Here is a 57,560-nt window from a genome sequence, read left to right as displayed (position 1 = left end):
CATACTTAACTATAAAAATTTCGATAACTCATTTCAGTTCACAGCAGTCAATTTTATAATCATATTGATAGTTTCATTATTAATACATGAATTCATTCACGGCTTTACATGGAGCTTTTATTGTAAAGATAGATTTAAAAGCATTAAATTCGGATTTAATCTTAGTGCACTTATGCCCTACGCTCACTGCAGGGAAGCATTATCTAAAAATGGATATATGATCGGAGCATTAATGCCCTTTGTTATCCTTGGTATAATCCCGATGTTATCAATGTTCATATTCCCAACCAGATTTTTATTCTTATTCTCAATTCTAAATATGTTATTTGCGGGAGGAGATTTGCTTATAATCCTTCATTTACTTAAATATAAAGACATCAAAGTCTTTGATCACCCCACTGATCCGGGATTTGTGGCTTTTGAGAAAAAATAAAAAGCAGACTTTATCTGCTTTTCTTTTTTTCAACTTCTTCTTTTAAAATACTGACTGCTTCTTCGATATATTCATTTATGCTCTTATTCACGACACCGACGGTTATAACATTGCATTTATTCATAGGTATCAATATTTTTTTAGCTTCACTCTCGGATATCGCATGAGCCATTTTGGGAGTTATCTCACCGAACATGGCATTTGCGGTAAGTATTCCCATAGGTCCGAGTATAAAATCTGCTTTACCTGCATTGTAAACTACGGGATTTTCACCGCTGGCACAGTCTACACCAAGCTTATTCATTCCCGACATCGCAATGGAGTTCGTACCAACGCCTATAATATCTACATCAAGCTTTTTTTCTTTTATTTTTTCAATTAGGCTTACACCTATCCCTCCGCCTTTTCCGTCTACTACCATTACCAACATTTATCTTACCTCATCAAGTTTAAGTATTTTATCCAGTGCTTTTATCGTACCTATCTTAGAATGCTCATAAGTAAGTCCGCCCTGCTGATACACGATATAAGGTTCTTTCATAGGTGCATCGGCACTGAGTTCTATTGAAGAGCCTTCAATAAAATTCCCCGCAGCCATTATTACCTGATCATATCCCGGCATATCCCAAGGTTCGGGAGTTACGTAAGAATCTACCGGAGCAGCTTCCTGAATACCTTCGCAGTAAGCACATACCTTTTCTCTGCTGCCTAACACCACAGCCTGGATAATATCGCTTCTTTCATCATCCACACCCGGGAATACTCTGTATCCTATACTCTCAAACACGCTGGCAGCCAGTATAGCGCCTTTTATTGCTCCGCTTGTAACTTTACTCGCCATAAAAAGTCCCTGCAAATAAGAGCGGATGACGCCCAGATTAGCCCCTACTTCAAGAGCGATACCCGGAGCAGTAAGGCGGGAAGCAACTTTTTTAATATTTTCACTGCTGCCTATTATATAACCACCGACGGAAACAAGACCTCCGCCAGGATTTTTTATTAATGAGCCAGCAATCAAGTCAGCACCAACTTCCAAAGGTTCTTTCTTTTCGAGGAATTCTCCGTAACAGTTGTCAACAAGGACTATTACATCTTTTTTTATACCTTTGACAAATTTACAAGCTTCTTCTATTTTTCTTATAGATAAGGCTTTTGCGTCGGTATATCCGCTTGAACGCTGAATGAATACCGCTTTTACTTTATCACTTAGCTTCTTCTTAACCTCATCAAAATCGATTTCCCCTCCGTCTTTTAAATCCACTTTATCATAATCTACATTATAATCTTTAAGTGAACCGAGATTTTCTCCGTTATCGTTTATACCGATGGTAGACCTTATGGTATCATAAGGGTCTCCCGTAATACTTAAAAGTATATCTCCCGGTCTTAACACCCCGTAGAGCATTAAACTTATTGCATGAGTACCGCTTACTATCTGAGGCCTTACAAGAGCAGCTTCTCCTCCGAACACCTCTGCATAGATCTTCTCGGTTATCTCCCTTCCCTCGTCATCATAAGCATATCCGGTGCTTTCATTAAAATGTCTTAGGGAAAGACGATGATTTTGCATTGCACTCAAAACTTTGAATGTATTATATTCACATATATCATCTATTTCTTCAAATTTATATTTTATTCTTTTTTCTGCTTCCTTTACAATATTGATTGCCTTTTCTGCGGCAAAACTACTCATTGATTATCCCCCTCATAAAAGTTAATATATCTTTTGTATTTTTATAATCTTCTTTACTAAGCCATATTACATCTTCGTTACGCCTGAACCACGTAAGCTGTCTCTTTGCAAAATGTCTGGTATCCCTCTTTATGATATAAATAGCTTCCTCTAATGAAATATCCCCTTTTAAAAAGCTTACTATTTCCTTATAGCCTAAAGCTCTCATGGAATTCAAGCTTTCATCGTATCCCATATGAAGAAGAGATTTTACTTCATCTACCAGCCCTAAACTTACCATTTCATCTACTCTTTTATCTATTTTTTCATATAGCTTTTCTCTCTTGTCATTTAAACAAAAGTAATAGGTATCTTTAAATCTATATTCTTTTTTTCTCTCTTCCCTATCGCTCTTCTTCTTTCCCGTCTTTTTATATATCTCCAGTGCTCTTATGACCCTTTTTAAGTTATTTGGATGTATTTCATCAGCACTTTCCTTATCGGCTTTTAAAAGCATATCATATACGTACTCTTTACCTTTTTCTTTTGCTATATCCTCAAGATACTTTCTATAGCTCTTATCGCTGTCTTCCTCATCAAAATCATAAGAATCATATATAAGAGCGTCGACGTATAATCCGCTTCCGCCCACTATAATGGGAATTTTTCCCTTTGAAAGTATTTCATTTATATACTCTATTCCTTTACCTACAAAAGCAGAAACGTTAAAATCTTCATTTGGATAAAACTCATCCACAAGATAATGTCTTATCCCCTGCATTTCTTCTTCTGTTATTTTAGCGGAACCTATATCCATATATTTATAAACCTGCACCGAATCCGCTGAGATTATCTCTCCGTTTATTTTTTTGGCAAGTTCTACGGCAAGCCCGCTTTTTCCCGATGCGGTTGGACCTGCAATAACTACAATTTTATTCATTTTTAAATCCTTTGGAACATTTTTTCAAAATATTTCTTTTTTATCTTAGAAATGGTCGGTCTCGAATGAGGACAGGAAAAAGGATTATCCGATAACTTCAAATCATTTAAAAGCTTGATTGCTTCTTCTTTTGAAATATCGTCATGTCCCCTTACGGCATGATGACATGCATTCTTAATAAGCCTTTCATTTCTGTTGATTTCATTATTAAGCATTGATGTATCTTTTAGAGAAGACAATAAATTTAAAATCACTTCTTTGGTATCCTCCATAGATAACATTTCAGGGATTTCTCTGACTATTACATTATTACCGGAAAAATCTTCAACTTCATATCCAAGATTTTTAAGCAGCTTAAGATGGTTTAAACATATATCCTTATGTATAACGCTTAACTCAAGGACGAACGGAGAAACCAGTATTTGAGTTTTGACTCTGTGTTTCTTGAATTCAGCTAAGTATTTGTCGTATAAAACCCTTTCATGGCTTGCATGAGTATCCATTATATATAATGTTTCTCCGCTTTCAAATATGGCATAAGCCTTAAAGGCGGTCCCGACAAAGTGCATATTGATTATTTTATCAAATATACTTCTGTCTACTATATTCTTTTGCTCCGCTAATTCTTCTTCATTCTTATTTATGGATAAATTAGTCTCTGTAGGATTTATGACAGGAATATCTTGTATTAAGTTATCATCAAAAGAAGTATAAGAAGTGCTCGCACTTTCATTAAAATATGTAGGTTCACTGTCTTTATTATAGGAAGCAATATAGCCGGTATTTATAATATCGGATTTACTTGCTTCTGCATTAATGTTATATTCACCGATTTCTTTTTTATCTATTTTTATTTCTTCATCATGACCGCCTATAGATATATCTTTATCACCGACAACATAACTATTTGACGATTCGAATGCAATTTGACTTTCAAGAGGATTTTCTTTCTTCCTTCTTTCTCCGATTACATTGTCATTCAGATTTATTGATTCTCTAAGAGAACTCCTTACACCTTCGCATATGAGCATATTGATAAGGGTTTCGTTTCTGAAAGATATACTTGTCTTTGCAGGGTGAATATTCACATCGGTAAAATTATAAGGAAGCTTTATATATAGGACATAAGATATCCTCTTTGTGAAAAGTCCGTACTGCTCTCTATAAATATTGTTTATAGCTTTATTCAAAGTATCGTTTTTAACGTATCTTCCGTTTATAATAAATATACTTTCCTCATTTTGCCTGTCCAAATAATTGGGAGAAAGAGCAAATCCCTTTACAGTAAGAGGTTCATCATCGTAATTGACTTCTATCATCTTAGATACAAATTCATGACCTAAAATTACACTTACGACATTTCTTATATTGTTATCTCCAAGAGTGACAAATACTTCCTTATTATCGCTGTATACACTAAAAGCAATGCTTGGATTGGCGATCGCAAGTTTTGATATTATATCAAGTGAAGCGGTCTTTTCTGCTTTTGCACTTTTCATATGTTTTCTTCTTGCGGGAGTATTATAAAACAGATCCTCTACTTCTATCCTCGTTCCCGTATTTAATGCAAGGTTTTTGATGTTTTGAACTTTTCCGTTTATAACCGTAGCTGAAGTCCCTATATTTTCATCTATATATTTACTTCTTATTTTTACTTTGCTTACGACGGATATACTAAATAAAGCCTCTCCTCTGAAGCCAAGGGTATCTATGCTCGATAAATTATCTAAACTATCTATTTTAGAGGTAGCATTTTTATTAAAAGCAAGCTCCATTTCATCAGACTTTATCCCCATACCGTTATCGCTTACCAAAATCTTGGTCTTCCCGCCGTTTTCGATTTCTATTTTGATATGGTCCGCACCTGCATCTATTGAATTTTCAACAAGCTCTTTAATGACCGAAGCAGGAGAAACTACAACCTCTCCTGCCGAAATTTTATTTATAAGTTCATCCGAAAGTTTTTTAATTACACTTGCCATAATTAAATTTCCTCTTTTTCCAATGACTGTTTTAATTCATATACAAAATTCATTACTTCAATAGGACTCATGCTTTCTATAGGAAGAGTCTTTATTTTGTTTACGGCTTTCTTACTCAAAGTATATTTTTCCTTTAACTTTTCGTCATCGGGATTTTGCTCTATGGATAACTGAGTAAAGGAATTATTACTCATTCTTATATGAGCGTTCATAGCGTCTATCTTACTCTTATAGGTTTCTTCGTTTTCTTCGAGTACATCAAGTATCTGCATACTTCTCTTTATTACTTCGTCCGGAAGTCCTGCAAGCTTTCCTACTTCTATACCGTAACTCTTATCTATACCGCCTCTTTCGATTTTTCTTAAAAAGACTATTTCATCTCCGTTGCTTTCAAGTCTTATTGAATAATTTTTAACTCCGTTTTGTTCTCCTTCAAGCTCTGTGAGTTCATGATAATGAGTGGCAAACAAAGTCTTTGCTCCTATTTTACTTTTATCTAATAGATATTCTATCACCGCATGAGCTATACTAAGTCCGTCAAAAGTAGAAGTCCCTCTTCCCACTTCATCAAGTATCACAAGAGAATTCTTTGTGGCATATTTGAGGATATTGGATACCTCACTCATTTCAACCATAAATGTACTCTGACCGCTGGCAAGGTCATCGCTTGCACCTACTCTCGTAAATACCCTGTCGACAATACTTATACTTGCGGAAGTCGCCGGAACGAATGAACCTATTTGTGCCATTATGGATATAAGCGCGACTTGTCTGATATAAGTAGACTTACCGGCCATGTTTGCACCTGTTATTATAAGCATCCTGTTATCTTCATTATCCAGCAATGTATCATTATGGATAAAATTATCAAGACCGGTTATCTTCTCGACTACCGGATGCCTTCCCTCTTTGATTATCATGCTTCCGTTTTCCGTAATGGTAGGTTTAACATAGTGATTTTTCTTTGCGACAACAGCGAGAGAAATAACCGCGTCTATAACAGCTATCATCTTAGCTGTCATTTGAATTCTCTTTATGTTTTTCAAAACTTCATTCTTTATATCGACATATATTTTATATTCTTTTTCTTTTAACTTTTCTTCCACACTTAGTAACTTTACTTCGATATCCTTAAGCTCTTCCGTAAAATACCTTTCAGAGTTAGCCAATGTCTGCTTACGAATAAAATAGTCAGGAACAAGACTTGCATAAGAAGAAGTCACTTCAAGGAAATAACCAAATACTTTATTATATTTGATTTTAAGGTTTTTTATCCCCGTCTTTTCTTTTTCGTCTTTTTCGATATTAGCTAAAATTTGTGCAGAATTATTCTTTAAATTTTTAAGCTCGTCGATTTCCTCACTGTACCCAAGTTTGACTATCCCTCCGTTTTTAAGGCTAACCTGACAGTCATCATCAATGGAAGATTCAATCAAATCGTATATATCACTTAGTTCATCGAGCTTTGTATATATTTCACTTAAAAGCGGTGAATCCTTCATAAGTTTTGAAAGAAGTATCCTGATTCGAGGGATAACGCCTATGGACTCTTTTAAAGCAAGAAGATCTCTTCCGTTCGCTATATCAAGAGAAAGTCTTGAAATTATCCTTTCCATATCCTTGACATATTTTAAATTGGAACTGATATCTTCAAGTATCATTACATCATCTATGAAAAGTTTGATTGCGTCCTGTCTAAGTATGATTTTATCTTTATTTGTTAAAGGTTCAAGTACCCATTTCTTAAGCTCCCTTGCGCCCATAGAAGTTATAGTATTGTCAAGGACATCAAGCAAAGTATCTTTTTTGTTGTTAGTCCTTAAATTTTCTACTATTTCAAGGTTCCTCTTCGTACTATAGTCAAGGTGCATGTAGTCTTTATCTTCGTTTATCTTGATTTCGTTTATATGTATAAGTGCTCTCTTTTGCGTTTCATCAAGATATTTTAATAAAGCCCCCGCAGACCTTACGATTATTTCGTTATTATCAAGCCCGATGGAAGAAAGAGAATATACATTAAACTGATTTAATATATATTCCTTCGCTTTATCATGAAAGAAATAATTTAAAGGATGAGGTTCAAGCATTACTTTGGTAACATTTGATATATTCTTCTTTAAATCCAAATCTTCGAATAAGATAGTATTAACTATGATCTGTGCGGGATTTATCCTTGAGAGAAGGGATAAAAGCTCATTTTCTCTGTTTTCTCCGCTGAGAGAAAGTACATTGAATTCTCCCGTAGTAATATCGCAGTAAGTGACCCCGAATTCCAGTTTATTGTAATAAATACACATGATATAGTTATTTTCGCCTTCTTTAAGCATCTTACCTTCGGTAATCGTTCCCGGTGAAATAACTCTTTGCACTTCCCTTTTAACCAGACCTTTGGCAGTCTTTGGATCTTCTACTTGTTCGCATATAGCAACTTTATAACCTTTCTCAACAAGTTTTGCAATATAAGTATCCGCACTGTGATAAGGTACTCCGCACATAGGCGCTTTTTCTTCAAGTCCGCAGTCTCTGCCTGTAAGGACCAAATCGAGTTCTTTGCTGGCAGTCTTCGCATCATCGAAGAACATTTCATAAAAATCTCCCAGCCTATAAAATAATATCGTATCAGGTACTTCTTCGTGTGTCTGTAAATATTGCTTCATCATTGGTGTGAGCGATGCCATAAATTTTATTTTCTCCTATTCTATTACTTCTCCGCTTAAATGGAATGTATGTATATCCGTTATCTTAACTTTTACGATGTCCCCTGTTTCTCCCTTACCTGTAAAGTTTACAAGCTTAAAGGAGCTTGTCCTACCGGTTAAGACATTATCGTTTGTTTTGCTTTTTCCGTCGATTAAAATATCAACTTCTTTACCTAAATATTTTTGATTTTGTTTTAAAACAATTTCATCATGAAGTTTTAGTAATCTGTCAAATCTGTCTTTAACGGTCTTTTCGTCTATTTGCCCGTCCATTACAGCTGCTTTTGTACCTTCCCTTTTTGAATAAATAAAAGTAAAGGCGGTATCGAATTCGCATTCTTTATAAACATCCAGCGTATCTAAGAAATCTTCTTCGGTTTCTGTGGGAAATCCTACTATTATATCCGTAGTGATAGCCACATCCGGGATTTCTCTTCTAATCTTTTTGACTAAATTTATGTAAGTATCTTTATCGTAATGCCTGTTCATAAGTTTTAATATCCTGCTTGAACCCGACTGCATAGGTAGGTGGATATGTCTGCAAATCTTAGGATTATCCCTTATGACTTCAATAAGTTCATCACTTAAATCTTTCGGATGAGAAGTCATAAACCTTACTCTCTCTATCCCTTTGACTTCACTTACCATTTTAAGTAACTTAGCAAAGGAAACCGGATCATCCAAGTTTTTTCCGTAAGAGTTAACATTTTGCCCTAAAAGTGTTACTTCCTTAACTCCGTCATTTGCAAGTTCTCTTACTTCATTTAATATATTTTGATACTCCCTGCTTCTTTCCCGACCTCTTGTATAAGGGACTATGCAGTAAGAACAAAAATTGTTGCAGCCTTTCATTATGCTTACAAATGCCTTATGCTTGAACTGTCTGTGTACGGGAAGTCCCTCTGCAAGTTTATCGCTGTCTTCCAATACTTCTACGATTAGCTTTCTCTTTGCGTCACACTCTTCCAAAAGAGAAGGAAGAGATGCGATATTATGAGTACCGAACACTATATCCACAAAAGAATATTTCTCCTTTATTTTCTTTACTATATGTTCTTCCTGCATCATACATCCGCAGACCGCCAGTATCAAACCCGGTTTCTTTTTCTTTAGTTTCTTAAAATTACCAAGATTACCAAAGAAACGGTTATTTGCATTTTCTCTTACGGAACATGTATTCATTATTATTAAATCAGCATCTTTTTCGTCTTCGGTCTTGGTATATCCAAGCTCTTCCACCATACCGCTGATTTTTTCGCTGTCATTTTCATTCATCTGACATCCATAAGTTATAATCAAATATTTTTTCATATTATATTTTATCCTCTATGTATTATTATTTAATTCTTTCTATTATAATCATTCTAGGAGCAGTCTGTTTCCTGTTAATATGTTCAAGATTTGTAACGTTAAAATTCTTCTTATTCAAACTTGATACGAAAGATAATATATCTTTGTATTCTTCCATACCGCCCTCATGCCCGACATAAGCACATATTACGATAAGCCCGTCATTATTTAAAACGGTCAATACATCTTTGATACTTTTAACGGTGGAAGAGCTTTCAGTAACTATACTTTTATCTCCTCCGGGAAGATAACCTAAGTTATAGACCGCAAAATCTACTTTATCATCAACGTAATTTAAAACATTCTCATGTGAATCGTTTATAAGTACTGCGTTATTTATACCATTCTCATCAATTAGTTTCTTTGTATTCTTAATCGCTTCACCTTGAATATCAAAAGCGTATACTCTACCTTTTTCTCCGACTTTTTTTGCAAGATACAATGTATCATTACCGTTACCCATGGTCATATCCAAGACTATATTTCCGTCAGTTACCTTATTGTCAATGATTAAATTCGTTATTTCCGTTACATTATTAAACATTATTTTTCTATTTTAATAATCTGCTTACTTCGTTCTTAGTAAGCTTTCTATATTCTCCTACTTCCAAATCTCCGAGGCTAAGCCCGTTCTCCATGGTTCGGTTAAGCTTAATAACCTTATGACCTACCTTTTCGCACATCTTCTTTACTTGCCTTTTCCTGCCTTCGATAAGGGTTATTTCCACTAAGGAATTTACTCCTATCATCTTTACAAGTCTTACTTTGGCTCTGGAAGTTTTTTTACCGTCAATGACAACACCTTGTTTAAGCTTATCTAAAGCTTTTGAGTCTACTTTACCCTTGACTAAAGCTTCATATGTCTTTTCTTTTTCATATTTGGGATGAGTAAGTTTATAAGCGAAATCTCCGTCATTAGTAAGGATTATAAGCCCTGTTGTATCTTTATCCAGTCTACCCACAGGGAATAATCTATGTTCTTTTTTACCGAGCAGATCCACTACGGTTTCTTCTCCGTACTTACTCTTGCTTGCACTTATAACTCCCTGAGGCTTATTCAACATATAATAAACTTTTTTTGTATCTAAGCTTACGTCTTTCCCGTAAACTTTTACCAAATCCTTTTTTACGTTGATTATAGTTCCGAGTTCTCTTACAACTTCCCCGTTAATGGTCACTTTTCCCCTCGAAATTATCTCTTCGCATTTTCTTCTCGATGCTACCCCACAGCTTGCAAGGTATTTATTTATTCTCATTTTTTCTTCCATTTTTTACTCTCTCTATCAAAACTTTTATATTATATTATACAAAATTCTACTTCTCTTTTCAATTTGGAAACGCTAATTACTTTTATATTTATTTTATCTCCCATGGTAAATCTTCTGCCGAAGTCTCTTCCGACCAAAGAATAATGCTCTTCATCATAGATGTAATAGTCATCATTCAAATTCGTGAAATATATCACACCCTCGATATTGTTATCTAATTTAACATACATCCCTTTTGAACTAAATCCGGAAACTCTTCCTTCGTATTCTTCATCGATAAAGTTTTCCATGTACCGACAAATAAATATTTTATCGGATTCTCTTTCCATTTCCTCACTTCTTCTTTCCATTTTGGACAAATGATTAGCTTTCTTCTCCATTTTTTCTCTTTCTTTCTCAAGATTATTTAAATCTATGTTCCCGAGAAGTATATTGGATAAAATCCTATGAACCATTAAATCAGGATATCTTCTTATGGGAGAAGTAAAGTGAGTATAATTTTCTATTGCGAGAGCAAAATGCCCTTTATTTTCCGTAGTATAGACAGCTTTTTTCATACACCTTAAAAGTACGGTCTTGAATAGCTGTTCATTCTTATCTCCTTTTATGGATTTAAGGAACTCCTGAAGTTCTTTACTGTAGTGTCCGTCATGAAGTCTAAGCCTGTAACCTAAAGCATTTGCAAATTTAACAAACCCGCTGAGTTTTTCTTTGTCAGGTTCTTCATGAACTCTATATATCCCGTTAAGCCCCATGGAAGAAAAGAATTCGCATGCGGAAGTATTGGCAACAAGCATAAACTGCTCTATTATCCTTTCCGCTATCCCTCTTTCTCTGAGAGAAATATCGGTAACCACTCCCTTTTCAACGGTTATAAAATTTTCATCCACATCAAAATCAAGATTGCCCTCTGCATATCTTCTATTCCTCAAAAGCTCATAAAGCTCTTTCATGATATTCAAATCTTCTTCGTATGTGTAATATTCTTCTCTTAAATCTTTACTTCCTTCAAAAAGTTCATTTACTTCATCATAAACAAATTTAGCCTTTGATTTAATGATTGACTTATAGAAATTATAATCAAGAAGCTTTCCCTCTTTATTTATTCTCATATCCACACTGAAAGCTTTCTTTTCTTCGTTTGGATTTAAGGAACATAGATTTTCGCAAAGTGCCTTTGGAAGCATGGGGATTACCCTGTCGGCAAAATATATACTTGTCCCTCTGTCGTAGGCTTCTTTATCTATCTCGCTGTTTCTCTTTACATAATTGCTTACGTCTGCTATATGAACGCTTAACACATATTCGTTTTCTTTTTTTACTATACTTACCGCATCATCGAGGTCCTTTGCGGTGGCACCGTCAATAGTAAATATATTTTCCTTCGTTAAATCTTTTCTTTTTCCTTTAAACTTATCAAAGCTGTCAAATTCAAGCTCGTCTGCTTCTTTTAATGCAAGGTGTGAAAATTCATAAGGTACGTCGTATTCGTAAATAAGAGCTTCGATATCAACTCCCTCATCATCCTTTCGACCAAGTACCTTGGTAATTTTACCTACCCAGTTCTTTTTGTCTTTAGGAAAATCCGTTATTTCCACTACGACTTTGTCTTTATTCTTTGCATATTTTATTCCCGCTTTTGGTATATAAATATCGTTTGTAAAGTTCGGATTATCACTTACGACAAAACCGAAAGTTTTTTCTTTATAAAAAGTCCCGACAGTCTGTCTCTTTACTTTTTCTGTGATTTCGACTATCCTGCCTTCTCTTTTTCTGTCTCCTTCTTTTTCTTTTATGACTTCTACTTTTACTTTATCTCCGGAAAAAGCTTCCATAGACTCGCTTCCAACGACAAATATGTCTTCGTCGAGTCCTTCGACATTTACAAAACCAAACAAACCCTTGCCCTTTTCAAATACACCTTCGTAAATATTTGAGCCGGTGGGGGAATATCTGTTATTTACATATTTTATCTTTTTTTCTTTTATCAAATAATTCAAAGAATTTGATAAAAGGTTCTTTTGATTTTTGGAATGCATATCGAAAATATAAGCAAAATCATTGAATTTCATAGGCTTATATTCATCATTTTCCATAACGGAAATTATTTGTTCACTTAAATATAATAATTTATCATTTTTCATACAAATTATTATATACTATTTAGCTAAAAATTAATATAATTTATTTAAAAAGATGTAATTATCTGATATAATGTTTAATTAAGCTAAATAAAAAATTTTAAATCAGGAGAAAAAATATGAATGAACATTTTATTTTTGCAGGACATGATACAGTGGCACTTGCAAAAAAATTCGGAACCCCACTTTACGTTATAAGCGAAAACAAAATAATTGAAGCTATCGACTTGATAAAGAAGAGTTTTGAAGAATATGGTTTAGATTATGATATTAACTATGCGGGAAAAGCATTTACGAATATAGCAATGGTAAAAATAATTAAACAGCAGGGGATTTCATTGGATACGGTTTCCGGCGGAGAAATCTATACCGCACTGAAGGCAGGCTTGAACCCAAAGAAAATTTGTTTCCACGGCAGCAATAAATCCGCACAGGAAATAAGAGAAGCCATAGAAGCAGGAGTAGGCGTAATAACTATAGACAGTTTCTACGAAATAGGTTTGGTAGGAAGAATAGCAAAAGAACTTAAAACAGTTCAAAATGTACATTTTAGAGTTTCTCCCGGAGTTGAAGCTCATACCCATGAATACATTCAAACCGGAAGAATCGACTCTAAATTCGGTATCCCCGTAAACATGGCGGTAAGAGCCGCAAGAATGATAATCGACGAAGAATATCTAAACCTAACAGGTGTGCACTGTCATATCGGTTCTGATATATCTTCTCCGAAACCATTCGAAATAGCTGCAACGACAATGCTCGAAATAGTATATAACATTAAAGAAATGGGCGTTGAAATCGAAGCACTTAATTTAGGCGGAGGATTTGGTATAAATTATCTTCACGACGACCCTGTTTTCGACGTTGAAGAATACGTACATACAATAAGTAAGATTATAAGAAAGCAATGCGATGTACTTGGTATCAAAATTCCTAAAATCATCGTTGAACCGGGAAGGTATATTATCGGTCCCGCAGGTATAACTCTATACTCGATAGGAACAATAAAAGAAATACCTTATTTAAGGAAATACATAAGCGTGGACGGAGGTATGGCGGACAATCCGAGACCCGCACTTTACGGAGCTATTTACCACGCTGTCATAGCAAATAAATACAACAAAGAAGCAAACGAACTTTATACCGTCAGCGGAAAATGCTGCGAAACGGATATGTTAATAAAAGATATACTTCTTCCTCAAGCAGCACCGGGAGATATACTTGCGGTACTTAACACAGGAGCATATAACTATTCTATGGCAAGCCACTACAACAGACTTCAGTCACCTCCTGTAGTGTTACTTAAAGACGACAAAGCGGAATTGATGGTCAAAAAAGACACATATGAAAATCTTATTCAAAACGATGTCGTTCCGAGCTGGCTGGAAGATTAATTTAAGGAGAAAAAATGAGTTTATTTAGTACTGAAAGAATAATTCAGATGTTATATATGCTGGTGCCTATAATTCTGGCACTCAGCGTTCATGAATTTGCGCATGCATTCGCCGCGGATAAATTGGGAGACCCGACAGCAAGAGTCTCAGGCAGGATGACACTGGACCCGACTAAGCATTTGGATCCTATAGGATTTGTTTCATTGTTATTTTTCGGTTTCGGATGGGCAAGACCCGTTCCGTTCAATCCGATGAATTTAAAAAACAGGAAATCGGGAACGCTTCTCATAAGCCTTGCCGGACCTCTTTCAAACTTGATACTTGCAGTGATATTTTCTGTTCTATTAAAGTTTGTGATAATCCCTATAAACAATGAAGTGCTCACTTATATTTTCTACTACGGAGTTATAATCAATATTTCACTTATGGCATTCAATCTTATACCGGTACCGCCTCTTGACGGTTCGAAGATTTTGGCAAGCCTTCTTCCGGACAGACTTGAAATGAAGTTTTATCAATATGAACACTATCTTTACTTATTACTTATCATACTGCTTATAACGGGAATAATAGGATATATACTAAGCCCTATAATGTCTCCGTTTTTAAATGTATTATTACCATAAGGGATAAAAATGAAGAATAATATTTTACACCTGAGCAGTTTCGAGGGTCCCCTCGATTTACTGCTCCATTTAATTAGTAAGAATGAAATAGATATATACGATATACCTATCGTAGAAATCACTAAGCAGTATCTGGATTACATTTATAGCTTTAACGATTTGGATATGGAAGTAGCAAGTGAATTTGTAGTCATGGCATCTACGCTTTTGGAAATAAAATCGAAAATGCTCCTTCCCGTGGAAGTCGATGAAAACGAAGAAGAAATAGACCCAAGAGAAGACCTTGTAGCAAGACTTATCGAATACAAAGCTTTTAAAGAACTTACAAAAGAACTAAAAGAAAGCGAAAAGATATACAACAGTACGATTACAAAAGACCCTGAGTACTACAGCGAAATAAAAGAAGAATATATCGTCGAAGATATAGATGTCAGTCTTTTATCAAAAGCACTTCGAAGTATTTTAATAAAGCATAAAATGAGAGTAAATGAATTCAGTGAAAACCAAACTATCGAAACGGATACATTTTCAGTAGACGACTCTATCCTTACAATAACAAAGGTACTGGAGAAGGAAACAAAGATAAGCTTCTTCTCTTTGTTTAAAGGAGAAGCAAAAAAAGGATACGTTATAGCAACATTTCTTGCTACCCTTGAACTGCTTAAAATGAATATGGTCAAATTAATTCAAAATGAAGCATATGACGATATATTACTTGAAAGAATATAGGAGTACAAATGAGCGATATAAAGAGTGATTTTATAAATAAAGACGAACAGGAACTCATGAATATAATCGAAAGTATTCTATTCGCCGTAGGAGACAGAGTAAATATAAAAACTATAAAAGAAGCACTGGATATAAGTGAAAACTATGCTGAGACCTTACTTAAAAAACTTCAAAGCGAATATGACTTTAATATGAGAGGAATTAAGATAGTAAGGACAGATGATACATATCAGCTCGCAACAAGAAGCGAATATTTTGATTATGTAAAAAAAGTACTTACAAATTACAATACTACTACATTATCTCAGGCAGCCCTTGAAACACTCGCCATAGTCGCATACAAACAGCCCGTCACAAGACTTGATATAGAACTCATCAGAGGGGTAAAATCAAGCAGTTCACTGGATCTGCTTATGGACAGAGGACTTGTGGAACAGGCAGGAAGAATGGAAGATGTTATCGGTAAACCCATGAGTTTTAAAACCACCAAAGAATTTTTAAGACTGGCGGGAATAGAAAAACTTCATGAACTTCCGGAATTTGAAAACTTCGTAAACGACCTTGAAGAACATTTGGATGAAAAAATGGAAGAAGCAAGCGAACAGCTTATGTTCACCGAAAAAATAAATGAATAGAAATAAATGAAAATGATAAAAAAAGACCATTATATAATGGTCTTTTTATTTATTTTATTTTAACGGTTTTTACTTTACTCCATGAACCATAATACCTCTTACCTGAGATAGTTTTATATGATCTTACTTTGACATAATAAGTTTTTCTTCTAGATAATTTTTTAACCGTCATGCTGGTCTTCTTATAAGATTTTGATAATACAGCTTTTTTCCCTTTCGTAAACTTCTTATTTCTAGCCATTAAAACTTGATATCCGGAAGCCCTTTTATCACCTTTACACTTGATAGTAGCCGTCCCCTTTTTCAAAGATTTCCTAGAGGAAATAGTTTGCTTCTTAGGAACAGCATAAAAAGTTACTTTTTTTGAAGTAGCTTTATGTATGCCTGTTGCTGAAGCATAAATTGATAATGTAACTTTACCTGTACCTTTTATAGCAATTTTTCCCGTTGAAGCATTTACAGCCAAAATCTTAGGATTACTTGATTTATAAGTAATAATACCGGTTCCATTGCTTTTTACCTTAGAAGAAAACTGGTATGTTTTTCCATATGAAACAGCATATTTAGAATTTGTTGTTGTTATTTTTTGTGTTCTTAAAGCATCTCTTCTACTCACAAAAGAATACGATCCATCATCTTTTTTCTTATAAAATGTAATAATAGATGTTGTGGAATCCCATAAGGCAATATCATATTTACTGTTATTTTGGAATTCTACTAAGAAAAGTCTATGTCCCTTATAACTTTTATTAATAATTTCTTTTAATTTTTCATCTGCTGCATTTGGTGTCGTTGTCAAATTAGACATAAAGAAATCCATTGTATCAGCATAATCTTTCACACCGGTAGCAACATGAGCAGAGTCTTTAGTTATATTAAACAATCCACAATCAGCTTCTTTCGAACCCACATTTTGGAAAGTCGATGATGTATACCCGGACATATGAATATCAGGATTATAAAATGCAAATAATTCTGCAGCAATAGAAGAATCTAATATTTGCATACCTAAAGAATTCATCTCTTTTACTCTTGTTGGATAAGATTCTGTTATATAGCCGGGATGTCCTTTATAGTAATATTCATATTTATCCCCATAATATGCCATTACAAATCTTGCATAATCAGATACAGGCTGTTTTTCTTTTAATATTACATCTTTAGCATCACTAGGGGAGCCTTCCACACTTTTAGCAGTTCCCAAAATCATCATAATTTTTTTACCTTTTTTCCTAGTCGCTTTAAAAGCAGAATCATCAAACTTATATAATTTTTTAAACTCATCTTCTTTTCCTTTTGACTGTACGTTTGCAAGAAGGTTATTTATATAATTTGAAGTTACCCTGCTATCAGATAGTACTTTTGATTGAAAACTACTGTCTTTAATACCAAATGTATCAGTACTTTTTCTGACAACCCACCATTCAGCGTCTTTTTCAACATCTAAAATAGCATACGTATAATTTCTTATGTTTCCATATTCTAATTTTGTATAATCTTGAGCACCTTTACTATAAACTTTATCTCTGAATTTTTTGTAAGATGCTACGAGTTTATCGTGTTTTGCCTGTGCATTTGATTCATTTCCATAAGCATTTTGAAAAATGTTATATGAAGCGCTTCCGTCAGTAAGAATCCTTACTGCATAACTATCCTGCGGAAGTTTGTTTTCATAAGCTACTTGAGGTAAAGATTGTCGTAAATTATAATCATTTACATAAAATACGAATTTTGAATCCGGATTTAATTCATAAAGTTCTTTTACATAATACTTCATTCTCGCAAGCTTAACTTTTAACCAAGATACCCCACTGCTTGCATTCTCTTTTTTTGTTAAAAGCGGATTTGCATATAGATTTTCAGGCAACTTATTCCAATCATACTGATTATATCTTGATAGAGTAACTATTGAAGGAATAGGAGAACCATCACTATTTTGACTTATATCCCAAAACTTCAAACTATACATCAGTACAGGAGTTGATGCATTCATTGGAACTATATTGTACTTTTCTGCAACCACTCCTACGGTTTTTGTATCAACATCTAGTACATTTTTGCCGTTTTTATAAAAACTGGCAGATATCTTGAATTTACCGTAAGATGGTAATTTAATTTTAAAACTTGTATCGGCTATATCCGATAATTTTACTGTTTTACTTGCTGATTGCATTACAGTTTTTCCATAATACATTTTTGCATTTACTTTTATGGTATCGACATCATTTAATTTTTTTAGATTTGCTAAATTAGGAATATCTACGGTTACATCCCTATAATTAATCTTTGTTTGTTCATAATTTACTTCATAAACATATGAACCCAAAGGTTCCTTTTTTGATTTTACAGATTTTTTTATAGACTTATCTTCACTTTTATTTACAGATTTTTTTTCTTTAGAAGGCTCGTCTTTATTAATAGTTTCTGCATCTTCCTTTTTAGAATCACTTTTATCAAGAGTTTCATCTTGAACAACTTCTTCTTTATTTTCAGCATCATCTTTAATGATTTCTTCCTCTTGAGCACCTACATCATTGGCTGTTCCTACTGATGCAAATGACATCGCCGGAAATAAAGATAAACAAATCATTAGTGATAAAAATAAAGAAATAATTTTTTTACCCATTTAATTTTATCTCCTTTTTAGAATAAATTTTTTCTTTTACATGAAATCATATCTAAATTCAGATAAAATTTGACTTAGGTTACAAAATATATATATAAAGTAACAAAATTTTTAACAAATACATTATTTATTTAATTTAATAAAATAAAAAAGACATAAGTATTTAACTTATATCTTTTTAAACCAACTTCTTTTCCAAAGTCGTCATTTCACTGTTAAACAAAATATCCACGAATTTATCATCGTAAATCCAGTTTTCGATAGAATTTTCTCCGAGTATCACAGGCATCCTGTGATGAATATTTTTCATTGAAGCATTTGCACCGGTAGTCAGAATGACATATTTTTCTTCCCCTTCAAATTCATTATAAATACCCGCCATATAAACCATATTACTGCCCGGTATATTGAACAGATATTTTTCTTTGTTCTTCTTTCCCTCTGCTTTCTTCCACTCAAAAAATCCGGTTGAAGGGATTACACATCTTCTTTGTTTCAGTGAGGAAGAAAACATTCTCTTTCCCCCTGCAGTCTCACTTCTGGCATTTATGATAAGTCCTTTATTTTTGAAATTTGGAAACCCCCAAGTAAATAACTTCGGTGCTATTTTGTTTTTTTCATCAGTTAATATGGGAACTTTATTCCCGGGAAAGATCTCACCTTTATTAAAACTGTCTTTACCATATCTTTTCTCTATTTCAAGCGCAATCCTTATCGCTTCCCTATTCTCTTCATCAGTATAAAAAGTATATCTTCCGCACATATTCTATCCTCCTTAACATAATTATATTATACCTCAATAAATTGGAAATATTTACTTGTAGATTAATAAAGTTTTAATATATATAATAGTATTAGAACATCTGTTCTAATAGGTGGTTTATATGGATAGAGTAATTTTACACTGTGATTTAAATAATTTTTATGCTTCGGTAGAATGTTTTTATAATCCAACACTCAGGAATAAGCCCGTAGCGGTATCGGGGAACCCCGAACTTCGTCACGGTATCATTTTAGCTAAAAATTATATTGCAAAAAAATACGGAGTTCAAACGGGAGAAGCAATATGGCAAGCAAAACAAAAATGCCCCGGGCTCATATGTGTAAGTCCTCATTACGATATTTATTTAAAATACTCAACGCTGGTCAAGGAAATATATGCAGACTATACTGATAAGATAGAAAGCTTCGGACTTGACGAATGCTGGCTTGATGTAACAAGCAGTACGAAGCTATTCGGAAGCGGCAAAAAAATAGCAGATGAAATAAGAAAAAGGATAACATATGAACTGGGTATAACAGCCTCCGTTGGAGTAAGCTTCAACAAAGTATTTGCAAAATTAGGTTCTGATATGAAAAAGCCTGACGCAACAACGATCATAACAAGAGAAAACTTTAAAAACATCGTTTGGAAACTACCGGTACAGGAACTTATATATATTGGAAGAGCAACAAAAAGTAAACTAAACAAATCTGGGATATATACTCTCGGAGAAGTAGCAAATTCAAAACCTTCCTTTCTTAAAAGCTTACTTGGTAAAAACGGGCTTATATTATACAGCTGGGTAAACGGATATGATAACTCGGAAGTATCAGATTATAACAGCAGTCCGCCTATGAAAACCATAGGAAACAGTACAACCGCCCCAAAAGATTTGGTAACAGATGAAGATGTAAAAATAACTCTTTACCTGCTGTGTGAAAGCGTCGCTTCAAGACTGCGTGACTACGGACATTCATGCAGAACAGTACAGCTTACCATAAGGGATAAAAACCTGCTTTCTTATCAAAGGCAAGCCCCCTTGATAATCCCCTCATGCAGCAGCGAAGGTATATTCGAAAAAGCATATGAAATATATAAGACAAGAAGGATAGATGATACACCGATACGTTCACTGGGAGTAAGGGGTTGTAACTTAGTAAGTAACGATAAAAAACAGCTTTCCCTAATCCCCGAAATACAACAGCTTGAAAAAGAAGAAGAACTTGAAAGGTGTATAGATAATATAAGAGGAAGATTTGGATTTCATATTATTAAAAGGGGACTCATGCTTACGGATAAAGAACTGTCACAGCTTAATGCAAAAGAAGAACATACGATTTATCCAAAGAGTTTTTTTCATCCTTAGGAGGTCATTATGAAGAAAATATTCGTAGAAGTAAAAGCAATATTTCATGAAGACGGTTCGATAACACCGACCCATATAATATGGGATGACACAAGAGAATTTGAAATAGAAGAAATACTTGACATAAGAAAAGCCGCAAGCTTAAAAGTAGGAGGTCAGGGAATTAGATATACGGTAAGGATTTTAGAAAAAATAAAGTATTTGTTTTATGAAGAACCAAAGTGGTTTGTTGAAGGAAAATAATTATAAAAGGTCAAATATGACTTATAAATATAATCAAAACAAACAAAAAAAAGACCATCCTTTATGAATGGTCTTTTGCTTTATCACTACTCGGCTATACAAATTATTTCATTTTCAGCTGCATATTTTTCTGCTTTAGAATCTTTATTTACGAATAAATATAGGTTATCACAGCCTTTAAAAGCATTTTCGCCTATTTCAGTATCATCACCTAAAATAGTTACACTATTCAAATTTTGACAGTAATTAAAGATGTATCTGCCTAAATGTTTTACTGATTTTCCTATAGTAGCAGAAGTAAGCCCGCTGCAGCCGTCAAATGCTCTTTCGCCAATTTCTTCAACACTTTCAGGAATATTTATCGTCTTAAGACTTACGCAGTCATAAAAAGCAAATCCGGCTATAGTTTTAACACTTTCAGGGATAATGAAGTCTTTTAAATTGGAACAATCATTAAATGCTCCCGTACCGATGATATCAACACTATTTGGAAGAGTGATATATTCAAGTTTTGAACAGCCGTCAAATGCATAGTTACCTATACTCGATACACTGTTTGGGATAGTGATACTCTTAAGTCCTGAAAATCCTGCAAAAGTATAATCTCTTATAGTAGTAACGTTATTAGGAACTACCAATTGAGATAAGTTTTTACATCCGAAGAATGCTTCTTCTCCGATTTCTTTAACTGTGTTTGGAAGAGCAATATTTGTGATTTTATCACAGTAACTGAACGCTCTCTTTTCAATCTTCTTAACACCTTCGGGAACAATTACAGAACCTTTTCCCGCAGAACAGCAAACTACAATAGTCTTTTCTTTATCGTATAAAATACTTCCTTCACTTGAATAGTATTCATTTTCTTCATCAACTAATATCTTTTCTAAATTTTTACATCCGGAAAATACTTCAATATCAATATTTACTACATTTTTTGGAATATAAATTTCTTTAAGTGAAGTACATCTGTGGAAAGCAAGTCTTCCGATACTTTCAACTTCATCTCCTATATTGATTTTCTTTAAATCGGCACATAGGAAGAAAGCATAATCGTCTATACTTGATTTAGTAACTGTAACTTCCTTTAATGAAGCAGGTACAATCGAACCATTTTCGTAATATGAACTTGCACCGAAGAAATATCCCAAGTAAGTATTATCATCTTCACTGCTTCCTACAAAAGGTACTGTGATAGATTCAAGTCTCCAGCAGCCATTGAATACGCTTCGCTTAATCGTTTCAACACTGTTAGGGATTACGATATCCGTAAGGTGTCTGCATCCGTCGAATGCTCCAGCACCGATACTTACGACACTGTTAGGGATTTTGATTTCTTCCAGAGATTTACATCCGTCAAAAGCAGAATTACCGATACTCTTGATATTATTGGAAAGTTCAACATTTTCAAGGTTGCCGCATCCTAGGAAAGCTCTGTCGCCTATTGCAGTTACACTATCAAGGATATTTACTTCATCTTTACCGCCCGGGCAGCAAAGAAGTGTAGTCTGATCTTTATCGTATAATACTCCGTTTTCACTTGAGTAGAATTTATTGTCTTTATCTACATTGATACATTCCAGGCTGGAACAATTTGCAAATACATAAGCTCCGATATTTTCAATGGTCTTAGGAATATTAAGTCTCTTAAGCCCTATAGCTCCGTCAAAAGCATAATCGCTTATGTTTGTAAGGCTTTCGGGGATTATGATTTCTTCCAAATGACTGCATCCGTCAAAGGCACAAATACCTATATTTGTAAGACTCTTAGGAAGAGTCAAAGTACAAAGTCCCGTACAGTTAGAGAAAGAATAAGCACCTATACTTTCTATGCTGTCAGGAAGTTTAAGGTCTTTGAGTGAAGCACATTTGTAGAATGCAAATAAATCGATATCCTTAACACTGTCAGGGATTTTTACACTTCTAAGTCCGGAACATCCGTAGAATACATAATATCCGATACTATCCATGCTCTTTGGAATTACTATGTCTTCAAGGGATTTACAATTATAGAATGCAATATTTCCTATCTTTTCAAGCCCTTCAGGAAAATTGATCTTCTTTAAATTAGAACATTCTTTGAATGCATAATTACCTATTATTTTAAGACTGCTTGGCAAAACAACTTCTTCAAGATTACTGCATCCGTCAAAAGCTCTGTTGCCTATTACCGTTACACCTTCGGAAACCACAACTTTTTTAAGATTTTTAAAACCTTTAAAAGCTCTCTCTTCTATTACTTTTACATCTGAGGCTACGGTATATTCGCTTACGTTCATAGCTTCAGCTTTATCAATTTTACACATCGTTAAATATCTCCTATCTAATGCTTTATATATTAGATTTTAACCTCTTCTATACACTGAAATATTAACACATTTTAATGGTTTTATCAATATTTAAGTATTTTTATTTACTCTTTTTACCGGCACAGCTTGTTTTTGCTTTCATATTTATTATATAAAAAAAGACTAAATCATATCTATAAGTTAGTCTTTTATAAATAATAAAAATTATACTTGTTTACTTTTTCTTGATATATTAAGCACTGCTAAAATGAAAAATAAAATCCCCACAGCCAGTAAAATCAAAATATGAATAGCAGGTGTCAATGTAAAATCACCAAATTTAAGGATTATCCCCATAGACTCTTTAAACTCGTTTATCCTTAATGTGCCTGCATGTTCAAAAGATATCCTTATCGGTCCTGTCATCATGACTTGCCTTAGAAGAGATGCTGAGTGAGATAGCGGAAACAGTTTTATCACCCACTGCATGGAATTTGACAATACCGAAATAGGAAAATAAATGCCGGTAACAAAACCGATAAGTGTTCCGATTATAGTACTTGCAGTGGAAAAAGCACCTTGACTATAGAAGAAACTTACGATAAAGAATACCATAGAACTTGACATAAATACAGATATTAGTATTATCCCAAAAACTTTTAGTGTACTGGTAAAACTTAAAATTTCTCCCCCGGAAAAATAAATAAAAAATTCCGCAGCTATAAAAGTTATAACACTCATTATTAAGCCGACTATATAAGAGCTAAGAACATAACCTCCGACAATAGATACTTTTTTGATTGGAGAAGAAAAAAAATCTTTGCTCAAGTTTTTTACTCTGTCCTCTACCATTACATTAAATGCCCCCATAGTCGTAGTAATGGAAGCAACGGATATTATACCCGCCATTACCCAGCTGTTAACCAAATTTTCCACTCCGTCAATCCCATTGGCGGTCAAAGAAGAAGTCAAATTTTTTCCAAGAAATAAAACATATAACAAAATTATTATAAATACACTCATAAGTGAAAAGAAAACTGTACTTTTCTGCCTAAAATATATCCTTAAATTCCTCTTTGCAATATTAATCATTATTAAGCTCACCTCCCGTTATATTTAAAAATACATCATTCATCGAACCATGAATCACCTCAAAACTTATGATGACATCTTTTATTTTACCCAGTATATCAATAGCTTCCAATGTATCGTTTAAAAATATAACAATAACATCGTTATCTTCTTTATAATCTAATATATTGCTGTCTAATATATTTATAAGGGACTCCTTATCCTTAGGTTTTATCCTCAATTTATCCTTACTATATTTATCTCTAAGGTCATAAGGAGTACCCTGAACAACGATTTCACCGTGGTCTATTATCGTTATATAATCGCTTAAGCTCGCCTCTTCCATATAATGAGTAGTTAAGAATATAGTCATATTTATTTCTTTTTTAAGCCTTAAAATCATATTCCATACGCTGTCTTTGGTCTTTGGGTCAAGACCTGTCGTAGGCTCATCCAAGAATAAGATTTTAGGTGTGTTTATAAGTGCTCTTGCGATATCAGCTCTTCGTCTCTGCCCTCCGGATAATTTCCCATATGGACGATTAATAAATTCTCCAAGCTCGCATATACTGCTTACTTCATTTACTTTTTCATTAAGCTTATCATTTGTAAGCCCATAAAACTTCCCTCTGGTTATAAGATTTTCTTTGACTGTAAGCAAATCATCAAGTACACTGTCCTGAAAAACTACACCTATATCTTTTCTTATTTCATTATCATCATTACCTAATCTAAATCCGCCAATAAAAACTTCTCCTTCGTTTTTATCAAGAAGAGTACATAAAATTTTTATTGTCGTTGACTTCCCCGCCCCATTGGGACCGAGAAATGAAAATAGCTGTCCTTTTTTAACAAAAAAGTCTATACCTTTAATAGCTTCAATATCATTAAAACTTTTTTTAAGTCCTTTAACTTCAATTATTTTTTCTGTCATTTACATTTCCTCCATAGCTTTAAGAATATCAAAAATATATTTTATTTCAATACAGCTTAATATAAGATGACTTTTAGAGGGTATAAGATGACAAAATATCAAAATAAAAAGACCGACAGTTTTGTCGGTCTTTCTTTATATATGATTATTTAATGTTCTTTTTTCTTTTTATGACCTCATTTATTTCTTCAGTTTCTTTGTAGCAAATCATATAAGAAACTATATAAGTAACTATAAATGCTATTATAACTATAGGACTTATTGAAAGAAGTGAATAAAATGAAAAATCGAACATCTTAAAGTATACACCCTCGAAAAAAACAACAAGGTAACATATAATAACTCTGCTTAATATACCTCTTATTAAATTTATATCATAATATTTACTCATTTTATCTTCCAGCTTGTCAAGTAAAGTCAATAAAACAGAAATGGTAAGTGACATCAAAAATAACTGAAGTATAATAAATCTGTTTATATCGGGAGAGAGGTCAGTATCTACCAACAAAGTTGTAAGTAAAATTACAACGGTAAAACTCGTAGAACATATAGTTATTAATTTTTTCATTCTTTTTCTCCTATTATATAAACTTCTCTTTAAAATCTTTTGTATAATGTTTTGATACTATCACATGTTCGTCATTATCTAAAATCGCCTCTATTCTGCCGCTTAGCTGAGGTCTTACTTTCTTTATACAATTAGAATTTAAAATACATTTTTTACTCACCCTTACAAATGAAGTCTGCTTTAAAATTTCTTCCAATTCATAAAGTTTTTTGTCGCATTCGTATACCTCATCAAATGTATATAAAAATGTCTTATTATCCACCGACTCAAAGTAATAAATATTTTCAAGTGCAACAGCAGACCTGCTGCCGTCTTTAAACCCCATTACAGAAAAGGAATATAACTTTATCTGTTCAATTAATTTTTTCAGTCTTTCATCCATAAGCCCGCATTTTATTGTAATCTCCGGCTCCTTTATATCAAGGGACTGCTCAATAAGTAACTTCATAATAACTCCCGGTAATTTTACTTCGTTCTAAGTGTAAAGAATTATTATTACAAAGTCAACAAAAAAACCCGCAGGTTTTATCCTTACGAGTTTTTTTGTGAAAAACTACTACTTATTTAATTAACCGTGAATCATTTTGCCGCTTATACCTTCACATGCTTCCATAAAACCTTCACTTAAGGTTGGATGTGCAAAAGTAATATTTGCGATTTCTTCACTGGTTGCTTCCAAATCTATAGCTATTGCACCCTGTGCAACTATATCCGATGCATTTAGCCCTACGATATGAACCCCAATAATTTCATCAAATCTTTCATCTGTAATTACTTTAACGAAACCTGTAGTATCATTCATTGCAAGAGCTTTACCTACGCCTGCGAAAGGCATTTTGCTTGACTTATAAGGAATACCAAGTTCTTCGGCTTGTTTTTCATTTAAGCCAATCCAAGCAACTTCAGGAATAGTGAATACACAAGAAGGTATTCTGCTGTAATCTACTGTTGCACCTTCTCCGTATAAGTCTTCTGCAACAACAATACCTTGTCTGCTGGCTGTATGTGCAAGCATTACCTTACCTGTAACATCACCGATAGCATAAATATTAGGTACATTTGTTTGTAATTTATCGTTGATTTCCAAGTAACCTCTATCGCTTACTTTTAAATTAACCTTATTTTCAACAGATACAGGTTTTCTTCCGACAGACATAAGAACAGCATCCGCTTCAATCTCTCTGCCGTCCGATAAAACTACTTTACCGCCTACCAGCTTGCTTGCACCAACACCGGTAATAATTTCTATACCGTGACCTCTGAGTTCTTTATCAACTACATTTATTACATCAGTATCAGCCATAGCCAAAATACTGTCAAGCATTTCAACTATAGTTACGTTAACATCGTATTCAGCCATGATACCTGCCATTTCAACACCAATAACACCGCCGCCTATAATAACTAAATTCTTAGGAAGTTCTTCTAAATTTAGCATTCCTTCAGAATCATATAATTTAACTGTATTATCATTTTCTATTGGAATTTGAACAGGCATACTTCCACATGCAACTACGATATTATCTACATTATAAGTCTTACCGTCCGCAGTTATTTCATGTTCTGCAGTAATAACTGCTTCACTCATAACTATTTCTACTTTTTGTCTCTTAAGTAGTCCGCTTACACCGCCTGTAAGTTTAGATACTACACTGTTCTTTCTTTCAATTACTTTCTTCCAATCTGTTTTAAAAGAGTCTATTTCAATACCCATTTCAGCTGCATTTTTAACTTCTCTTAAAACTTCCGCATTTTTAACAAATGCTTTTGTAGGAATACATCCTTTATTTAAGCAGACACCACCGATATGTTCTTTTTCGAAAATAACGACTTTAGCACCAAGCTGAGCGGCTCTTATCGCACAGACATATCCGCCCGGACCTGCACCTATTACAGCCAAATCATAATCATGAGAATTTGAAGGAGCTTCATCTTCTGCACTATCCTCTGCTTCATCAGCAAGTTCGGGATGAGTAATTATCATAGCTTCTTCTTTTGTAGGAGGAGTCGAACCTTTTTCACCTATAAATATAATAGGTTCGTTAACTTTGACATCTTCACCTTCTTCTGCATATAAAGCCAGGATAGTGCCATCAGCTGTAGGATTGTCTACTTCAAGGGCTACCTTGCCTGTTTCCACTTCAACGACTATATCGCCTCTTTTTGTTTCATCGCCGACTTTACACATCCATTTTAAAATTTGTCCTTCTTCCATAGACATGTCTAGTTTTGGCATTAACATGAATTTTCCTTTAAAATCATCTAATGAAACTTTTGCTTTTTTAGGTGCAGCTTTTTTCTTTTCCTCTTTAGGTTCTGATTTATCACCGCCGCCCAAAGCTTCTTCTTTTGTAGGAGGAATTTCGCCTTCTTCACCTATGTACATAATAGGAGTATTGACCTTAACGTCATCTCCTTCGTCTACATATAATGCAAGTATCGTACCGTCAGCCGTTGGATTATCTACTTCAAGAGCAACTTTTCCTGTTTCGACTTCAACTACAATATCGCCTCTTTTTGTTTTATCGCCTACTTTACACATCCATTTTAGAATTTGTCCTTCTTCCATAGACATATCAAGTTTTGGCATTAACATATATTTTCCCATATTCTAATCAATTCTCCTATATTATAATAAAATATTAATAGGATTGCTTATCACTTCATTTAATGTATTCAAGAAGTTAACTGCATCCATTCCGTCTAAAACTCTATGATCGATTGTAATACTGAAACCGGTGAATGTTCTTATTACAATTTCGCCGTTTACAACCGCAGGCATTTCAGCTGTTCTGCCAACTCCGAGTATTGCAACTTCACCCGGGTTTATAATAGGCGTAAAGAAGTTATTTACGCTTCTTCCGGTATTACTTATCGTAAATGTTGCACCTTTATAATATTTTCCGCTTAGTTTATTATCCCTAGCCTGAGGAACGATTTCAGCTCTTTCATCACAGATATCGAAAATACTTTTGTTTTCAACACCGTTAAATACAGGTACAACCAATCCTTCATCCTGAGCAACCGCCAATCCTATATTAACGGTACCTCTTCTATGGATTTCTTTACCGTCAAAGTTTGCATTGACTTTAGGACATTTTTGTAAAGTAAGACTTACCGCTTTGATTAAGAAATCAGTAACAGTAATTTTCTTATTATATTTTTCTTTGAATATAACTTTAGTTTTTTCGAATATATCCATAAATTCTGTAGTATCGATATCCGCAAAGTGAGATACCTGAGGAGAAACTTGAATAGAAGTCATCATGTTGTCCCCAATGGCTTTTCTCATACCCTTATAAGGAATAACTTTTTCTTCCATAGCCGGTGTTATAGGAACTGCCGAAACTTCATCTTTAGACATTCTTGTTACAGTACTTATAACATTTTCTTTTTTAACTTTGTTTCCGTCGTGAGCTACATCATCTAAACTTACACCATAATAATTCATTGCATTCTTAGCAACAGGCGTAACTTTAATACCCCTATCTTTTTCTACTAAAACAGCCACATTATCTAAATCTTTTAAAACAATCGCTCCAAGTTTTCCGGTTCCCTTAACAGTACTAAGGTCAATATTTTTTTCCTTTGCAGCGACTCTAGCAGCTGGAGTTGCTAATATTTTACTCATATTAACTTATCCTCCTTACATCATTTCTTTTACTTTTGCTACAATATCTTCTACTGAAGGAACGATTTGTTTTTCTATTATAGGGTTATATGGAACAGGGATTTCCATACCGCCAAGTCTTTCAACAGGAGCGTCTAAATGATAAAACGCTTTACTTTCATTGATAGTAGCAACTACTTCTCCCCCGAATCCGCCTAACTTAGGAGCTTCATATACTACTAAAGCTTTACCTGTTTTGCATACTGAATCTATAATCGTTTTAGTATCAAGAGGTCTAAGAGTTCTAAGGTCTACGACTTCACAGCTTATTCCTTCTTCCGCTAATTTTTCCGCAGCTTCCACGCAGAATAATAAAGTTCTTGACCAAGCAATCAATGTAATATCGCTTCCTTCTTTTTTCACATCGGCTTTTCCGAGTTCAATTGTATATTCTTCTTCAGGAACTTCACCGTTGGTTCTGTATAAAAGTTTATTTTCAAAGAAGCATACAGGATTGTCATCTCTGATAGCTGATTTAAGTAAACCTTTTGCATCATAAGCAGTCGCAGGCATAACGACTTTTAAACCCGGTGTATTCAGGAATAAAGATTCCAAACACTGTGAATGCTGAGCGGCAGCGCCTGTACCTGAGCCGAAAGGAGTTCTTAGTACCATAGGAGCTTTAACTAGTCCGCCTGTCATGAATCTGTATTTAGCGGCACCGTTTACTATAGGATCAACTACCAACGATACGAAGTCCCCAAACATGATTTCAACGATAGGTCTCATGCCGAACATTGCCATACCGAATGCCGCATATGTAAATCCTGTTTCTGAAATAGGCATATCCTTAACTCTTTCAGGACCGAATTCATCAAACATTCCTCTGCTGACACCGAAACAACCTCCGTATAAACCTATATCTTCACCCATAAAGATAACAGTGTCATCTCTACGCATTTCTTCGCTCATCGCGTCTTTTATAGCTTGTAAATAAGATATTTTTCCCATTTTTATCTTCTCCTCCTACTCAGCGTAAACGTAACTCATCGCTTCTTTTACAGAGATGATTTCGTCAACTTTCTTAGCCTTATCAGCCGCATCGTCTATTTCTTTTTCTATTTTTTTATCTAACTCATCGAACTCTTCTTCAGTAATCATGTTCATAGCTATCAAATCATTTTTAAATTTATCTATAGCATCATGATTTTTCTTCATATCTTCTTCTTCTTCTTTTGTTCTGTACTTTCTTTGGTCAGATTTTGAATGTCCCAAATATCTGTAAGTTTTGAATTCCAATAAATATGGTTTTCCTTCTGTCCTGCAGTATTCGCCTGCTTCCATTACGGCTTCAAGTACAGCAAGTACATCCATTCCGTCAACGATCTTTGATTTGATACTGAATGCAGGTCCTCTGTCAGCAATATCTTCTATTGAAACAGTGTATTTAGCAGGTGTAGACATACCATATCTATTGTTTTCGCAGCATAATAGTACGGGAGCTTCCCATACACTGGCTAAGTTCATGCCTTCCAAAACCATACCTTGGCTTGAAGCGCCATCTCCGAAGAAAGTAGCTACGCAGTTCTTTTTACCTTCTCTCTTCATTGCATAAGCAGCTCCTACAGCAGTAGGAACACCTGCACCAACGATAGCAGAAGAACCTAAATTGCAGTGTTCAAGGTCTATATAATGCATCGAACCTCCAAGACCTTTACATCCGCCCTGATAATTTGCAAAAAGTTCACAAAACATGTTATAAGGTGTAGCACCTTTAGCCAAGCAGTGACCATGACCTCTGTGAGTAGGAACGATCCAGTCGTCGGGATTTAATCCCAGACTGATACCTGCATGACAGGCTTCTTCCCCAACGCCTAAATGAGTCGTTCCGTGAATCAATCCTGCCATGAACATTTCGTTTACTTTCAATTCGAAATGTCTTGATGTCAGCATAGTTCTTAGAACTTTAAGCATAAAATCTTTGTCTTTCTTTTTTTCTTCAAATGAATTCATTAATCGAACCCTCCTACAATATTTTTATATTGCATTGTCGCAACATATTTCTATGTTTTTCGTTTACATAATAAAATTAAAACATAGTTTTCATGTTTATATTGTAAATCAATATAGGTAAAAACTCAACCGAAATATGTATTTACATACAAAGCTGAAACTTTTTCATAAAAAATATTGGCACATTTGCTCAATTTGTGATATAATATCGTAAAATAACATTTGTTACGGAGGTCGTTATGGCGGTTGAAGAAAAGATACTAACTAAGATAGCATACTACTATTATAAACAAGAATTGACTCAAAGTGAGATTGCACAAAGGTTACATATGTCAAGGCAAAGAGTAAACAGACTCCTAAAAAAGAGCAGAGAACTTGGAATCGTTGACATAAATATCAAAGGTTACGAAGAATATCTGATAAACTTAGAATCCGAAATAGAAAAAAAGTTTTCATTAAAGAGAGTTATGGTCGCTCAGCCTCAGGAAGATGAGGATATTTTCCATTCTTTAGGCAGAGCGGGAGTGGAACTTGTGATGGATTTGCTTGAGGATAATCTGACTATAGGTATATCTTGGGGAAGAACAATTTATAACACTGTAAATTACTTTCCGGTTTTGAAAGGAAAGTATAAGAACATAAAAGCTCTTCAACTCGTAGGAAGCCTAAACAATCTCGGAGACACCAGGCTTACAAATGATATCACAAAAAACTTCGCCGAAAAAATAGACGCTAAAGCTTATTACATGTTTGCCCCGACTTTCGTATCCAGCAAAGAAACAAAAGATACATTGATGCAGGAAGAAAGTCTAAAAAAACTGTTTTCGTTATTTAACTACTGCGATATAATCCTCGGAAGTGTGGGATTGATGGCAAACTCAACTTCGTCACTAAAAGAACAACAGCAATTTTTAAATCCAAGAGATTACAATGAATTGAAAGAAAAAGGCGCTGTAGGAAATATTTGCCTAAATTACTTCGATAAAGACGGAAACAAAATTGACTGTGACTTTAACAACAGAGTAATGGCAATAGATATCGACTCCATAAAAAGAAGTAAAAATGTAGTTTGTATTACCGGAGGAGAAGATAAACACGAAGCTATCCTAGCCGCTCTGAAAGGTAAATATATAGATACTCTGGTAATAGATAAAGACACCGCAGATTATATAATGACACATTAGAATAAAAAAGAGATAGAATAATCTATCTCTTTTTTTTATTAATCATCAATTATTTCCAAATCTTCGTCACTTATAACACTTATATCTTTCTTATTAAAAATATCATATAGTACAGGAATTACATAAAGAGTCATAAACGTTGCATAAATCAGCCCGCCTACACAAACTATGGCTACAGGCTGCATCATTTCGGAACCTGTTCCTATACCGAGAGCCATTGCTGAAAGCCCCAAAATAGTAGTAAGAGCCGTCATCAATATAGGTCTCATCCTTGTCATCCCGCCGTCTATTATAGCGTCTCTCTTTTTCATCCCTTCTGCTCTTATCTGATTTATATAGTCAATAAGCACTATACCGTTATTAACGATAATACCCGCAAGCATTACAAATCCTACCATTGATATGACGCTTATTTCCATTCCCGCTATAAATAATGCAAGTGCACCTCCGGTAAAAGCAAGAGGTATCGTAAACATTACTATAAACGGAGATAACAGAGATTGGAACTGAGCGACCATAATCAAATAAATGATTATTATTGCAAGTAACATCATCTTAACAAGTTGACCCATAGATTCCATAATAGTTTCATTTTCACCGCTGTATTCTATACTGCTTCCGTAAGGAAGGGCAAAATCTTTCAATGTGCTTTTTACATCGTTTGTAACAAGACTTACATTATATCCGTCTTTTAATGTGGCGGATACGGTTATATACCTTTTCTGGTTATCTCTTGCAATAGCATTGAGACTGGTTGCAGAATCTACTGTAGCTATCTTTTCAAGCTTAACGCTTGACTCACTTCCGTCTGACTTTGAATAAGGAACTTTATAGTTCTCTACATATTTTCTGTTTATTTTATCTTGGTTATTATTTTTAATGACTACATCATAATCCTCACCGTTAAGTGTAAGAGAGGTAGAAATCTTTTGTTTTGTAAGAAGTGTAGATAGCTTTTCATAAACCTGCGCCACCGTTAGATTGTACTTCATCGCTTTAGCTTTATCTACGGTTACCTTTATTTCGGGAGTAGTTTCCATGACTCCGTTATCTACTTCATCTATCCCTTCAATGCCTTTTATTTTACTTCCAACAGATTTTGCGGTAGTCTGGAGAGTATCCAGATCGTCCGCGTATATTTTTAGACTTACACCGCTTCCGCCCAAAGCAGAAGACGCTTCACTCATAGAAGATGAACCAGAGGCTTTTATTTCGCAGTTTAGGCTGTCTGATAGTTTCTCTATACTATCCGCAACTTCCTTTCCCGTTACATCAGCTTCTTCGTCAACAAGAACATACATAGAAACTTTATTGGAGCTGTTGGTATTTATTCCAGCCATGCCGGACATACCCGTAGCATCACTGGAAGCAAGCATAGCTCCCACGGTTTTCACACCTTTGATCTTTTGGATGGCGCTTATTGCTTTATCTGAAGTCTTAACCGTATCTTCAAGAACCGCATCTTTAGGCATTTCCATTTCCACCGATATCTGAGCACTATCGACTTCGGGCATAAAACTGAAACCTCTGAAGCCTATAAGGACAAAACTTAGTACAAGCGTTCCCACTGCTACACCTATAACTATGATTTTATGGTCTAAAGCCCAGCTGATAGTGGTTTTATATTTATTTAACATTTTATCAAAGAAAGGATGCTTTATATCTTTTGTCTTTTTAAACATCTTAGATGACATTGCCGGAACTAAAGTCAGTGCAACTATCAAACTCGCCATTAAGGAATATCCTATCGTAAGGGCCATATCGGTAAATAACTGCTTCGTTATACCTTTTACGAATACTATTGGAAGGAACACACAAATAGTAGTAAGGGTTGAAGAAGTTATCGCTCCGGCAACCTGCACGGCTCCCGATACCGAAGCTTTTATTACACTGTAACCTTTGCTTCTGAGCCTATATATATTTTCAATTACTACTACCGAGTTATCCACCAGCATACCTACCCCGACGGCAAGACCCGACAGTGAAATAACATTTAAGGTTATTCCCGAAAAATACATCAGCACTATTGCAAAGAGAACACTCAATGGAATTGATACCGCAATGATAGCAGTCGGCTTTATATCCTTTAAGAAAAGTATAAGAATAAGGATAGCCAGGATTGAACCGACCACCAAGTTATTCAACACTGAATTAACGATTATATGGATATAATCCCCCTGATCCATCAAAGGAACGAATTCTAGTTTAGGATTATCCTTTGACAGCTGTTCAAATTTTTTATTTATATTATCCGCTACATCCGTTGTCGAATAGTCCGACTGTTTTGAAAAAGATAATAAAACCCCATCCTGACCATTGATTTTAGCATAGGTGACATCGGAATTATCGCTTACCATAACATCAGCAACATCGCTTAATTTTATAGGTTTTAATCCGTCGATACCCATATCCATTATAGTTACATTTTTAAGTTCATTTACACTCTTGAATTTATCTCCGACTCTAACAAGATAATCCACTCCGTCTTCGGTAACATATCCAGCGGGCATAGAAAAGTTCTGAGCCGTAAGTATCCCCGAAATCATATCCTTAGTCAGGGTCTTAGACATATCGATTTTATCCAAAGCACTTTTTTTAGCCGCCTGAAGTTCGCTTTCTCCGCTTGCTATTTCTTTTTTACCGCTTTGTAGGGATAATAGCTGTGCCGATAACTGAGGAAGAGCTGCATTTATGGAATTTATACCATTATCTATTTCTTTTATCTTACTCGATAAATTGTTTCTGGTCGCTCCGCCCTTTTTTAAATTTTTATCTATTTTATTTAAAGCCTGATCTATCTGCTTCTGTCCGGCTTTCGCCTGTGCAAGACTCTTTGAAACATCGCTTCTCTTAAGTCCCATATTCGCGAGCTGTTTATCTATAGCAGCTAAACTTGCGACGATAGTCTTATATTCTTCACTGTTTGGGTCTGTGGTTTTAAGAGAATTTTCAAGTTCTTTGATACTCTGATCTATTGCACTTAAAGTCGTTACTGTCAAATCAAGTTCGGTCTTTTTATCTTCAAGTTCCGTTATGGTGTCTTGTAATTTTTCCAGTTGGGTTTTAGAAGATTTTAGCATCTTAAGCTTACTGTTCAGCTCTTTTATTTGAGTATTGATAGCTTTTTCTCCGCTGGCGATCTTAGTTTTACCGCTGGCAAGCTGGCTTTCTCCCGAAGCAAATTGGTCGCTTACGGCATTTGTGATTTTCTTATTTACATCTTTTATCTTTTTATCACTCAATACCACGCTTATACTGTCTTCAAGCATACCATTCGTAGATACACTTGCTACACCGTCAGTACCCTCAAGAGCAGGTATAACCTTCTCCTCAAGCATAGATGACAAAGCCTTAGTATCTTCCCCTTTCATGCTTACCGTACTTACCATAACAGGCATCATATTAGGGTTCATTTTTAATATATAAGGAGTACTGACTTCTTCGGGCCAATATCCTTCGACCATGGATATCTTATCTCTCAAATCTACAACAGTGGAATCCATATTCACATCATCATTGAATTCAAGCATTACAAGTGAGTAATTCTCATTTGAAGTCGATGTTATATTTTTAAGACCTTCCGTTGTTGCAATCCCTTTTTCCAAAGGTTTTGTGACGACGCTTTCAACGGTTTCGGGACTTGCTCCGGAATACGAAGTCATTACCACCGCATAAGGCATGTTTATATTCGGAAGCAAATCAGGAGTCATCTCGGTAAATGAAACGATACCTAATATTATAATCCCGATAACTGCAACAAAAATCGTTAAAGGCTTTTTTACGCTAAATTTTGACATAATTTCCTCCCAAGCTAAATAGCCAATAAAGCTGACTTTCTCTATCAACTATATTGGCTATTATTATAAAGCATTTTGATAATCAAAACAATAAATAAAAAATACTATTTTAATATTTTAACGTTTTTAATATACCCCGTAACGTCCATTGTTGCCAAATGTTTACTATCCTGATTATATATATCGACTTTATAGAAACAAATCTTATTTCCAGTTGAAACAACTTTTGCCACAGCGGTAAGAGTATCCCCTAATTCTCCGGGTCTTAAATATGAAATAGTATTACTTACAGAGACCTGAGGATGACCTTTCGAATCTGCAAGGACGCCGAATGCAAAGTCCGCTAGGGTAAACAAAGCCCCGCCTTGTACTATACCCGAACCGTTTATATGCTTATGTTCGACTTTCATTCCACATCTGGCTTCATCTTCCGAAATACTTACTATATAAGCCCCCGTAGTATCTACTGCATATACATCCTTTTCAAAGAATAATCTCACTTTGTCCTCATGAGACATATTTTCTATTTCTTTTAATAAATTTTCTTTGGTAAGTTCCGATGAACAAACTATATCCACTCCGAAATTAAAATATTTTAAAGCCTCATCAGGTTCAGTTATCGGATATGTTATATAAGGGATACCCAGTTCATGAACCTTTCTTATTATATCTACTCTTACATTTTTTTTATGAGAACTTACACCCACAAAATGTCCGTCATTTTTTATGTATTCAAGTATTTCATCTATACTTTCTTCATTTATGACTTTTCCGGTCAGATAATAATGTTTGTTGGGGAAATCATATATGGAATTTATGGCTTCAAACATTTCTATACTCCCGCCTTCGATTACAACTCTTTTAAATAATTCTTTATTTTCTTTAAATCCATTTACGATCAGCTCATATATCTTTGTTGTATCTTCATCATCTAAATTTTTAGTTACATCAAGCATTACATATAAATCTTCGTATTTTTTTAAATAGTCTATAATGGTTTTTAAATCCATAGTGGAATACTTATTATAATACTTAAAATTCATGAATTCATCATAACTTAGCCCCTCTGTGCGATAAGCTATCCCAAGTCTTCCGAAGGTGTTTTTATCCCATTTATGCACACAAACGACTCTTTCATCTTTTGTAAGTGATAAATCCACTTCGATATATCTGCCGCCTTTTTTTAATGAATGTTCTAATGCGTCAACAGAATTTGTATATTCGTATCCGTCTATTTTTCCGCAGGCGTGTACCATGACTTCATTCTTTGAAAGGACCGTATCAACTAAATCTCCGCCTAAATATTTTCCGTAAGTTTCTAAAAGTAAATCTCTAATCAAAACAATGACCTCTTTTTTATATCTTTTTTTTATTAATTATATATTAAAATAATTTATAAATTAATGAATTTTTATAAAATCAAGTATATCACTTAACGCCTTATTTTTACAGCCTTTTAATATTAGTTCAAACTTAAACAACCTTTTAAGCATTAAATATAATTATAAATAATAAATTTGTAATCTATCATATAAAAACCAAACAATATTTATATATTAAATAATAAAAAAGACAGCAATAAGCTGTCCTTTTAATCTTCATAAATATCAAATTTTTCAAGTCCTTCAAACTGCATATTGTAATATTTTGCATACAGACCGTTTTTATTTATCAAGTCTTTATGATTACCTCTCTCGGTAGTCCTTCCGTTTACTATTACTATTATCTCATCAGCATTTTTTATCGTACTTAATCTATGAGCTATTACTATGGTAGTCCTGTCCTTAGATAGTTTTTCAAGAGATAATTGAATATGTCTTTCGCTTTCATTATCCAGAGCGGAAGTCGCTTCATCAAGTATCAGTATCTCAGGATTTTTAAGAAATACTCTGGCGATAGAGATCCTCTGTTTTTGTCCTCCGGAAAGTCTGGTACCTCTCTCCCCAACGTAAGTATCATATCCGTCTTCTAATTCCATAATAAAATCATGGATATTTGCATTTTTAGCAGCTTCGATTATTTCTTCGTCGGTGGCACCGGGTTTACCGTAAGCGATATTATCCTTGATGCTTCCGCCGAACATATATACATCCTGCTGAACGACACCGATAGAGCTTCTGAGGGATTTTAGCGTAACGTCTTTGATGTTTTGTCCATCTATAAGTATCTCGCCTTTATCTACGTCATAAAATCTCGGTATCAAGGAACATAGAGTCGTTTTTCCTCCCCCGGAAGGTCCGACCAAAGCAACGGTCTTTCCATTTTCGATGTGTATATTGATATTACTGAGAACTTTGCTTCCCTCTTCATAAGAGAATGAAACATTATTAAAATCAATATTTCCGCCTACGTTTTTAAGCTCGTCTGCATCATTTTTATCAACTATATCCGGATTTAATTCTATAACATCCAAGAAACGCTTAAAACCCGCATATCCTTTTTGAAACTGCTCGGTAAAGTTAATGAGAACTTCTACGGGAGTAATAAATATACCTATATATAAAGCATAAACCGCAAGGTCAGCAACATTCATTTTTCCGTAAGCTACAAACAGTCCGCCGCATACGATTATCGCTAGGTATAAAAGCCCTTTAAAAAACGATGTACCTGCATGATATTTACCCATCATTTTATACTGAGCAGTCTTTGAATTTAAGAACATCATATTACTGTAATCAAATTTTTCATGTTCTATATCTTCGTTAGCAAATGATTTTACTACCCTTATCCCCGACAAACTATCCTGAACAGCAGAATTCACGCCTGCGATTTTCTTTCTGTTATCGGTAAATGTAGCCTGCATTTTCCTGTTTAAAATCAAACAGAAAACGAGCATTGCTATTGTTATAACAATTAAAATCATAGTAAGAGGGATACTTATGAACGCTAAAAATATAAACGAACCCACGATTTTAAAGGTGGAGATAAATATATTTTCCGGACCGTGATGTGCAAGTTCCGAGATATCAAATAGGTCGGAAACAAGTTTCGACATCATATCCCCGGTATTATTTTGGTCATAATAAGAAAATGAAAGCCTTTGATATTGGTCAAATAAATCCTGCCGCATGTTGCTTTCCATGTTTGCCCCCATGATGTGTCCCCATGAAGTTATAAAATACTCACAGTACGTCCTTATTATATACATAATAAACATCAGTATTGCAACTATACCGATATACTTTACTATCACACTTGCCCCTTCTGTGAAAAGTCCGTTGGTCAGATATTTAAGTATCTGAGGGAAAGCCAAATCCACTATCGAAACTATGATCGCACAAAACATATCGAAGTAAAATAACTTTTTATATGGTTTATAGTAATTTATAAATTTTTTAAATATTGACATGTTGTCCTCCTTTCATGTTAGTCTTAAGTAATAAATCTACATCATTATACATTAATTATTATTTATTATCAATTAAGTATAAATGTAAACATAAAAAAATAAAAGCACCATAGGTACTTTTATTATAAGCAAGTTCATAAGCCGAGTTCTGTTTTAATGATCATCTATCTAGACTTATTGTTGCCAATAAGTTCAAGCGACCTACCACGAACCGTCAGCGGGCAGCCGACCGGCAAAAGCCTAGTTCTTTTTTGGTCTTGCTCCTAGTGGGGTTTACACGTCTAGATAGTTACCTACCTAACTGTGAGCTCTTACCTCACCCTTTCACCCTTACCCTTGCGGGCGGTTTCCTTTCTGTTGCACTTTCCTTTAGGTTACCCTAACCGGCCGTTAACCGGCACTATTGCCCTATGGAGCTCGGACTTTCCTCTTTAATAAAAGCGATCAAACGACTTGCTTTTCGGCTAATTATATCATCTTTAAATACTTTTTTCAACAAAATATTACATTGTTAAAATGCTGTCATCTGCCTCTACAACTTTTAGGATATTTTCTTCATCTCCGGTTTTTGCATTTATATAAATAATAAATGTTTCTTTATCCTTTGTCCCTTTAAATTCATAGCATAATTTTTCGCTGTTTGTTTCTGTTGGGATGATTGCAAGTCTTTCTTTTGTTATTTTAAAGTCTTTGCTTATTTTATTTCTTGCATTTTTTACGCTTAATATTTTTTTATTTATATTTCTTTGTTTATGATTAGTATAGTAATTTGTTGCTTCTATACCTACAATGCTTTTATTAACCAAACTTATTTTAACTTTTACCAAATCCGGATAACAAGTAACGCCGTCTTTATTATAAGCGTAATTTACGGTAACTACATTTGAATCCGTTTCATAGTAGTTTTCTTCCATATTTTTTATACCCATACTATCAAGATGTTTTTTACCTATAGATATGGCTTCTTTGATATCAATAGCTCTGTTTGAATTTTCATCCGCAAGATAATTACTGTTGACAGTTATTATTTTGCCGCCGCTTTTACTTACATAAACATAATAAGAAACATCATTTAAGTTATATTTATAAACATAACACTCAATATTGCTGTTATCGAAAGAATCATAACTTACTTCGGCTTTAGAACCTATATATTTCCTTACAGTTTCAAGACCTTCTTCTTTGGTAATATTTTTACTGCCTACTTTTATCTTTTCATCGGTCTTTATAGAATCCGAGAAAGGTCCGTCGAATATTAATGTAGGATATTCATTGATTTCTTCATTGGTAGCTTTAAAACTGTTATCTATCTTTGTACTTGTATCAGCCATAAATACATTGCTGTTCTTTATCCAGTTGTATCCGTCTTTACTGTATCTGATCTCATTATTCATTTCATCTAAGCTTTTAAATATTTTATCACTGGCAGTATATATATTCTTGATATCGTCTTTATTTTCAGACGTTATTTTTTTGTTTGATGTTATTAAAGAATAATAATAGTTTGTGGTCTTATTTAAAAATTTACTGGCTTCAACCACTGCAGAATGGTTTATAGGAAGAGAGTTGATATTTTCATTTATTGATAGATTCAGTCCATACAAATTAACTAATTCTTTTTTTATGAATTTATCATCATTACTCACAGAAAGCTTTGATAGTCTGGAGTTCATCTGTTCAAAGCTTTCTAAAAGCGAAGACAAGCTCTTTTCATAATTATTGGTAACAGTAGTCTCCAAGCTCCCGCTTGCTTTGGTTCCGGTATAAGAAAACACACCTAAAGTAACTACAACTACAAGTAAAAATCCGATTAATATATTTTTCTTCATTTCTTCACCTACTTACAAAATACATGATTGCCTATCGTTCTTATGATAGGTCTGGTTCTAATCCATTTATTGGTCGCAGTCTTTGGATTGTAATAATAAATCGCTCCTCCCGAAGGGTCCCAGCCGTTCATTGCATCTTTTGCAGCTTTTACACAAGAAGCATTAGGCGATAGATTTACTTGTCCGTCTGCAACGGCATCAAAGGCACCGTTTTGATAAACAACACCGCTCACACTGTTTGGGAAAGATGAAGACTTGACACGATTCAATATAACCGCGGCAACGGCGACCTGACCTTCATAAGGCTCTCCTCTTGCTTCACCGTTAACGGCTCTCGCAATCAAATTGATATCATTTGAATTGGTAGATGACGAAGACGAACCCGTGGAAGTACTGCTGGAAGATGAAAGTAAATTATATAATCCCATCTTTTCCAAAGTACTCTTTCCTGCTTTCCCGTCCTGCGTAAGTCCGTTTTTCTTTTGGAAATACTTGACGGCTTTTTCCGTAGCCGCACCAAATTTCCCGTCGACACTTCCGTCGTAATATCCCCATCTTTTTAATTTTTCCTGTACAGGCTTAACATGCGCAGCAGGCGAACCGTAATAAACATAATTCGCAGCATAAATATTAACTAAAATAATACTTGCACTGAAAGCTATACAAACTAAAAATAAAATAATCTTACTTTTCTTTTTCATATTTTCTCCTTACTCAGCATAATTTTGTAAAACTGTATATAACTTATCTCTTCCTTCAACAACAATACCTTCTTTTATCTCTTTTATGGTATCACTGTCAAGAAGTTCAAGAGGCGTTTCGGTTACCTCAATCAGTTTTTCTTTTCCGTCATTATCATATTCATATACCGCTATGAATTCATCTTCGTTATCCTTAAGAGCAGTGATTTTATAATAGCCCTTTGGATAAGAGTCTATATCTTTGATAAGAACTACGTTATCGGCAGAAAAACTCTCTATGGTATAACTTTCATACTTAGCCCCAAACTCTTCTTCGCCAAGTCCGATTTTATCCGAATCGATCATTGATGTTTCTTCCTTTATACTTTGAGTCTTCGTATAATACCTCTTAAAAGTGACTTTAGTATTTTCTGTGGTTTTTGCTTTTTGAACAGAACTTTTTACATCTTCGTATTCATTACTCTTAGTCTCGGCTTTTGGGTCACTGTCATGCTCCATAGAACAGGCTGCCAACGTGACACTTAACCCCATACACATAACGCATATAAGTATAGGCAAATTCTTTTTATTAAAAATCTTTTCTTTCAAATATTTTAAGTTTAAATTCTTCATAATCACATTACTTCCTTTGTGGATATTTGATTATTTCATATTTTAACCATATTGGGAAATTTTATACACATAGATATCTTGAATGAAAAACTATATACAAAGTAAATAAATTATTAACTTAAATAAGGAAACTAAACATTTAAGAAATAAATAATATTAAAAGTTATTTTGAAATAAAAAAGAGCCTTAATTAAGACTCTTTGATTTTATAATATATATATTTTAATTATCCTTCGTAATCATCAGGAAATTCCGCATTATGATATACATCCTGAACATCATCGTTATCTTCGAACATCTCAAGCATTTTTTCAAATTTCTTGATTTGTGCTTCATCTTCAAGCTTGGTATAGTTACTTGGAACCATTTCGACACCGGCAGAAGCGGTTTTAATCCCATTTTCCTCCAAAGCATCACAAACTTTTGAAAAAGTTTCAGGTGTGGTTGTAATTTCAAACCCGTCATCACTAACGTCGAAATCTTCTGCACCGCTGTCTAAAGCAATCATCATAAGTTCTTCTTCATCTACATTTCCGTCATTATCTACAAGTATAGTACCTTTTTTTTCAAACATGAAAGAAACACATCCGCTTGTTCCTAAGTTTCCGCCGTTCTTATCAAAGTAATATCTGACATCTCCGGCAGTCCTGTTTTTATTATCTGTAAGAGCTTCTACTATGACTGCAACGCCCCCGATACCGTAACCTTCGTAAGTAATTTCTTCGAATACACTGTTACCGAGTTCTCCGGCACCTTTTTTTATAGCTCTGTCGATGTTATCGTTAGGCATATTATTAGATTTAGCCTTTGCAATAGCATCTTTAAGCTTAGCATTTAAATCAGGGTCTGCTCCCCCTTCTCTTGCTGCCACGGCGATCAGTTTCGCCATTTTTGTATATATTTTACCTTTTTGAGCGTCTGTTTTCGCTTTTTTATGTTTAATTGTTGACCATTTTGAATGTCCTGACATATTATCCCTCCGTAAATTTACTGCCATATATTATATCATAAAGTATTGGTTTATTCAATAAATTAGGATATAGTTATATCGATTTCCGGCATTTTATCATTATTTTTAGTTCCATTAGGTATTTTGAAAGAAAATCACTTCCTTTAAAATCAAAACAACAATAAACTTTATATATTTATCATCTTAACTAAATTTATTAAAACAAACTTGAGAATTTCCTTTAAATAATTTTTCACTAAGCTTTTATCATAATATCAAGATTGATACTTTCCTCCTATATATCCTTATATTTTTTACTTTCAAAATTAATGATAAAAGGGTTATAACCATATGTTAATAATAAATCCTTCATATCAAAAAAACTTACATTACCTCAAAGTCATATACAATTAACCACTCTTTTTAAAGCCATAAGTTTAATACATTTACACTCTCCATTACTTAATATAATTCCCATGACTATAAAGAAATAAAATATTTATAAAGTTTATAAATAATACATTACTCAAAATAATTACAGTTGTATTATTATAAACTCTAATATTTTCAATTATTTTCTTTTTTCTGTTATCTTATATTTAATCAAAACAAAATAAAAGGAATAAGCTTAGCTTATTCCTTATTATCTAAAATATCAAGTTCAAACCAGAATGTACTTCCTTCTCCGATTTTACTCTTAACTCCGAACTCAGCAGAGTGTCTTAACAGTATCGTCTTAACAATGGAAAGACCAAGACCGCTTCCAACAATAGATCTTTTATGAGTCTTATCTATCTTATAGTATCTTTGCCAAATATCAGGAAGCTTATCTTCCGCAATCCCTTCCCCGGTATCGATTATTTCGATTTTTACTTTTCCCTCATTAACTATTTGATTTATAGTTATAAGTTTATCATCACCGGTATAGTTGATTGCATTTGTAAGAAGATTATATATAACTTGAGATATTTGAAGTTCATCCGCATTTACCATAATATCTTCATCATGATTGAATACAATATTATAATCGGTAAATGTTGAAAATCTATCTATAATATCTCCGATTTCCTTGGTCAAACTAAATTCTTTCTTATTTAGCTCTATCGCCCCTGATTCATACTTAGCAAAATCCAATGTATCATTAACTAAACTATTTAACCTTTTCGCCTCGTCTATAATGGTTTGGATATTTTCTGCTTCAGCCTGTTCCGGATAATCCCTTATCATTTCACTATATCCGATTATCATGGTAAGAGGAGTCCTAAGGTCATGAGATACATTTGCAATAAGTTCTCTTCTGTATTCTTCATTCTTATCGATTTCAACTGCCGCATAATTCAACGTATTTACAAGTTCGTTGATTTCTTTATAGCCTCCATCGAAATCTTCCGGTTCATATTCCCCTTTTGCCAGCTTTTTCGCCTTTTTCGTTACTTTCTCTATAGGAGAAGCAATTTTCTTTGAAATAGCAAAGGCAAGAAGTCCGGCAAGAATAACCAAAATTAACGTAATCCATAAAAGTTGTTCTCTCAGAGTACTTACCGTAGCATCAATAGGCGAAATATTAGAATCCAGCATCATTACATAGAAGCTGTCTCCCACATTCACTATTCTCGTATACACTATACTTTCAGGCTTTGAAAAAATTATATTACCAAATCTATATTCCTTATCGTCTCTTCTTAAAGCCGACTTTTCCAAATACTCTCCGCCGTTTTCCATAGCTTTGTTAATATAATAATTTATACCTTCGGCGGATAACTTATGAATGGTACACCGTGGTGTAGTCTTAATAGAAAAAACATTATTTCCCGCGCTGTCCATTATCAAGACACAAAAATCTTTGGACATAGCAATTTGTTCAATATAATCGTCGTTAAAATTCTGAACGATTTTATTGGCTGAGGATTTAATTTCTCTGGTCTTAATCAATTTATAAGAGGTGCCCAAAAACACTATCTGAAACAGCCATAGTAGTATAAGTGCTACGGCTATAAAGATAGCAAAGAATTTAAACATCTCAAATTTAAGACTTAAATCATTCTTCTTTTTCAAATCTATAACCTACTCCTCTTAGAGTAACGATCCTATTGGAATAAGGACCTAAATTTTTTCTGAGTAGTTTGATATGAGTATCTAAAGTTCTGTCGTCTCCGTAATAATCATATCCCCAAACTGTTGAAATAATTTTTTCTCTGGATAAGGCTATTCCCTGATTTTCTATTAAAAATGTCAGTAAGTCATATTCTTTTGGAGTTAAACTAACGATATTACCGTCTATCCTTAAAATCCTTGCGGCAAGATCAATGTTTATCCCGTCGATATTTATTATATTTTCTTTATCTTTATCCGATTTATTTTGAGTCCTTTTAAGTATTGCCTCTACTCTCATCATCAACTCTTTGGGAGAAAAAGGTTTTACGACATAGTCATCCGCACCGACTTCAAATCCGTGTATCCTATCGTATTCTTCTCCTCTTGCGGATAACATAATAACAGGAGTATCTTTAGTTTTTCTTATTTCTCTTACGGCAGAAAATCCGTCAAGCTCCGGCATCATGATATCCATTATTATGATATCGAAATCTTCGACCTTGCATATTTCAATGGCTTTCATCCCGTCGTTGACTTCCACGGTATCATAACCCTCGAAAGTAGCGTATTTATTTATAAGTTCTGCAATCTTAGGTTCATCATCAACAATTAATATTCTTGGCATAATTACCTCCTATTTTTATATATTATACCACAAATTTATCCTATATACTAATATTACCGGTGCCAAAGCACCGGTAATATTAGATTACATATTTTTAAAAGAGGGAATTGTTCGTTGTACAAGTACAACTCACTATCCATAAGCATTTTGCTTACAATGTAATATTACCAAAGGTTTGTGTATTTTCTGTGAAGCACTTTTGAATTGTTCCTGTTTTATTATACTACTTTTTTTCACTTAATTTGTACTCCACACTACCCTCACTCATACCGTTTGATACGGTTACTTTGATTTTATCACCGACTTTTAATTTTTTGATAACGGACTTAAAGTCACTTGCACTTTCAACTTTAGTACCGTTTACCGACTTAACGATGTAACCTGACTTTAATCCAGCTTTTTCAGCATTTGAACCATCCGCTACACTGTAAATATAAACTCCCAACTCATTTACACTATACTGTCTTGCAGTATTTTCATCCAGTATATCTATTAAAGTAAGTCCGCTTGTAACTCTTCCTTTTACATATCCGTAGTCCATTATCTGCTCGATCACATTTTTGGCTGTATCAATAGGGATTGCAAAGCCTATACCTTCAACATTGTTTCCTGCGGCTTTTGCATTTACAACACCAACCAACAATCCGTTTTTATCAAACAGTCCTCCGCCGGAGTTACCTGAGTTTATGGAAGCATTCGTTTGAATAAGGTTCATTGTTTCATTTTCAATCGTTACTTCTCTACTTAATGCAGACACGATACCATTTGTTACTGTACCGGAAAGTTCACCCAAAGGATTTCCTATGGCAACTATTTCATCACCTACTTCAAGTGTGGATGATTTTCCGAAAGCAGCACTCTTAAGACCCTTTGCTTCTATCTTTATTATCGCTATATCCGTTTCACTGTCCGTACCTACAAGTTTAGCTGTGTAGCTTTTTTCATCGGCGGTCTTAACGGTTATCTTACTTGCCCCGTCAACAACGTGATTATTTGTCACTATATATCCGTCAGTCGTAACTATAACGCCGCTTCCGGCTGATTTTGAAGTTGAATTACCGTTATCATATAAAGGATTTACTTGTGATTGGCTCTGACTTTCACACTCTATGGAAACAACGCTGTTCTTAACGGATTTTACTACGTTTGAAACATTCATGTTCCCGCCGTCAGTTGAAGTGGTTGAAGCTACGGGGATACTTGTCGTTGTGACCCCGTCGGCTTTATTGGAGCCTAAAAATTTATTTGCCGCAAATCCTCCCACAAATCCGAGGACTGTGGAAGTTATCATCATAGCCGCTACTATCAAAGCAAAAATCGCAGTCCTTCTCTTTTTATCTGATTTATTTACATTATCTATATTATTATCCATGATTATGTCCTCCTCGTTTCTTTACATAAAGTATATGCTTGATATGTGAAAAACCTATGAAGGAGGTATGAATTGGTATTAAACCTTTATGAACTAATTTTTGAAAAGTAAACAATAAAAAGGCTTTAATTTTTTCACTGTACTGTCACATAAAAAAGAACAAATAATAATTTGTCCTTTTTTTTTTCACGCTTAAGATATATAAAAATCCATTATAAGCATAACTATAAACCCAACGAGTAAGGAATAAGTAGCGTATTTTTCAAATCCGTGAGAATGTGTCTCGGGTATCATTTCATCGCTTATTATATAAAGCATAGTCCCGCCCGCAAACGCGAGCAAAAAAGGAAGCACCGTACCTGATATATCAGCGAGGAAATAACCTATAAAAGTCCCGATGACTTCTATTACTCCCGTCAAAGAAGCGATAATAAGAGTCCTCTTTTTACTCACTCCGCTGAGTAACATAGGAGATATTATGACCATACCCTCGGGGATATTTTGAAGAGCGATACCAATGGCAACTATCATCGCATTTCCTATATTATCGCTTCCGAACCCCACTCCCGCAGCCATTCCTTCGGGAAGGTTATGAATAGCTATTGCAAGAACAAATAACATAACTTTATTTATCTTTGAATTCCCGCTGTGTTTTTCCCTGTCCATTCCGGTGAGCCTATGAAGATGAGGTGTGAGCTTATCCGCAAAATCCAGAAATAATGCACCGATCAGAATACCGAGTACACTTATCCATACACCATGATTCCCTCCGCTTTCGATAGAGGGGATAATAAGTCCTATCATACTTGCCGCAAGCATTATACCCGCAGCAAAACCGAGGACCACATCACTGAATTTATGAGAAATACCTTTGAATAAAAATCCTATTAAAGCTCCCACAACGGTCGCACCGCCTACACCGAGAGCTGTTATTATGACAAGGTTCATACTATCATCCTTTACAAATTATTTAGCTATGCGTGAGGTATGTTTGTAAATTCAGAGATTTCTCTGTTTATAGTGCATAAATCATCTACGTTCATATCATGAATATCATCATGTCCTGTTATCCTGGCAAAAGTCTTAATTTCTTCCAAAGAGCAATTCAAGAAATTGGCAACTCTCTTACTGCTTTTATCTATTTTAAGTCTTTTCCTGAGTTCAGGATCTTGGGTAGCAATGCCTAGAGGACAGTTACCGCTTCCGCAAATCCTATACTGCTGACAAGCTGCCGCCATTAATCCGGCAGAAGCTATAGCAACCGCATCTGCACCCATTGCAATTGCCTTTGCAAAATCGGAAGACACTCTAAGTCCTCCGGTAATGACAAGTTCCATATCGGATTTTACACTGTCAAGATATTTTCTCGCTCTGTATAAAGCATAAATAGTCGGAACGCTTGTAGAATCTCTTACTATTCTCGGGCTTGCTCCCGTTGCACCGCCTCTTCCGTCAATAGTTACAAAATCAGCTCCCGCATAAACTATGTATTCCAAATCCCTTTCGATTCTTCCCGCAGCAATTTTTATACCTACAGGTCTTCCGTCAGACCTTGTCCTAAGTTCTTCGACAAGATTTTTCAAATCCTCTTTTGTATTTATCCCCTCAAATTTGGAAGGACTTATTATATCTTTACCAAGAGGTTTGTTTCTTACTTTGGCAATTTCTGGAGTAACTTTTCCTCCAGGGAGATGTCCGCCCATTCCGGGTTTGGTCCCCTGACCTATTTTTATTTCAATCGCATCTGCATTTTTTAAATTTTCATCGGTCACACTATATTTATTTGGAACATATTCAAAAATATACTTATCCGCTGCTTCCATTTCTTCTTTTAATATCCCGCCTTCCCCGGAACACATGGCACTTTTCGCCATAGCACTTCCTTTGGAAAGAGCGACTTTGATTTCCTTTGACAGTGCTCCAAATGACATATGAGAAATATACACAGGATTATTCAAAATCATAGGTCTTTTAGCATTTTTCCCTATTACGGTAGTCGTTCTGACGAAAGCATGTTCATCTAAAGGCATGGGATTAAGCTGTGCACCTAAAAACAATATATCATCAAATCCCGGCATATTCATTTTCGTTCCCATTGCTTCAATAATAGGCTTCCCGCTTACTGCCATTTCATGAATTTGAGCCATATACCGACAAGTATCATCCGTTCTTTTGAATTCACTTTCGTATTCGAGAGAATCACTTTTTACATTATACATTTTTTTGTTTTTTTCTTTGACTTTTTTATTATCTTTTTCATTTATATTTTCTTCAACTTTGACAAATACGCTGGCTGGATGTTTACAAACGGGACACTCTTTTAATTCACTGAAGGGTTTACTTTCTTTTTCTTCGTCGTAAATATAACCGCAAACGCTGCATTTATAAACCATGATAATCCTCCTTTATTATTTTTTATCTACATCTTTTGACAATTTTGACAAATACCCTCGAATACAAGATTGTGATTTAATATTTTATACCCGCTGCCCTTTTCGACTTCTTTATCTATATCCTTTACGAACTCAATTTCCACGTTTTTTATTTCACCGCATTCTCTGCATTTTATATGATAGTGCCCTGTCGTCTTATAGTCGTACAAATCAGGCATATCAGGCATTCTGAGTCGATTTAAATGTCCTAAAGACGCTAGATTGTTTAAAACCCTGAATACGGTTGCTCTGCTTATTGTAGAGTGTTTTTCATGTACCTTTTCATATACTTCCTGTGCGGAAGGATGTTCTTTCATAGATTTTAATGTATTAAATATTATTTTCTTTTGAATCGTATTTCTGGTATTTTCCATTATTATATACTCCCATTATATTGTAAAACGTTTAAAATAGCAATTATTCTTATTATTAAAAAAAGAGAAAGATAATTTCTTCCTCTCTATGATATTATATTGAAAGGTTTTATTCAATCCTATTTTATTTGATAACTTTGATTTTAATGATATAAATAATTAATAATTATCATTTTAGTAAATTATGTATTAAAAAAGAAAAAATTATCTTGTAGATTATAGATTTTATAGCACAAAAAAAAGATAAAAACCTACACATTATCTTATAATTAAAATTAATTGTCTTTCTACCATTTTTTACACAATAAAAAACAGACTGCATTATAATATAGTCTGTTTTTTATATTTTATCCTTTTTAATTCCTAGACGTCAGTAATAGTTACAATAAATTTAAAATCAATATTAATTTTACTGTTTAATTAAAACTATTCAACACCCTTAAGTGATTTGACCATATCAACATTCTTTATTATTCTGGAAAATACCAAGTTGATCGATATTGAAAGAATGAACGTTATTATAAATGAAATCACCAAATTAGGAAAATGAAGTACACTTATCATATCCATACTATCTCCCGACATTTCTATCATCACATCCAAAATCCATTTTCCCAGAGGAATACCGATTAAATATCCTACAAAAGTCAAGAAAAGATTTTGAGTTAAGAATATTTTTCTTAAATACTTACTTTTAAATCCTACTATTTTTAAAGTTGCAAAATCTCTTTCGATTTCGTTAAATGTCAATATACTTAAATTATAAATGACTACCACAGCCAAAATTGAAGCCATTAAGATAAGGATATATACCATTAACATCATATTCTCGGTAAGTGCATCCCAGTCTTTGGACATATCTTTAACATTTTGTATGCCATCGATGATTTTACTGTCATTCTTTATATTATTTTCGTTTGTAATAATATAACTTGTTTTAAAATCTATATCGTAAGATTTTAATGTTTTTATACTCATTCTGATACCTTGGATACTCGGCTCACGGTTTACTTCTTTTATAACAGACGTATTCCACGTATCTTCTCCGTAAACTTTCCATTTAAAGTTATCACCTTTTTTTAGTCCCAAGCTATCCATAAGCTTTTGTGTCATGACTATACCATTTTCAGGCATTTTCATTATATCGCCGTCAATATCACTTATTTCAAGCATATCAGTTTTTTCGGCTGCAACTAAAGTTGAGTTCTTCTTTATCTTACCGGCTTTAATTTCAACTCCGCTTTCCATTACTTTTTTACCGTTAACTTTATCTAAAAGCTTATTCATATCTGATGTTTTCACATCATCTTTAAGCACTATTTTACTTTGATAGTTGATTAATTTATCATACTGCCATTCCTTTAAGTCGTTCATCGCATCCTTCATGCCAAAGGCACATACTAATAGTGCAGAACATCCGAGAACACCGATTACCGTCATTAGTGACCTTATCTTGTTCCTGCTTATATCTCTTATGTTCCATTTGACATTAAAACTTAATTTATTCCATAGTCTGCTCTTTTCAAATATATTATGCTTGACCCCTTTGGGAGCTTTAGGTTTTAATATTTCGACAGCATTTTCATTCAAAACTCCTCTGCACGCTATATAAGACGCAATAGTTAGAAAAACAACAGATGAGACTGCAACTATATAAAAACTTATATCAAAGCTCGGTTCCCATTTTGGAAGAGTATAAAAACCGGACATCGAAGGATAGAATAATCTCGGGATGGTTATAGGTCCAAGAACAGCACCGAGAAGAGCACCTACCAATGAAATGACAAATCCGTAAGAGAGATAATGAAATAATATTTTCTTCTTTCTAAATCCCAGTGCTTTTAATGTACCTATTTGAACTCTTTGAGAACTTATAAGCCTTGTCATAGTGGTAAGCAGTGTAAGTACAGCTACAAGGATAAATACAGGAGGAAATATTTCTCCCATAGCTCTATGCTGCTCTATCTCGCTATCAAAGGTTGAAACACTTAAATTATCCTTTTGGTTAATAAATACATTTGCCTTATCATCAAGCTTATCCTTTATATCGCTTTCAAATGCGGATTTTTCTTTACTTGTACACTTATCATCCTTATCAACGATCAACTGGTTATAGGATAAATAATCTTTATAAGGAAATTCTTTATAAGATACAAAGGCATAACCGTTTTTATAAAAGTCGGGTGCAATACTTTCTCCGTTATCAATATAAACATATTCAGAAGAGTATACTATCCCTTTTATCTTTTCCTTTATGGTAAAGCTAATTCCATTGTTATATTTAAGCTTGATCGTATCTCCTACATCAAGATTTCTTGCATCTGCAAATCTTTTATCTATCCATACACCTTTTTTATCCCCTGAAAACTTTTCACCTTTTACAAGATACATTTTAGATATATCATTATTTTCCAAGAAATATAAATCTATATCGGGACTGTCTTTCATCTTTCCCTTTACATTTAAAAGGAGTCTTCTCTCGGCACTTTTAACACTATTTAATTTTTCTATGTTCTTGATATCTTTTTTTGAAAAATCATTTCCATATATAAAGGCATCTGCCAAATTGGTTTCATTATAGTAATCATTTCTTAAATCCCTAAGACCTACCCATTCTCCGCCTATTCCGGAATACACAAAAACACCTAAAAAAGCCATTATAAAGATAGATATAAACTGAAATTTATGTTTAAAAATATCTCTGAACATCTTTTTAAGTAACATTATAAATCTACCTCACTTATTTTAAGAGGTTTTTCGTTCTTTATGATATCGGTTATCTTTCCATTTTTGACCTTGATTATTTTATCTGCCGCCTTAGCTATATCCTGGTTATGAGTAACGATTATTACTGTCTTTTTATTATATATACTTAGATCCTGCAAAAGTTTTAAAACTATTTTTCCCGTTTCGCTGTCGAGAGCTCCCGTAGGTTCATCGCATAAAAGCATAGCGGGATCTTTCATGACCGCCCTTGCAATGGATACTCTTTGCTGTTCACCTCCGGAAAGTTCGCTGGGGAATTTATCAAGATGATCGGAAAGACCTACTTTATGAAGTATCTTTTTAGCCGGCATTTTATTCTTTACAATATCTTTTATCAAATTTACATTTTCAAGGACCGTAAGCGTAAAAATAAGATTATAAAACTGAAAAACGAAGCCTACATATTCTGCTCTGTAATCACTGAGTTCATTATCGTTTAAATTAGATATATCCTTATTCCCGACGGTGATACTTCCTTTGCTTACCTTATCCAATCCCCCAAGCAAATTAAGAAGTGTAGATTTACCGGCACCGGAAGGACCTAAAATAACGACAAATTCTCCTTCATTAATAGAAAAATTTGCATCATTAAGTGCAAATAATTCATGGTCTCCCATATCATATATTTTTGAAACATGGTTAAATTTAATAAGTTTTTTCATTATTCCCTCCATATAAGAAAAACAGACTGCAATAAAATGCAGTCTGTTTCTATGCTAATTATTTTTTATCTTGTATACTCGCACAATGTCCGCAGTGACTGCAGTCATTTCCGCAGCCGATGCTGCTTCCGTTTTTATGACTTTTAAATAATGATTTTACAGCAATATATCCAACTGCCAAAAGTATTAATGTTATTATTATCGTTGCCATATTATTTAAAATGAAGTTAAGCATTTAAAAGCGCCTCTTTTCCTGATAAGTCATATTTTTCGCTATATGGTTTAAAAAGGAGGTAAATAAAACCAATTACAACTAAGAAAGCTACAGCGGTAAGTATTGTAAATCCATGACCTGTTACGAACATTCCTATTTGATATATTGATAAACCTGTGCAGTAAGCAAGCAGACATTGATATATAACAGCAAATAATGTCCATTTTCCGTTACCGAATTCTCTGTGCATTGCACCGATTGCAGCAAAGCAAGGAGCTGATAATAAGTTGAATGCTAAGAATGCATATGCTGCAAGAGGTGTGAATGCAGCGGCAACATTAGTCCAAATTTCTGCACCGTCTTCGGCTACTTCAGCAAATCCGTAAAGGATACCGAAAGTACCAACGACATTTTCTTTGGCTATTAAACCCGTTACGGTAGCAACAGCAGCTTTCCAGTCTCCAAATCCAAGAGGAGCAAATAGAGGAGCTATTAAGCTTCCGATTGATTTAAGTAAACTGTTATCCATTTCTACCATTCCGAAAGAACCGTTTTCGAAACCGAAACTTTGCAAGAACCAAATTAGTGCGCATGCTAGGAAAATGATCGTTCCGGCTTTTTTAACGAAAGATTTAGCTCTGTCCCACATATGGATAAGTACACTTTTCGCACCCGGTATATGATATGCGGGAAGCTCCATTACAAAGGGAGCAGGATCTCCCGCAAAACGTCTCGTCTTTTTAAGGACTATTCCCGAGCATACTATTGCGGCAATACCAAGGAAATAAGCCGAAGGACCTACCCAAGTCGCTCCCGGGAATAATGCCCCTGCAATCAAAGCGATAATAGGAAGTTTCGCAGAACAAGGTATGAAAGTAGTTGTCATTATCGTGATTTTTCTGTCTCTTTCGTTTTCTATAGTCCTGCTTGCCATAACTCCGGGAACTCCGCAGCCTGTACCTATAAGCATAGGAATAAAAGATTTTCCTGAAAGACCGAACTTTCTAAATATCCTATCCATGATAAATGCAACACGTGCCATGTATCCACAATCTTCCAAGATCGCTAAACATAAAAACAATACCAACATTTGAGGAAGGAAGCCAAGTACGGCACCTACACCGCCTACGATACCGTCAAGTATCAATGATTGCAGCCACTGTGCAGCACCTACACTGGCTAAGAAGTTGCCGATCACACCGGGGATACCGTTTTCTCCGAATAAAACATCGTTTACCCAATCAGTTCCGGCAGTACCAACTGTTGAAATAGATATGTAGTAGACTAAGTACATAACTATCGCAAATATAGGAATAGCTAAAATTCTGTTTGTAACTATCTTGTCGATTTTATCGGAGGTACTCATTAAAGTATTATTTCTCTTTTTAAAGCAACTGTCGATTATACTTGTAATATATGTATATCTTTCGTTTGTTATGATACTTTCACTATCATCATCAAATTCATTTTCGGATTTTTCGATAATAGTTTCAATACTCTTTTTATCTTCTTTACTCAAAGTAATAGTTTCTAAAACTTTTCCATCTCTTTCGTAAAGCTTTATGCTATACCAGTGAAGTAAATCTTCTTTTACCTTACCTTTTATAATTTCTTTGATTTCACTCAAAGAGCCTTCTACTTTTACATCAAAAGTATGTTTTATATCTATCTTTTTCTTTTCAATGCTCACTTTTTTAGCTTCTGTAATAAGATTTTTTGTCCCTTCTCCTTTCAGAGCAGATATTTCAACAACTTTACATCCTATTTGTTCTTCAAGCTTTTTGGTATTTATAATTTCTCCCTTTTTCTTGATGATATCCATCATATTAAGAGCGATAATAACGGGAATACCAAGTTCAACAAGCTGTGTCGTCAAATATAAGTTTCTTTCCAAGTTCGTTGCGTCAACGATATTTATTATTGCATCAGGCTTTTCATTGATTAAGAAATTCCTTGATACTACTTCTTCAAGAGTATATGGAGAAAGCGAATATATTCCCGGTAAATCCACCAAATGAATATCCTTATCTCCTTTAACTCTGCCTTCTTTTTTTTCTACCGTTACACCGGGCCAATTGCCGACGTATTGACTGGCTCCGGTCAAATCGTTAAATAACGTGGTTTTTCCCGAGTTAGGGTTCCCTGCAAGTGCTAATTTTATCATAACCTAATTACTCCTTACTTTATTTTTGTTAGCTATAACTAACATGCATCTTAAAAATTAACAGAGTATAGCTCTGTCTAAATAACCTTATTCTACTTCTATCATCTTAGCGTCAGCTTTCCTGAGACTAAGCTCATAACCCCTTATCTTTACTTCTATAGGATCTCCTAAAGGAGCCACTTTTCTAATAAAGATCTCACTGCCTTTTGTAATACCCATATCCATAATTCTTCTTTTAACCGCACCCTCACCGTGCAGCTTTTTTACTTTTACGGTCGAACCGCATTTTGAAGTATTTAATGCTTTCATATTAAATTTCCTTTCTTACGTATAATTTAAAATAAATATAAAAACGTTTAAACCAATTAAAACATTTGGTTTAAATATATAATAAAAGCATTTTTTTAAAAGCCTTTATTAACGGGATTATCGTGTTTGCAATAATAAAATCATTACAAACTTTAAAACAAATTTATTTAAAGAAATCAACCATAATTATATTTAATGGTATTAAAAATTTAAAAAACTTTTATAAATAAATATTTGCTACATCATCATAAACAGCAGTAATTACAATATCTGTAAACAAGCATTTTATAATTACATGATTTAAAGTTCTGTTTCTCTCATTGACTATTCATAAATACTGCTGTCCAATATAGTTAAAATTTACATTTACAAAATTGATTTTTACCAATTCTAATCTGTATTTATTAATTATAGCACCTATTTTCTAACATTTATATTTTTACAGCTAGTTTAAAATTAACGCTTTACATCGCATTTATTTACTAGCAGTGCCTATAAATCTAAAAATATTTACAATAATGTAAACAAGTTTTATTTATAATTTACATTGCTTTTATTACTCGCAGTGCCCATTCGCAAAACTAAAAGTTTTGCTCATAAGGGCTGTCGCCCTATAAAATCTCAAACATTTATATTTTTACAAGATAGTTAAGAATATAATTCGTTACCTCGCTTTTAATTTACTCGCAGTGCCTATTCGTGAAGTCTGCGACTTCCCTCATAGGGGCTGTCGCCCTATAAAATCTCAAACATTTATATTTTTACAAGATAGTTAAGAA

General features: G+C 34.1%; 46 protein-coding genes and 1 other RNA gene. 8 read left to right on the top strand and 39 right to left on the bottom strand.

The window, feature by feature from the left end; genetic code table 11:
- Positions 1-433, top strand: a 433-nt coding sequence (locus Q0516_RS04120; protein ID WP_294467849.1) for a DUF3267 domain-containing protein, incomplete at its 5' end; no start/stop codon positions are given.
- A 10-nt stretch (positions 434-443) separates the two neighbouring features.
- Here the strand turns inward: Q0516_RS04120 and Q0516_RS04115 are convergent.
- The 9 genes from Q0516_RS04115 to rnr are packed head-to-tail and all read right to left on the bottom strand — an operon-like array spanning position 444 to position 12,488.
- The gene (locus Q0516_RS04115; RefSeq protein ID WP_294467847.1) at positions 444-863 is read right to left on the bottom strand and encodes a DUF3842 family protein; all 420 of its coding nucleotides are present in this window, start codon (positions 861-863) and stop codon (positions 444-446) included.
- Positions 864-2,126, bottom strand: coding sequence for a methionine gamma-lyase family protein (locus Q0516_RS04110; RefSeq protein WP_294467844.1), 1,263 nt, complete (start codon positions 2,124-2,126; stop codon positions 864-866).
- Positions 2,119-3,045: a tRNA (adenosine(37)-N6)-dimethylallyltransferase MiaA gene (miaA, locus tag Q0516_RS04105; RefSeq protein ID WP_294467840.1), complete on the bottom strand. Its 927-nt coding sequence runs from the start codon at positions 3,043-3,045 to the stop codon at positions 2,119-2,121. Before miaA ends, Q0516_RS04110 begins: the two co-directional genes overlap by 8 nt.
- 2 nt (positions 3,046-3,047) lie before the next feature.
- Positions 3,048-5,027 carry a DNA mismatch repair endonuclease MutL gene (mutL, locus tag Q0516_RS04100; protein ID WP_294467837.1) on the bottom strand — a complete coding sequence of 660 codons (1,980 nt, stop codon included), beginning with the start codon at positions 5,025-5,027 and terminating at the stop codon, positions 3,048-3,050.
- Positions 5,028-5,029: 2 nt separating this feature from the next.
- Positions 5,030-7,705, bottom strand: coding sequence for a DNA mismatch repair protein MutS (gene mutS, locus Q0516_RS04095; protein ID WP_294467833.1), 2,676 nt, complete (start codon positions 7,703-7,705; stop codon positions 5,030-5,032).
- 15 nt (positions 7,706-7,720) lie between these two features.
- Positions 7,721-9,037 carry a tRNA (N6-isopentenyl adenosine(37)-C2)-methylthiotransferase MiaB gene (gene miaB / locus Q0516_RS04090; protein ID WP_294467830.1) on the bottom strand — a complete coding sequence of 439 codons (1,317 nt, stop codon included), beginning with the start codon at positions 9,035-9,037 and terminating at the stop codon, positions 7,721-7,723.
- 25 nt (positions 9,038-9,062) lie between these two features.
- Complete coding sequence (locus tag Q0516_RS04085) at positions 9,063-9,620, bottom strand: class I SAM-dependent methyltransferase (RefSeq protein WP_294467825.1); 558 nt, start codon at positions 9,618-9,620, stop codon at positions 9,063-9,065.
- Between the two features lie 7 nt (positions 9,621-9,627).
- Entirely contained in the window at positions 9,628-10,344 is a 717-nt protein-coding gene (locus tag Q0516_RS04080) for a pseudouridine synthase (protein ID WP_257479836.1), read from the bottom strand.
- 29 nt (positions 10,345-10,373) lie between these two features.
- A complete protein-coding gene (gene rnr, locus Q0516_RS04075; protein ID WP_294467820.1) occupies positions 10,374-12,488 on the bottom strand; it encodes a ribonuclease R in 2,115 nt (704 codons plus the stop codon).
- Positions 12,489-12,604: 116 nt separating this feature from the next.
- Between rnr and lysA the strand changes: the two genes are divergently transcribed.
- Genes lysA through scpB form a run of 4 tightly spaced genes read left to right on the top strand, consistent with a single transcriptional unit; the run spans position 12,605 to position 15,869 of the window.
- Positions 12,605-13,879 (top strand): diaminopimelate decarboxylase, encoded by a 1,275-nt coding sequence (gene lysA, locus Q0516_RS04070; protein ID WP_294467816.1) that lies wholly within the window; start codon positions 12,605-12,607, stop codon positions 13,877-13,879.
- Between the two features lie 14 nt (positions 13,880-13,893).
- Positions 13,894-14,505, top strand: a complete 612-nt coding sequence (locus Q0516_RS04065; RefSeq protein WP_257479833.1) for a site-2 protease family protein — start codon at positions 13,894-13,896, stop codon at positions 14,503-14,505.
- Positions 14,506-14,514: 9 nt separating this feature from the next.
- Positions 14,515-15,234, top strand: coding sequence for a segregation/condensation protein A (locus Q0516_RS04060; protein WP_294467813.1), 720 nt, complete (start codon positions 14,515-14,517; stop codon positions 15,232-15,234).
- 8 nt (positions 15,235-15,242) lie between these two features.
- On the top strand, positions 15,243-15,869 hold the full coding sequence (scpB, locus tag Q0516_RS04055; RefSeq protein ID WP_257479831.1) for an SMC-Scp complex subunit ScpB: 627 nt from the start codon (positions 15,243-15,245) through the stop codon (positions 15,867-15,869).
- A gap of 49 nt (positions 15,870-15,918) precedes the next feature.
- Here scpB and Q0516_RS04050 read toward each other — a convergent pair whose 3' ends face one another.
- Both Q0516_RS04050 and Q0516_RS04045 read right to left on the bottom strand, forming a co-directional pair.
- On the bottom strand, positions 15,919-18,432 hold the full coding sequence (locus tag Q0516_RS04050) for an Ig-like domain-containing protein (protein ID WP_294467806.1): 2,514 nt from the start codon (positions 18,430-18,432) through the stop codon (positions 15,919-15,921).
- A 241-nt stretch (positions 18,433-18,673) separates the two neighbouring features.
- Complete coding sequence (locus tag Q0516_RS04045) at positions 18,674-19,258, bottom strand: SOS response-associated peptidase (protein ID WP_294467803.1); 585 nt, start codon at positions 19,256-19,258, stop codon at positions 18,674-18,676.
- Positions 19,259-19,379: 121 nt separating this feature from the next.
- Here Q0516_RS04045 and dinB point away from each other — a divergent pair, with 121 nt between their 5' ends.
- Together dinB and Q0516_RS04035 are read left to right on the top strand one after the other, a co-directional pair.
- On the top strand, positions 19,380-20,624 hold the full coding sequence (gene dinB / locus Q0516_RS04040; protein WP_294467801.1) for a DNA polymerase IV: 1,245 nt from the start codon (positions 19,380-19,382) through the stop codon (positions 20,622-20,624).
- Between the two features lie 9 nt (positions 20,625-20,633).
- Entirely contained in the window at positions 20,634-20,867 is a 234-nt protein-coding gene (locus Q0516_RS04035; RefSeq protein WP_257479828.1) for a hypothetical protein, read from the top strand.
- Between the two features lie 86 nt (positions 20,868-20,953).
- On the opposite strand, the gene Q0516_RS04030 is transcribed toward Q0516_RS04035, so the two are convergent.
- The 9 genes from Q0516_RS04030 to Q0516_RS03990 all read right to left on the bottom strand — a co-directional run bounded on the left by Q0516_RS04030 (position 20,954) and on the right by Q0516_RS03990 (position 31,348).
- Positions 20,954-23,170, bottom strand: a complete 2,217-nt coding sequence (locus Q0516_RS04030) for a leucine-rich repeat domain-containing protein (RefSeq protein ID WP_257479827.1) — start codon at positions 23,168-23,170, stop codon at positions 20,954-20,956.
- 207 nt (positions 23,171-23,377) lie between these two features.
- Entirely contained in the window at positions 23,378-24,244 is an 867-nt protein-coding gene (locus Q0516_RS04025) for an ABC transporter permease (protein WP_294467793.1), read from the bottom strand.
- Entirely contained in the window at positions 24,237-25,157 is a 921-nt protein-coding gene (locus tag Q0516_RS04020) for an ATP-binding cassette domain-containing protein (RefSeq protein WP_294467791.1), read from the bottom strand. The genes Q0516_RS04025 and Q0516_RS04020 overlap by 8 nt, the downstream gene beginning before the upstream one ends.
- Positions 25,158-25,302: 145 nt before the next feature.
- Complete coding sequence (locus tag Q0516_RS04015) at positions 25,303-25,725, bottom strand: hypothetical protein (protein ID WP_294467788.1); 423 nt, start codon at positions 25,723-25,725, stop codon at positions 25,303-25,305.
- Between the two features lie 13 nt (positions 25,726-25,738).
- A complete protein-coding gene (locus Q0516_RS04010; RefSeq protein WP_257479823.1) occupies positions 25,739-26,173 on the bottom strand; it encodes a LytTR family DNA-binding domain-containing protein in 435 nt (144 codons plus the stop codon).
- A 120-nt stretch (positions 26,174-26,293) separates the two neighbouring features.
- A complete protein-coding gene (gene lpdA, locus Q0516_RS04005) occupies positions 26,294-28,333 on the bottom strand; it encodes a dihydrolipoyl dehydrogenase (RefSeq protein WP_294467784.1) in 2,040 nt (679 codons plus the stop codon).
- A gap of 21 nt (positions 28,334-28,354) precedes the next feature.
- Positions 28,355-29,356, bottom strand: a complete 1,002-nt coding sequence (locus Q0516_RS04000; RefSeq protein ID WP_294467782.1) for a dihydrolipoamide acetyltransferase family protein — start codon at positions 29,354-29,356, stop codon at positions 28,355-28,357.
- Between the two features lie 15 nt (positions 29,357-29,371).
- Positions 29,372-30,346 (bottom strand): alpha-ketoacid dehydrogenase subunit beta, encoded by a 975-nt coding sequence (locus Q0516_RS03995; protein WP_294467778.1) that lies wholly within the window; start codon positions 30,344-30,346, stop codon positions 29,372-29,374.
- 15 nt (positions 30,347-30,361) lie between these two features.
- Entirely contained in the window at positions 30,362-31,348 is a 987-nt protein-coding gene (locus tag Q0516_RS03990) for a thiamine pyrophosphate-dependent dehydrogenase E1 component subunit alpha (RefSeq protein WP_257479820.1), read from the bottom strand.
- Positions 31,349-31,587: 239 nt separating this feature from the next.
- Between Q0516_RS03990 and Q0516_RS03985 the strand changes: the two genes are divergently transcribed.
- On the top strand, positions 31,588-32,532 hold the full coding sequence (locus Q0516_RS03985) for a sugar-binding transcriptional regulator (protein WP_257479819.1): 945 nt from the start codon (positions 31,588-31,590) through the stop codon (positions 32,530-32,532).
- A 38-nt stretch (positions 32,533-32,570) separates the two neighbouring features.
- Here the strand turns inward: Q0516_RS03985 and Q0516_RS03980 are convergent, their stop codons facing one another.
- The 19 genes from Q0516_RS03980 to Q0516_RS03890 form a co-directional block, all read right to left on the bottom strand.
- Positions 32,571-36,329 carry an efflux RND transporter permease subunit gene (locus Q0516_RS03980; protein ID WP_294467767.1) on the bottom strand — a complete coding sequence of 1,253 codons (3,759 nt, stop codon included), beginning with the start codon at positions 36,327-36,329 and terminating at the stop codon, positions 32,571-32,573.
- A 104-nt stretch (positions 36,330-36,433) separates the two neighbouring features.
- Positions 36,434-37,669 carry a hotdog fold thioesterase gene (locus Q0516_RS03975; RefSeq protein ID WP_294467764.1) on the bottom strand — a complete coding sequence of 412 codons (1,236 nt, stop codon included), beginning with the start codon at positions 37,667-37,669 and terminating at the stop codon, positions 36,434-36,436.
- A gap of 251 nt (positions 37,670-37,920) precedes the next feature.
- Positions 37,921-39,678, bottom strand: a complete 1,758-nt coding sequence (locus Q0516_RS03970) for an ABC transporter ATP-binding protein (RefSeq protein ID WP_294467760.1) — start codon at positions 39,676-39,678, stop codon at positions 37,921-37,923.
- A 121-nt stretch (positions 39,679-39,799) separates the two neighbouring features.
- An RNA gene (gene rnpB, locus Q0516_RS03965) (RNase P RNA component class A) lies at positions 39,800-40,138 on the bottom strand.
- 43 nt (positions 40,139-40,181) lie between these two features.
- Positions 40,182-41,507: a germination protein YpeB gene (gene ypeB, locus Q0516_RS03960; protein ID WP_294467758.1), complete on the bottom strand. Its 1,326-nt coding sequence runs from the start codon at positions 41,505-41,507 to the stop codon at positions 40,182-40,184.
- Positions 41,508-41,515: 8 nt separating this feature from the next.
- A complete protein-coding gene (gene sleB / locus Q0516_RS03955; protein ID WP_257479814.1) occupies positions 41,516-42,208 on the bottom strand; it encodes a spore cortex-lytic enzyme in 693 nt (230 codons plus the stop codon).
- Between the two features lie 9 nt (positions 42,209-42,217).
- Complete coding sequence (locus Q0516_RS03950; protein ID WP_294467754.1) at positions 42,218-42,820, bottom strand: hypothetical protein; 603 nt, start codon at positions 42,818-42,820, stop codon at positions 42,218-42,220.
- A gap of 226 nt (positions 42,821-43,046) precedes the next feature.
- Positions 43,047-43,790 carry a YebC/PmpR family DNA-binding transcriptional regulator gene (locus tag Q0516_RS03945; protein ID WP_294467751.1) on the bottom strand — a complete coding sequence of 248 codons (744 nt, stop codon included), beginning with the start codon at positions 43,788-43,790 and terminating at the stop codon, positions 43,047-43,049.
- Between the two features lie 612 nt (positions 43,791-44,402).
- Positions 44,403-45,824 carry a HAMP domain-containing sensor histidine kinase gene (locus Q0516_RS03940; RefSeq protein ID WP_294467748.1) on the bottom strand — a complete coding sequence of 474 codons (1,422 nt, stop codon included), beginning with the start codon at positions 45,822-45,824 and terminating at the stop codon, positions 44,403-44,405.
- The gene (locus tag Q0516_RS03935) at positions 45,808-46,488 is read right to left on the bottom strand and encodes a response regulator transcription factor (RefSeq protein WP_294467745.1); all 681 of its coding nucleotides are present in this window, start codon (positions 46,486-46,488) and stop codon (positions 45,808-45,810) included. Before Q0516_RS03935 ends, Q0516_RS03940 begins: the two co-directional genes overlap by 17 nt.
- Positions 46,489-46,711: 223 nt before the next feature.
- Entirely contained in the window at positions 46,712-47,860 is a 1,149-nt protein-coding gene (locus Q0516_RS03930) for a trypsin-like peptidase domain-containing protein (protein WP_294467743.1), read from the bottom strand.
- A gap of 192 nt (positions 47,861-48,052) precedes the next feature.
- Entirely contained in the window at positions 48,053-48,808 is a 756-nt protein-coding gene (locus Q0516_RS03925; protein WP_294467738.1) for a ZIP family metal transporter, read from the bottom strand.
- Between the two features lie 26 nt (positions 48,809-48,834).
- Positions 48,835-50,253, bottom strand: coding sequence for a glutamate synthase-related protein (locus Q0516_RS03920; RefSeq protein ID WP_365945653.1), 1,419 nt, complete (start codon positions 50,251-50,253; stop codon positions 48,835-48,837).
- Between the two features lie 26 nt (positions 50,254-50,279).
- Positions 50,280-50,666, bottom strand: a complete 387-nt coding sequence (locus Q0516_RS03915) for a transcriptional repressor (RefSeq protein WP_294467735.1) — start codon at positions 50,664-50,666, stop codon at positions 50,280-50,282.
- Between the two features lie 426 nt (positions 50,667-51,092).
- A complete protein-coding gene (locus Q0516_RS03910) occupies positions 51,093-53,390 on the bottom strand; it encodes an ABC transporter permease (protein ID WP_294467731.1) in 2,298 nt (765 codons plus the stop codon).
- A complete protein-coding gene (locus Q0516_RS03905) occupies positions 53,390-54,094 on the bottom strand; it encodes an ABC transporter ATP-binding protein (RefSeq protein WP_294467728.1) in 705 nt (234 codons plus the stop codon). Before Q0516_RS03905 ends, Q0516_RS03910 begins: the two co-directional genes overlap by 1 nt.
- Before the next feature lie 58 nt (positions 54,095-54,152).
- The gene (locus Q0516_RS03900) at positions 54,153-54,329 is read right to left on the bottom strand and encodes a FeoB-associated Cys-rich membrane protein (protein WP_294467725.1); all 177 of its coding nucleotides are present in this window, start codon (positions 54,327-54,329) and stop codon (positions 54,153-54,155) included.
- Complete coding sequence (gene feoB, locus Q0516_RS03895) at positions 54,322-56,472, bottom strand: ferrous iron transport protein B (protein ID WP_294467722.1); 2,151 nt, start codon at positions 56,470-56,472, stop codon at positions 54,322-54,324. The genes Q0516_RS03900 and feoB overlap by 8 nt, the downstream gene beginning before the upstream one ends.
- 87 nt (positions 56,473-56,559) lie before the next feature.
- Positions 56,560-56,781, bottom strand: coding sequence for a ferrous iron transport protein A (locus Q0516_RS03890; RefSeq protein ID WP_257479804.1), 222 nt, complete (start codon positions 56,779-56,781; stop codon positions 56,560-56,562).
- Positions 56,782-57,560: the final 779 nt, after the last annotated feature.

The sequence above is a fragment of the uncultured Anaerofustis sp. genome (assembly GCF_938029165.1).
GTDB lineage: Bacteria > Bacillota > Clostridia > Eubacteriales > Anaerofustaceae > Anaerofustis.
The sequence above is the reverse complement of the archived record's forward strand: the minus strand, read 5'-3'. Positions and strand labels throughout refer to the sequence as shown.

Bases quoted from the DNA above. Each gene is read 5' to 3' on its own strand.
- Q0516_RS04115 (WP_294467847.1), bottom strand. From the start codon at position 863: ATGTTGGTAATGGTAGTAGACGGAAAAGGCGGAGGGATAGGTGTAAGC.
- Q0516_RS04110 (WP_294467844.1), bottom strand. From the start codon at position 2,126: ATGAGTAGTTTTGCCGCAGAAAAGGCAATCAATATTGTAAAGGAAGCA.
- miaA (WP_294467840.1), bottom strand. From the start codon at position 3,045: ATGAATAAAATTGTAGTTATTGCAGGTCCAACCGCATCGGGAAAAAGC.
- mutL (WP_294467837.1), bottom strand. From the start codon at position 5,027: ATGGCAAGTGTAATTAAAAAACTTTCGGATGAACTTATAAATAAAATT.
- mutS (WP_294467833.1), bottom strand. From the start codon at position 7,705: ATGGCATCGCTCACACCAATGATGAAGCAATATTTACAGACACACGAA.
- miaB (WP_294467830.1), bottom strand. From the start codon at position 9,037: ATGAAAAAATATTTGATTATAACTTATGGATGTCAGATGAATGAAAAT.
- Q0516_RS04085 (WP_294467825.1), bottom strand. From the start codon at position 9,620: ATGTTTAATAATGTAACGGAAATAACGAATTTAATCATTGACAATAAG.
- Q0516_RS04080 (WP_257479836.1), bottom strand. From the start codon at position 10,344: ATGGAAGAAAAAATGAGAATAAATAAATACCTTGCAAGCTGTGGGGTA.
- rnr (WP_294467820.1), bottom strand. From the start codon at position 12,488: ATGAAAAATGATAAATTATTATATTTAAGTGAACAAATAATTTCCGTT.
- lysA (WP_294467816.1), top strand. From the start codon at position 12,605: ATGAATGAACATTTTATTTTTGCAGGACATGATACAGTGGCACTTGCA.
- Q0516_RS04065 (WP_257479833.1), top strand. From the start codon at position 13,894: ATGAGTTTATTTAGTACTGAAAGAATAATTCAGATGTTATATATGCTG.
- Q0516_RS04060 (WP_294467813.1), top strand. From the start codon at position 14,515: ATGAAGAATAATATTTTACACCTGAGCAGTTTCGAGGGTCCCCTCGAT.
- scpB (WP_257479831.1), top strand. From the start codon at position 15,243: ATGAGCGATATAAAGAGTGATTTTATAAATAAAGACGAACAGGAACTC.
- Q0516_RS04050 (WP_294467806.1), bottom strand. From the start codon at position 18,432: ATGTCATTTGCATCAGTAGGAACAGCCAATGATGTAGGTGCTCAAGAG.
- Q0516_RS04045 (WP_294467803.1), bottom strand. From the start codon at position 19,258: ATGTGCGGAAGATATACTTTTTATACTGATGAAGAGAATAGGGAAGCG.
- dinB (WP_294467801.1), top strand. From the start codon at position 19,380: ATGGATAGAGTAATTTTACACTGTGATTTAAATAATTTTTATGCTTCG.
- Q0516_RS04035 (WP_257479828.1), top strand. From the start codon at position 20,634: ATGAAGAAAATATTCGTAGAAGTAAAAGCAATATTTCATGAAGACGGT.
- Q0516_RS04030 (WP_257479827.1), bottom strand. From the start codon at position 23,170: ATGTGTAAAATTGATAAAGCTGAAGCTATGAACGTAAGCGAATATACC.
- Q0516_RS04025 (WP_294467793.1), bottom strand. From the start codon at position 24,244: ATGATTAATATTGCAAAGAGGAATTTAAGGATATATTTTAGGCAGAAA.
- Q0516_RS04020 (WP_294467791.1), bottom strand. From the start codon at position 25,157: ATGACAGAAAAAATAATTGAAGTTAAAGGACTTAAAAAAAGTTTTAAT.
- Q0516_RS04015 (WP_294467788.1), bottom strand. From the start codon at position 25,725: ATGAAAAAATTAATAACTATATGTTCTACGAGTTTTACCGTTGTAATT.
- Q0516_RS04010 (WP_257479823.1), bottom strand. From the start codon at position 26,173: ATGAAGTTACTTATTGAGCAGTCCCTTGATATAAAGGAGCCGGAGATT.
- lpdA (WP_294467784.1), bottom strand. From the start codon at position 28,333: ATGGGAAAATATATGTTAATGCCAAAACTTGATATGTCTATGGAAGAA.
- Q0516_RS04000 (WP_294467782.1), bottom strand. From the start codon at position 29,356: ATGAGTAAAATATTAGCAACTCCAGCTGCTAGAGTCGCTGCAAAGGAA.
- Q0516_RS03995 (WP_294467778.1), bottom strand. From the start codon at position 30,346: ATGGGAAAAATATCTTATTTACAAGCTATAAAAGACGCGATGAGCGAA.
- Q0516_RS03990 (WP_257479820.1), bottom strand. From the start codon at position 31,348: ATGAATTCATTTGAAGAAAAAAAGAAAGACAAAGATTTTATGCTTAAA.
- Q0516_RS03985 (WP_257479819.1), top strand. From the start codon at position 31,588: ATGGCGGTTGAAGAAAAGATACTAACTAAGATAGCATACTACTATTAT.
- Q0516_RS03980 (WP_294467767.1), bottom strand. From the start codon at position 36,329: ATGTCAAAATTTAGCGTAAAAAAGCCTTTAACGATTTTTGTTGCAGTT.
- Q0516_RS03970 (WP_294467760.1), bottom strand. From the start codon at position 39,678: ATGTCAATATTTAAAAAATTTATAAATTACTATAAACCATATAAAAAG.
- ypeB (WP_294467758.1), bottom strand. From the start codon at position 41,507: ATGAAGAAAAATATATTAATCGGATTTTTACTTGTAGTTGTAGTTACT.
- sleB (WP_257479814.1), bottom strand. From the start codon at position 42,208: ATGAAAAAGAAAAGTAAGATTATTTTATTTTTAGTTTGTATAGCTTTC.
- Q0516_RS03950 (WP_294467754.1), bottom strand. From the start codon at position 42,820: ATGAAGAATTTAAACTTAAAATATTTGAAAGAAAAGATTTTTAATAAA.
- Q0516_RS03945 (WP_294467751.1), bottom strand. From the start codon at position 43,790: ATGTCAGGACATTCAAAATGGTCAACAATTAAACATAAAAAAGCGAAA.
- Q0516_RS03935 (WP_294467745.1), bottom strand. From the start codon at position 46,488: ATGCCAAGAATATTAATTGTTGATGATGAACCTAAGATTGCAGAACTT.
- Q0516_RS03930 (WP_294467743.1), bottom strand. From the start codon at position 47,860: ATGGATAATAATATAGATAATGTAAATAAATCAGATAAAAAGAGAAGG.
- Q0516_RS03925 (WP_294467738.1), bottom strand. From the start codon at position 48,808: ATGAACCTTGTCATAATAACAGCTCTCGGTGTAGGCGGTGCGACCGTT.
- Q0516_RS03920 (WP_365945653.1), bottom strand. From the start codon at position 50,253: ATGGTTTATAAATGCAGCGTTTGCGGTTATATTTACGACGAAGAAAAA.
- Q0516_RS03915 (WP_294467735.1), bottom strand. From the start codon at position 50,666: ATGGAAAATACCAGAAATACGATTCAAAAGAAAATAATATTTAATACA.
- Q0516_RS03910 (WP_294467731.1), bottom strand. From the start codon at position 53,390: ATGTTACTTAAAAAGATGTTCAGAGATATTTTTAAACATAAATTTCAG.
- Q0516_RS03905 (WP_294467728.1), bottom strand. From the start codon at position 54,094: ATGAAAAAACTTATTAAATTTAACCATGTTTCAAAAATATATGATATG.
- Q0516_RS03900 (WP_294467725.1), bottom strand. From the start codon at position 54,329: ATGCTTAACTTCATTTTAAATAATATGGCAACGATAATAATAACATTA.
- feoB (WP_294467722.1), bottom strand. From the start codon at position 56,472: ATGATAAAATTAGCACTTGCAGGGAACCCTAACTCGGGAAAAACCACG.
- Q0516_RS03890 (WP_257479804.1), bottom strand. From the start codon at position 56,781: ATGAAAGCATTAAATACTTCAAAATGCGGTTCGACCGTAAAAGTAAAA.